This window comes from Terrilactibacillus laevilacticus, from assembly GCF_006517395.1.
Lineage (GTDB): Bacteria > Bacillota > Bacilli > Bacillales > Sporolactobacillaceae > Terrilactibacillus > Terrilactibacillus laevilacticus.
Window position 1 is genome coordinate 57672 of sequence record NZ_VDCY01000008.1, and the last position, 57671, is coordinate 115342.

General features: G+C 35.1%; 58 protein-coding genes, 3 pseudogenes and 1 riboswitch (2 of these 62 cut by a window edge). Of the genes and pseudogenes, 14 read left to right on the forward strand and 47 right to left on the reverse strand.

Annotated elements, in window-relative coordinates:
* A protein-coding gene (locus FG390_RS10375; protein WP_141190968.1) for a LysR family transcriptional regulator crosses the window boundary here: on the reverse strand, positions 1 to 477 show its 5' portion. The gene continues 441 nt to the left of window position 1, outside the view; 477 of the gene's 918 nt are visible here — the first part of the coding sequence; its start codon is at positions 475 to 477; its stop codon lies beyond the left edge, outside the window.
* A gap of 296 nt (positions 478 to 773) precedes the next feature.
* On the opposite strand from FG390_RS10375, the gene FG390_RS10380 reads away from it, so the two are divergent.
* Positions 774 to 1760, forward strand: a complete 987-nt coding sequence (locus FG390_RS10380; RefSeq protein WP_141190969.1) for a DMT family transporter — start codon at positions 774 to 776, stop codon at positions 1758 to 1760.
* Between the two features lie 212 nt (positions 1761 to 1972).
* A complete protein-coding gene (serC, locus tag FG390_RS10385) occupies positions 1973 to 3058 on the forward strand; it encodes a 3-phosphoserine/phosphohydroxythreonine transaminase (RefSeq protein ID WP_141190970.1) in 1086 nt (361 codons plus the stop codon).
* Positions 3059 to 3336: 278 nt separating this feature from the next.
* On the opposite strand, the gene FG390_RS10390 is transcribed toward serC, so the two are convergent.
* The gene (locus FG390_RS10390) at positions 3337 to 4539 is read right to left on the reverse strand and encodes an aminotransferase-like domain-containing protein (protein WP_141190971.1); all 1203 of its coding nucleotides are present in this window, start codon (positions 4537 to 4539) and stop codon (positions 3337 to 3339) included.
* A 589-nt stretch (positions 4540 to 5128) separates the two neighbouring features.
* Entirely contained in the window at positions 5129 to 5326 is a 198-nt protein-coding gene (locus tag FG390_RS10395; protein ID WP_141190972.1) for a CsbD family protein, read from the reverse strand.
* A 302-nt stretch (positions 5327 to 5628) separates the two neighbouring features.
* On the opposite strand from FG390_RS10395, the gene FG390_RS10400 reads away from it, so the two are divergent.
* On the forward strand, positions 5629 to 6165 hold the full coding sequence (locus FG390_RS10400) for a flavodoxin family protein (protein WP_141190973.1): 537 nt from the start codon (positions 5629 to 5631) through the stop codon (positions 6163 to 6165).
* Between the two features lie 32 nt (positions 6166 to 6197).
* Entirely contained in the window at positions 6198 to 7124 is a 927-nt protein-coding gene (gene rarD, locus FG390_RS10405) for an EamA family transporter RarD (protein ID WP_141190974.1), read from the forward strand.
* A gap of 59 nt (positions 7125 to 7183) precedes the next feature.
* Here rarD and ribH read toward each other — a convergent pair whose 3' ends face one another.
* From ribH to ribD, 4 genes are all read right to left on the reverse strand, one after another.
* Positions 7184 to 7654, reverse strand: a complete 471-nt coding sequence (ribH, locus tag FG390_RS10410) for a 6,7-dimethyl-8-ribityllumazine synthase (RefSeq protein ID WP_141190975.1) — start codon at positions 7652 to 7654, stop codon at positions 7184 to 7186.
* A 552-nt stretch (positions 7655 to 8206) separates the two neighbouring features.
* Positions 8207 to 9400 (reverse strand): bifunctional 3,4-dihydroxy-2-butanone-4-phosphate synthase/GTP cyclohydrolase II, encoded by a 1194-nt coding sequence (locus tag FG390_RS10415; protein WP_141190976.1) that lies wholly within the window; start codon positions 9398 to 9400, stop codon positions 8207 to 8209.
* Positions 9401 to 9418: 18 nt separating this feature from the next.
* Positions 9419 to 10060, reverse strand: coding sequence for a riboflavin synthase (gene ribE, locus FG390_RS10420; protein WP_141190977.1), 642 nt, complete (start codon positions 10058 to 10060; stop codon positions 9419 to 9421).
* Positions 10061 to 10064: 4 nt separating this feature from the next.
* Positions 10065 to 11156 (reverse strand): bifunctional diaminohydroxyphosphoribosylaminopyrimidine deaminase/5-amino-6-(5-phosphoribosylamino)uracil reductase RibD, encoded by a 1092-nt coding sequence (gene ribD / locus FG390_RS10425; RefSeq protein WP_141190978.1) that lies wholly within the window; start codon positions 11154 to 11156, stop codon positions 10065 to 10067.
* 219 nt (positions 11157 to 11375) lie between these two features.
* Positions 11376 to 11526, reverse strand: a riboswitch (FMN riboswitch).
* A gap of 266 nt (positions 11527 to 11792) precedes the next feature.
* Here ribD and FG390_RS15785 point away from each other — a divergent pair.
* Positions 11793 to 11948, forward strand: coding sequence for a hypothetical protein (locus FG390_RS15785; protein WP_181406462.1), 156 nt, complete (start codon positions 11793 to 11795; stop codon positions 11946 to 11948).
* Positions 11949 to 12094: 146 nt separating this feature from the next.
* Here FG390_RS15785 and FG390_RS10430 read toward each other — a convergent pair whose 3' ends face one another.
* Positions 12095 to 13450: a PFL family protein gene (locus tag FG390_RS10430; RefSeq protein ID WP_141190979.1), complete on the reverse strand. Its 1356-nt coding sequence runs from the start codon at positions 13448 to 13450 to the stop codon at positions 12095 to 12097.
* Positions 13451 to 13464: 14 nt separating this feature from the next.
* The gene (locus tag FG390_RS10435) at positions 13465 to 13734 is read right to left on the reverse strand and encodes an ACT domain-containing protein (RefSeq protein WP_141190980.1); all 270 of its coding nucleotides are present in this window, start codon (positions 13732 to 13734) and stop codon (positions 13465 to 13467) included.
* 172 nt (positions 13735 to 13906) lie between these two features.
* Between FG390_RS10435 and FG390_RS10440 the strand changes: the two genes are divergently transcribed.
* A complete protein-coding gene (locus FG390_RS10440; protein WP_246092835.1) occupies positions 13907 to 14284 on the forward strand; it encodes a hypothetical protein in 378 nt (125 codons plus the stop codon).
* 104 nt (positions 14285 to 14388) lie between these two features.
* Here FG390_RS10440 and FG390_RS10445 read toward each other — a convergent pair whose 3' ends face one another.
* The 10 genes from FG390_RS10445 to FG390_RS10490 form a co-directional block, all read right to left on the reverse strand.
* Positions 14389 to 15225, reverse strand: coding sequence for a helix-turn-helix transcriptional regulator (locus FG390_RS10445; protein WP_373681550.1), 837 nt, complete (start codon positions 15223 to 15225; stop codon positions 14389 to 14391).
* Between the two features lie 121 nt (positions 15226 to 15346).
* Positions 15347 to 15742 (reverse strand): carboxymuconolactone decarboxylase family protein, encoded by a 396-nt coding sequence (locus FG390_RS10450; RefSeq protein ID WP_141190982.1) that lies wholly within the window; start codon positions 15740 to 15742, stop codon positions 15347 to 15349.
* Positions 15742 to 16947, reverse strand: coding sequence for an MFS transporter (locus tag FG390_RS10455; protein ID WP_141190983.1), 1206 nt, complete (start codon positions 16945 to 16947; stop codon positions 15742 to 15744). The genes FG390_RS10450 and FG390_RS10455 overlap by 1 nt, the downstream gene beginning before the upstream one ends.
* A gap of 558 nt (positions 16948 to 17505) precedes the next feature.
* Positions 17506 to 17757: a hypothetical protein gene (locus tag FG390_RS10460; protein ID WP_141190984.1), complete on the reverse strand. Its 252-nt coding sequence runs from the start codon at positions 17755 to 17757 to the stop codon at positions 17506 to 17508.
* 190 nt (positions 17758 to 17947) lie between these two features.
* The gene (locus tag FG390_RS10465; protein WP_141190985.1) at positions 17948 to 19666 is read right to left on the reverse strand and encodes a sensor domain-containing protein; all 1719 of its coding nucleotides are present in this window, start codon (positions 19664 to 19666) and stop codon (positions 17948 to 17950) included.
* A 172-nt stretch (positions 19667 to 19838) separates the two neighbouring features.
* A complete protein-coding gene (locus FG390_RS10470) occupies positions 19839 to 20807 on the reverse strand; it encodes a C39 family peptidase (protein ID WP_246092836.1) in 969 nt (322 codons plus the stop codon).
* Between the two features lie 75 nt (positions 20808 to 20882).
* Positions 20883 to 21488: a class I SAM-dependent methyltransferase gene (locus FG390_RS10475; RefSeq protein ID WP_141190986.1), complete on the reverse strand. Its 606-nt coding sequence runs from the start codon at positions 21486 to 21488 to the stop codon at positions 20883 to 20885.
* 539 nt (positions 21489 to 22027) lie between these two features.
* Positions 22028 to 22336 (reverse strand): carboxymuconolactone decarboxylase family protein, encoded by a 309-nt coding sequence (locus FG390_RS10480; RefSeq protein WP_141190987.1) that lies wholly within the window; start codon positions 22334 to 22336, stop codon positions 22028 to 22030.
* Positions 22336 to 22749, reverse strand: a complete 414-nt coding sequence (locus FG390_RS10485; RefSeq protein WP_141190988.1) for a tautomerase family protein — start codon at positions 22747 to 22749, stop codon at positions 22336 to 22338. The genes FG390_RS10480 and FG390_RS10485 overlap by 1 nt, the downstream gene beginning before the upstream one ends.
* Positions 22750 to 22793: 44 nt before the next feature.
* Positions 22794 to 23342, reverse strand: a complete 549-nt coding sequence (locus FG390_RS10490) for a DUF4865 family protein (protein WP_141190989.1) — start codon at positions 23340 to 23342, stop codon at positions 22794 to 22796.
* 120 nt (positions 23343 to 23462) lie between these two features.
* Between FG390_RS10490 and FG390_RS10495 the strand changes: the two genes are divergently transcribed.
* Together FG390_RS10495 and FG390_RS10500 are read left to right on the forward strand one after the other, a co-directional pair.
* Positions 23463 to 24251 (forward strand): LysR family transcriptional regulator, encoded by a 789-nt coding sequence (locus FG390_RS10495; RefSeq protein ID WP_141190990.1) that lies wholly within the window; start codon positions 23463 to 23465, stop codon positions 24249 to 24251.
* Between the two features lie 373 nt (positions 24252 to 24624).
* Complete coding sequence (locus FG390_RS10500) at positions 24625 to 26175, forward strand: C39 family peptidase (RefSeq protein ID WP_230459058.1); 1551 nt, start codon at positions 24625 to 24627, stop codon at positions 26173 to 26175.
* A gap of 472 nt (positions 26176 to 26647) precedes the next feature.
* Here FG390_RS10500 and FG390_RS10505 read toward each other — a convergent pair whose 3' ends face one another.
* The 6 genes from FG390_RS10505 to FG390_RS15790 form a co-directional block, all read right to left on the reverse strand.
* On the reverse strand, positions 26648 to 27352 hold the full coding sequence (locus FG390_RS10505; protein ID WP_230459057.1) for a C39 family peptidase: 705 nt from the start codon (positions 27350 to 27352) through the stop codon (positions 26648 to 26650).
* Positions 27353 to 27518: 166 nt separating this feature from the next.
* Complete coding sequence (locus tag FG390_RS10510) at positions 27519 to 27947, reverse strand: VOC family protein (protein WP_141190991.1); 429 nt, start codon at positions 27945 to 27947, stop codon at positions 27519 to 27521.
* A 276-nt stretch (positions 27948 to 28223) separates the two neighbouring features.
* The gene (locus tag FG390_RS10515; RefSeq protein WP_141190992.1) at positions 28224 to 28817 is read right to left on the reverse strand and encodes a YdeI/OmpD-associated family protein; all 594 of its coding nucleotides are present in this window, start codon (positions 28815 to 28817) and stop codon (positions 28224 to 28226) included.
* Between the two features lie 428 nt (positions 28818 to 29245).
* Positions 29246 to 30184: a tetratricopeptide repeat protein gene (locus tag FG390_RS10520; RefSeq protein ID WP_141190993.1), complete on the reverse strand. Its 939-nt coding sequence runs from the start codon at positions 30182 to 30184 to the stop codon at positions 29246 to 29248.
* A 117-nt stretch (positions 30185 to 30301) separates the two neighbouring features.
* On the reverse strand, positions 30302 to 30541 hold the full coding sequence (locus tag FG390_RS10525; protein ID WP_155218728.1) for a DUF6429 family protein: 240 nt from the start codon (positions 30539 to 30541) through the stop codon (positions 30302 to 30304).
* A 591-nt stretch (positions 30542 to 31132) separates the two neighbouring features.
* Complete coding sequence (locus FG390_RS15790; RefSeq protein ID WP_181406463.1) at positions 31133 to 31300, reverse strand: hypothetical protein; 168 nt, start codon at positions 31298 to 31300, stop codon at positions 31133 to 31135.
* Between the two features lie 169 nt (positions 31301 to 31469).
* Between FG390_RS15790 and FG390_RS10530 the strand changes: the two genes are divergently transcribed.
* On the forward strand, positions 31470 to 32414 hold the full coding sequence (locus FG390_RS10530) for an SDR family oxidoreductase (protein ID WP_141190995.1): 945 nt from the start codon (positions 31470 to 31472) through the stop codon (positions 32412 to 32414).
* A 233-nt stretch (positions 32415 to 32647) separates the two neighbouring features.
* Positions 32648 to 34183 (forward strand): multicopper oxidase family protein, encoded by a 1536-nt coding sequence (locus FG390_RS10535; RefSeq protein WP_141191038.1) that lies wholly within the window; start codon positions 32648 to 32650, stop codon positions 34181 to 34183.
* Between the two features lie 305 nt (positions 34184 to 34488).
* On the opposite strand, the gene arr is transcribed toward FG390_RS10535, so the two are convergent.
* The 11 genes and pseudogenes from arr to FG390_RS10585 all read right to left on the reverse strand — a co-directional run bounded on the left by arr (position 34489) and on the right by FG390_RS10585 (position 40021).
* Entirely contained in the window at positions 34489 to 34902 is a 414-nt protein-coding gene (gene arr, locus FG390_RS16295) for an NAD(+)--rifampin ADP-ribosyltransferase (RefSeq protein ID WP_246092839.1), read from the reverse strand.
* Between the two features lie 480 nt (positions 34903 to 35382).
* On the reverse strand, positions 35383 to 35949 hold the full coding sequence (locus FG390_RS10545; protein WP_141190997.1) for a DUF4256 domain-containing protein: 567 nt from the start codon (positions 35947 to 35949) through the stop codon (positions 35383 to 35385).
* A 279-nt stretch (positions 35950 to 36228) separates the two neighbouring features.
* Positions 36229 to 36621 carry a hypothetical protein gene (locus FG390_RS10550; RefSeq protein ID WP_141190998.1) on the reverse strand — a complete coding sequence of 131 codons (393 nt, stop codon included), beginning with the start codon at positions 36619 to 36621 and terminating at the stop codon, positions 36229 to 36231.
* Between the two features lie 184 nt (positions 36622 to 36805).
* Positions 36806 to 37069 (reverse strand): IS1096 element passenger TnpR family protein, encoded by a 264-nt coding sequence (locus FG390_RS10555; protein ID WP_181406464.1) that lies wholly within the window; start codon positions 37067 to 37069, stop codon positions 36806 to 36808.
* Positions 37053 to 37382 (reverse strand): plasmid pRiA4b ORF-3 family protein, encoded by a 330-nt coding sequence (locus FG390_RS10560; protein ID WP_141191000.1) that lies wholly within the window; start codon positions 37380 to 37382, stop codon positions 37053 to 37055. The genes FG390_RS10555 and FG390_RS10560 overlap by 17 nt, the downstream gene beginning before the upstream one ends.
* Positions 37348 to 37506 (reverse strand): calcium-binding protein, encoded by a 159-nt coding sequence (locus tag FG390_RS15795; RefSeq protein ID WP_181406465.1) that lies wholly within the window; start codon positions 37504 to 37506, stop codon positions 37348 to 37350. Before FG390_RS15795 ends, FG390_RS10560 begins: the two co-directional genes overlap by 35 nt.
* 124 nt (positions 37507 to 37630) lie before the next feature.
* The gene (locus tag FG390_RS10565; RefSeq protein WP_141191001.1) at positions 37631 to 37894 is read right to left on the reverse strand and encodes a PBPRA1643 family SWIM/SEC-C metal-binding motif protein; all 264 of its coding nucleotides are present in this window, start codon (positions 37892 to 37894) and stop codon (positions 37631 to 37633) included.
* 26 nt (positions 37895 to 37920) lie between these two features.
* A complete protein-coding gene (locus FG390_RS10570; protein WP_141191002.1) occupies positions 37921 to 38325 on the reverse strand; it encodes a retropepsin-like aspartic protease in 405 nt (134 codons plus the stop codon).
* Positions 38325 to 38570 carry a hypothetical protein gene (locus FG390_RS10575; RefSeq protein WP_010023864.1) on the reverse strand — a complete coding sequence of 82 codons (246 nt, stop codon included), beginning with the start codon at positions 38568 to 38570 and terminating at the stop codon, positions 38325 to 38327. The genes FG390_RS10570 and FG390_RS10575 overlap by 1 nt, the downstream gene beginning before the upstream one ends.
* Before the next feature lie 218 nt (positions 38571 to 38788).
* Positions 38789 to 38962, reverse strand: a pseudogene (locus FG390_RS10580) (hypothetical protein); the annotation flags it as partial.
* A 207-nt stretch (positions 38963 to 39169) separates the two neighbouring features.
* Positions 39170 to 40021, reverse strand: coding sequence for an alpha/beta fold hydrolase (locus FG390_RS10585; protein WP_141191003.1), 852 nt, complete (start codon positions 40019 to 40021; stop codon positions 39170 to 39172).
* A gap of 187 nt (positions 40022 to 40208) precedes the next feature.
* On the opposite strand from FG390_RS10585, the gene FG390_RS10590 reads away from it, so the two are divergent.
* The 4 genes and pseudogenes from FG390_RS10590 to FG390_RS16065 all read left to right on the forward strand — a co-directional run.
* Positions 40209 to 40658: a MarR family winged helix-turn-helix transcriptional regulator gene (locus tag FG390_RS10590; RefSeq protein ID WP_141191004.1), complete on the forward strand. Its 450-nt coding sequence runs from the start codon at positions 40209 to 40211 to the stop codon at positions 40656 to 40658.
* A gap of 560 nt (positions 40659 to 41218) precedes the next feature.
* The gene (locus FG390_RS10595) at positions 41219 to 41764 is read left to right on the forward strand and encodes a glutathione peroxidase (protein ID WP_141191005.1); all 546 of its coding nucleotides are present in this window, start codon (positions 41219 to 41221) and stop codon (positions 41762 to 41764) included.
* Between the two features lie 598 nt (positions 41765 to 42362).
* Positions 42363 to 42722 carry a YjdF family protein gene (locus FG390_RS10600; RefSeq protein WP_258311645.1) on the forward strand — a complete coding sequence of 120 codons (360 nt, stop codon included), beginning with the start codon at positions 42363 to 42365 and terminating at the stop codon, positions 42720 to 42722.
* Between the two features lie 439 nt (positions 42723 to 43161).
* Positions 43162 to 43397, forward strand: a pseudogene (locus tag FG390_RS16065) (SET domain-containing protein-lysine N-methyltransferase); the annotation flags it as partial.
* Positions 43398 to 43664: 267 nt separating this feature from the next.
* On the opposite strand, the gene FG390_RS10615 reads toward FG390_RS16065, so the two are convergent.
* The 11 genes and pseudogenes from FG390_RS10615 to FG390_RS10665 all read right to left on the reverse strand — a co-directional run.
* Positions 43665 to 44012 (reverse strand): DoxX family protein, encoded by a 348-nt coding sequence (locus FG390_RS10615; RefSeq protein WP_309147200.1) that lies wholly within the window; start codon positions 44010 to 44012, stop codon positions 43665 to 43667.
* A 1342-nt stretch (positions 44013 to 45354) separates the two neighbouring features.
* Positions 45355 to 46314: pseudogene (locus tag FG390_RS10620) on the reverse strand (tRNA dihydrouridine synthase).
* Between the two features lie 411 nt (positions 46315 to 46725).
* Positions 46726 to 47568, reverse strand: a complete 843-nt coding sequence (locus FG390_RS10625; protein ID WP_141191007.1) for a DUF2326 domain-containing protein — start codon at positions 47566 to 47568, stop codon at positions 46726 to 46728.
* Positions 47541 to 48344, reverse strand: a complete 804-nt coding sequence (locus FG390_RS10630) for an AAA family ATPase (RefSeq protein ID WP_141191008.1) — start codon at positions 48342 to 48344, stop codon at positions 47541 to 47543. The genes FG390_RS10625 and FG390_RS10630 overlap by 28 nt, the downstream gene beginning before the upstream one ends.
* Positions 48319 to 48546 carry an ABC-three component system middle component 7 gene (locus FG390_RS16255; protein ID WP_141191009.1) on the reverse strand — a complete coding sequence of 76 codons (228 nt, stop codon included), beginning with the start codon at positions 48544 to 48546 and terminating at the stop codon, positions 48319 to 48321. Before FG390_RS16255 ends, FG390_RS10630 begins: the two co-directional genes overlap by 26 nt.
* Positions 48530 to 49018 carry an ABC-three component system protein gene (locus FG390_RS10640; protein ID WP_181406466.1) on the reverse strand — a complete coding sequence of 163 codons (489 nt, stop codon included), beginning with the start codon at positions 49016 to 49018 and terminating at the stop codon, positions 48530 to 48532. Before FG390_RS10640 ends, FG390_RS16255 begins: the two co-directional genes overlap by 17 nt.
* 463 nt (positions 49019 to 49481) lie before the next feature.
* Complete coding sequence (locus FG390_RS10645; protein ID WP_141191011.1) at positions 49482 to 51329, reverse strand: DUF2357 domain-containing protein; 1848 nt, start codon at positions 51327 to 51329, stop codon at positions 49482 to 49484.
* A complete protein-coding gene (locus FG390_RS15920) occupies positions 51313 to 53331 on the reverse strand; it encodes an McrB family protein (protein ID WP_219995058.1) in 2019 nt (672 codons plus the stop codon). Before FG390_RS15920 ends, FG390_RS10645 begins: the two co-directional genes overlap by 17 nt.
* An 18-nt stretch (positions 53332 to 53349) precedes the next feature.
* Positions 53350 to 54372, reverse strand: coding sequence for a coiled-coil domain-containing protein (locus tag FG390_RS10655; protein WP_141191012.1), 1023 nt, complete (start codon positions 54370 to 54372; stop codon positions 53350 to 53352).
* A 349-nt stretch (positions 54373 to 54721) separates the two neighbouring features.
* Positions 54722 to 56107: a DUF8370 family protein gene (locus FG390_RS10660; protein WP_219995059.1), complete on the reverse strand. Its 1386-nt coding sequence runs from the start codon at positions 56105 to 56107 to the stop codon at positions 54722 to 54724.
* A gap of 98 nt (positions 56108 to 56205) precedes the next feature.
* Positions 56206 to 57671, reverse strand: the end of a protein-coding gene (locus FG390_RS10665; RefSeq protein ID WP_141191014.1) for a DEAD/DEAH box helicase. 3256 nt of this gene lie beyond the right edge of the window; 1466 of the gene's 4722 nt are visible here — the last part of the coding sequence; the start codon falls outside the window, past its right edge — the gene reads right to left on this strand; the stop codon is at positions 56206 to 56208.

Below are 57671 nucleotides of genomic sequence, written 5' to 3' on the forward strand. Positions count from 1 at the left end.
AACGAGTGAATCGTAGTGTTCCGTATTATAAGGTGTCCGAACAAATCCAAATTCAATGACACCATTATCCAATAATTCGGTTATCCGATAAGTATCCCCTTCCCAAATTTGAAAATTAACATTGGGGTACTTGTCATGAAAGGAACTTAAACGTTCGGGGATGACGGTAGAATAAGAAGAGGCGACGGTACCGATACTTAATGTGCCATGTATTCCTTCATTAACATCGTGTAATTCCTTGATGGTTAATTTAATGAGTTCAAGTATTTCCTCAGCACGGTGTCTTAAAATAGTTCCCGCTTCAGTCAGCTGCACATTTCGACTCCCTCTCTCAAATAATTGAACGTTTAACTCCTCTTCTAATAGCTTAATTTGATGACTTAATGGTGGTTGTGAAATGTGTAACTTTTTTGCTGCTGCTGTAATTTGTTGTTCTTCAGACACCGCTAAAAAATACTTTAATTGCCGAATATCCACACCTGACATCTCCTAGATCTTATTAAAGAGGTTGTTTAAATACAGATCGACTCTTTTAGTTAATCAATAACTCGGCTTTTATGTTTAATCATACTCACATATTCTTTTCGTATACGTCGATACTTTATAGATATTTTAAATATACTTCGTGAATCATTATACTAATACTATAAGAATGAATGCAACTAGTGTGAGGAAAAATTCTGATCATATCGAGGCAATTCATCATCATGGTACTTTGCTTTATGCATTTACATTCACAACTTTGGCGAAACATTTGGAGATGAATGAGGAAAATGAAAAAAGGTTTTATTTATATTTTTCTATCTGCGATTTTATTTAGCACGATGGAAATAGCTTTAAAACAAGCAGCACATGATTTTAACTCTATTCAGATTACATTTATGCGTTTTCTTATCGGATCTTTAATCTTAATGCCCCTTGCGATTAAACATTTACGCGTGAAAAACGTGTCCCTTGAAAGACGGCATTTTACTTTTTTTGCCTTAACCGGATTAATAATGGTTGTTGTCAGTATGAGTTTATTTCAGATTTCGATAATTTACGGAAAAGCGTCGATTGTCGCCATCCTGTTTAGTTGTAACCCTATCTTTGTTATTCCTTTGGCCCATTTTTTGTTAAACGAAAAAATAACCAAACAAGTCTTTTTATCACTAGTGATTAGTCTAGTAGGTATTATCTGTATCATTAATCCTTATCAGTTAAGTCATGCTTTAAGTATATTACTTGCTTTACTCTCTGCTTTTGCTTTTGCTATTTATGGTGTTATTGGTAGTAAAGGAAGTAAGAAAAATGGATTTGATGGTGTTGTCCTTAGCAGTTTCAGTTTTTTAATGGGTAGTCTCGAAATGTTCGTGCTCATGCTGATCTCAAGGGTGCCTTTGGTATCAGCATGGCTCACGAACCATGGGATGGAAACGTTTAGTAACATCCCTATTGTCCAAGGTATTAGTTGGCATAGTTTACTTAGCTTAATTTACGTGGGCGTCTTTGTCACCGGATTTGGATTCGCTTTTTATTTCTTAGCTATGGAAGCAACCAATGTGACAACAGCTTCAATGGTCTTCTTTATTAAACCTGCTTTGTCACCCATCTTTGCTTTAATCCTTATACATGAAGCTATAACTATTAATACTATTATCGGAATCATATTTATATTAGCAGGTTCAACCATAACCCTATTAACCAATAAAACTCCAAAACTTACAAAAAGGAAAACTCAACCAAGAAGACAACACCGTCCTATTCGACATGCGCATTAAATATAAGTTATAAAAGACATGTAGATTTGTTTTCTACATGTCTTTTTTGGATAAAGTTATCTATTTTGTGAAGATTGATTCATTTAAATAAAAAATTAATTTATAAATTTCGATATTTTTCGCTTCATTTGGTTTAACTTTTGGTACAATAGGGTTACACAATTTTCACTTTCGCAGAATAGCGAAATAAAGCTACTTTGGGAGGCCATACAATGAAACGCGCATTGAATTTTAACGCTGGACCCGCTGCACTACCTGAGTGGGTGCTAGAAGAAGCTAAGAAAACATGGATGGACTTTAACCATACAGGCATGTCCGTCATGGAATTAAGCCATCGCAGTAAAACGTATGATGATGTTCATAATGAAGCTATTATGCGTTTACGCAACTTATTATCGATCCCCGACAACTATGAAGTTCTTTTACTCCAAGGCGGAGCAAGTCTTCAATTTACAATGATTCCAATGAATATCCTGACAAAGGGAAAAGTTGGCGCTTATGTCTTGAGCGGATCGTGGTCCCAAAAGGCATTAAAAGAAGCTGAAAAAATCGGTGAAACGACCGTCCTTGCATCAAGTAAGGATTCTAACTATACATTCATTCCTGAATTAGATAAAAATACAATTCCTGAAAATGCAGCTTATGTTCACATCACAAGTAACAACACAATCTACGGTACGGAGTGGCAAGATTTTCCTGAAGGGCTTTCCGTTCCACTCGTAGCGGATATGTCAAGTGACATTCTTAGTCGCCCGATTAATATCGAACAATTTGATCTCATTTATGCTGGTGCACAAAAGAATTTAGGCCCATCTGGTGTAACAGTCGTTATTATTAAAAAAGATCTATTAGAACGTTCAAGCGACAGCCTACCAACGATGTTAAATTACAACACACACGCAAAGAGTAATTCTTTGTTTAATACACCGCCTACTCTAGGAATCTATCTATTATCACTCGTTCTTAAATGGGCAGAGAATATTGGCGGAGTTGAGTCCCTAGCTAAAGTAAATAGCGAAAAAGCAAAACTTTTGTATGACGTTATCGATGAAAGTGATGGTTTCTATAAAGGACATGCGGAAAAAGATAGCCGTTCGAAAATGAATGTGACTTTTACTCTTCCTACAGATGAACTATCCAAAGACTTCCTTAATCAAGCTAAAGAAGCCGGTTTTGTTGGATTAAATGGGCACCGTTCGGTTGGTGGCTGCCGTGCTTCTATTTACAATGCTGTTCCTGTTGAAAATGTCCGTCAACTTGCTGATTTCATGAAAAAATTCCAAGAACAAGTTAAATAAGTCATGAAGAGCCCGCCATTTGCGGGCCCTTTTTTTCTCAAATTATAATTTATTATATTATATTTTTCCCACTGGTATTTGTTGTTTTTATCTGGCCGTGGTAATAGCTCATTCCCATTCAAATATTTCTGCTATATTTCTTCAAACAACCCGTTCATCCCTAATATATGAATTTTCAGAGTTATTAACATAGAAATAGACAGTGAAAAGTTGTTTTTTCACTGTCTATTATCCCGCCTTAACGGCTAATAAAGACCCCCACTGATGGAAGTTTCACTTTATTTAATTACCGTTTGTTCGTTAACACTACGAGTGAGAACTTCGCCTAAACGCTTCATGCCTTCTTCGATACGATCTTCTGGCATGTTGGAATAATTTAAACGGAATGTATTTCTTTGAGCACTATTTGGGAAGAAAGGTTTTCCTGGTACAAAGGCAACGTTATTCTTAATACATTCATTAAAGATATCCTGTGTATCAATATCTCCAGGCAATTCAACCCAGATAAACAAACCACCTTCAGGAGCACTATGTTTGGCTTGTTTAGGAAAGTATTTGTCGATACATTGCATCATTTTTTCTCGTCTTGACAGGTAGACCTCTTTAATTTTAAGAATATGAGCCTCAATATCAAATAGCTCCATATATTTAGCTGTAATCATTTGAGCAAAACTATCTGTATGTAAATCAGCTGATTGCTTAAATGCCACATATTTTTCAATAAACTCTGCATCTGCACAAATCCAACCTAAACGTAATCCAGGAGTGAAGATTTTTGAAAAAGTACTTAAGTAAATGACCCGGCCCTCTGTATCAAAGTGTTTGACAGGTGGAAGGGATTCTCCAGCAAAACGAACCGCTCCATAAGGATTATCTTCAACAATGACGATATCATATTTATTGGCAAGTTCGACCATTTTCTTTCTTCTGTCTAACTTCATTGTTCGACCAGTCGGGTTTTGGAAATCTGGAATCGTGTAAATAAATTTAGCCTTTGGATTGGCTTTTAAGGCTTTTTCTAGTTCATCCATTTTCATTCCATCGTCATCCATAGCCACTTCAACAAAATGGGCATTATATACTTTAAAAGCATTGATGGCAGCTAAATAGGTAGGACTTTCACAGATGACGGTATCACCCTCATCAATAAAAAGCTTTCCCGTTAAATCTAACCCTTGTTGAGAACCACCTGTGATGATCACATTGTCAACAGAAGTTTCAATTTCAATATCTTTCATTCGTTTAACAATTTCTTGTCTTAAAGGAACATAGCCTTCTGTCGTGCTATACTGCAATGCAGATTCTCCAGATTCTGTAAGCACAGCCTCACATGCTACTTTAATATCTTCAATGGGAAAAAGTTCAGGAGCTGGAAGCCCACCCGCAAATGAAATAACTTCAGGTTTTGCGGTAACCTTTAATATTTCTCTTGTTTCTGAAGCCTGTACATGATTACATCGTTCTGAAAATTTACTACCCATTTTAATGCCTCCAATTTTGTATAGATCATGAGATAACTCATACTTTTCTAAATATGCCTATCGTTATGAGTTATAACACAAACACCTACTTTATTTCCTACATCTTATCACAATTTGGAACAATTTATTTTACTGATTATGAAATTTGTCGATTCTTTTAAGAAAAAATTTTCAGCATCCATTAGTGGAAATTTTTATATTTTTCACAAAGTTGGACTTAATGTGCGTGTTCAAAAAGGTGACAAATATAAAGGGTTACTGGCTAAGTACGCTGGATCCTGCCACAACGCCAGCACTAGACCGTCCTGGGCATCGGCGGCTAAGAGCTGGCCAGTGTTCCTTAGGACCGGCATTCCTCTCGTTGTAGTAGCTTCAGGCGCCAGCCACAGGAAGTGAGCGATTTTAGCTAGAGATCCACTTTTATACCCGCTACATGAGGACCGGAAAAAACAAGAGGGCGCAGAGATTCGTAGCTTATCATTTGGTGACTTTTTCAAGCAACCTTTTAAAGTATAAAAAGACAGCATGACAATAAGTATGTCACACCGCCTTATTATGATCCAATTTCAAGACTTAAATTTTATTACCTTTAATGTTTATTGAATTTTTTCTCAAAATCATCTCGTAAATCTTTCGCTTCGTTCACATTCTCTTGAACTTTGGCTTTTATCTTGTCTTTTTTTCCTTCCGCTTCAGTTTCAGCATTGTCTGTATAATATCCCGCTTTTTCTTTCACTTCACCTTTGACTTTCGTATAAGCAGCTTTGACTTTGTCTTTTGTTGACATATATTATACCTCCTGTCTTAGGTTAGTTTTTATATTCCCAACCGAGATATATCTAAACATAGCCTAGTGGAGAGTTAAAAAATGTCATCCAAATTATAGCGTGATTAATTTTTCTTCTTTTTTAAAGTAGTTTTAAAGGTTTGCAAATGTCTAAACTTCACTGTATCCCCCTTTATCAGATAAATCGATAGAACGTATCTTATCTATCTATTTTACTGAACCATAATTAAGATATACAATATAGCTAGTGATTTATCAACTGACATTTTTAAAACTTTTATGGCTAACAAGGTGGTGATAAAATGCTCATTATAGACGGAAATAGCCGGGATAATGGGAATACACAGACACTTCTACATCTCCTCTTAGATAATATTCCACATGAATATATCGCACTTAGAGATAAGGAAATCCATCCTATCATTGATGCAAGGCATACTGCTGAGGGCTTTCAGCCAGTAAAGGATGATTATCAACCCATTATTAAACAAGTATTGGAAAACGACATTATTATCCTATCGACTCCGATATATTGGTATGGGATGAGTGGCCTTATGAAAAATTTCATTGATCGTTGGTCACAAAGTATGCGAGATCCATCACTTAATTTTAAACAAGGCATGTATAAGAAAAAGATGTATGTGGTTACCGTTGGAGGAGATGAACCAAAGACAAAGGGACTACCCCTGATTATGCAATTTCAGTATATCTTTGATTTTGTAGGTGCTTCTTTTGAAGGGTATATTCTTGGTAAAGGGAATAAACCGGGTGATGTTTTAGAAGATCAAGAAACGATGAATCAAGTGAAGTTTTATCGTCAAGTATTTAATAGGTTATAAGAATGAAATATTATAGAAAAAGAGGCAAAGGAATGAATTCAGAAAACAGAAATCAAATCGGTATTTTTTGTGCTATCGGCGCTTATTTTATGTGGGGGATTTTCCCGCTTTATTGGAAACCATTAAATGAAGTCCCTGCTTTTGAAATATTGGCTCATCGAATCTTTTGGGCTTTCATCTTCATGATGGTTCTTTTAATTTGGAACAAGAGATTTCATGACTTTATGGTTAATTTTAAGGTACTATTCAAACCAATGAATTTTATACTCGTTTTTTTAGCGGCCATTCTTATCAGCATTAATTGGTGTGTGTACATATGGGCTGTTAATAATGGGCATGTCATTGAGACGAGTTTAGGTTATTATATTAACCCGCTCATTAGTATTTTACTGGCCATTATCTTTTTAAAAGAAAAACTTAATTTATGGCAAATTGTAGCGATTGGATTTGCGACAGTTGGTGTTTTAATTCTTACGATCGAATATGGTCAAATTCCATATGTGGCATTAACCTTAGCCTTATCTTTTGGGTTTTACGGTCTTGTTAAGAAATTTATTCATTTCGATTCCACCATTGGCTTAACCTATGAAACCCTTTTTGTCACACCAATTGCTGCTGGGTTTCTCATCTTTATTCAAGCAAAAGGCACGGCTGCTTTTGGGAATATTTCGGTCTTGACGACCATTTTATTAATTGGAACAGGGGTTGCAACCGCCTTGCCATTGCTTTGTTTTGCGGAAGCAGCGAAGAGGATACCTCTTTCAATGCTCGGGTTTTTTCAATATATCGCACCAACGATGACACTCATACTTGGTCTTACCGTTTTTAAAGAATCTTTCTCTCATGTTCAATTAATCTCCTTTATGTTCATTTGGGTCGCTCTCATTGTCTTCTCACTGTCAGGAACCAAATTTATGACAAGACTGCTTCCAAAAGGGCATTCTATTCGAGTTAAGTAACTTTATATAAAAAGAAAGGCCTGCTTCAAAAATAGAAGCAAGCCTTTCTTTCTGTCAATTTACTTTTCAATACTTGCCGTTAAATTCGCCATTTCAATGGCACTAACAGCAGCTTCCCAGCCTTTGTTTCCTGCTTTTGTTCCAGCACGTTCGATTGACTGTTCGATATTTTCGGTTGTCAATACACCAAAGACAATCGGAATTCCCGTTTGGAGATTGAGTGATGCAACCCCTTTTGACACTTCACTGCATACATAATCAAAATGAGGTGTTGCCCCGCGAATAACCGTTCCTAATGTGATAATGGCATCATATTTTTTAGTTTCTGCTAATTTTTTTGCAATCAATGGGATTTCAAAAGCCCCTGGCACCCATGCCACATCCACATTATCTTCTGCAACACCATGGCGCTTTAACGCATCAAGAGCACCAGATAGTAATTTATTTGTAATAAATTCGTTGAAACGGCCAACCACGATACCAACTTTTAAATCTGTACCAATTAAATGTCCTTCAAATACTGTATTCATCTTTTATTCTCTCCTTATGCTGTATTAAAGTGATTTGTTAATTCTCAATTTTTTAGCTTTTTTCTAGACTTTTTGAACTTCCTCTTAAAAATGTTCAAAAAGGAGGACAAAAAGAACCGAGAAGTTCAAGGAAGCGACGCTTTGAGTACCGGAACGTATGGTTTTAATACGTGAGGAACGGATAAGCAAGCTGACGCAGAAATTCGACAGTTATTTTTCCCGGACTTTTTGAACTTCCTCTTAAAAATGTTCAAAAAGGGGGACAAAAAGAACCCAGAAGTTCAAGGAAGCGACGCTTTGAGTACCGGAACGTATGGTTTTAATACGTGAGGAACGGATAAGCGAGCTGACGCAGAAATTCGACAGTTATTTTTCCCGGACTTTTTGAACTTCCTCTTATAAATGTTCAAAAAGGAGGACAAAAAGAACCCAGAAGTTCAAGGAAGCGACGCTTTGAGTACCGGAACGTATAGTTTTAATACGTGAGGAACGGATAAGCAAGCTGACGCAGAAATTCGACAGTTATTTTTCCCGGACTTTTTGAACTTCCTCTTATAAATGTAACAAATGCCCCATCTTCTCAACTTTAGTATGCATATAACGCTCATTCTCCTTTAAAACAGGCATTTCTAATGGAACCCGTTCAATGTCTTCGAAATCAAAAGCCTCAAGATCAGCTATTTTCATTGGATTGTTTGTTAGTAGTCTAATTTTCTTAACACCTAGGTCTTGAAGCATTTGGGCCGCAATATCAAAGGTTCTCATATCAGCTGGAAAACCTAATTGTTCATTGGCTTCAACTGTATCATAGCCTTGTTCTTGAAGGGCGTAGGCCCTTAATTTATTCATTAGCCCAATTCCTCTTCCTTCTTGGCGAAGATAGAGAAGGACGCCTTTACCTTCTTTTTCAATCGTCTGCAAAGCTGCATGCAATTGAGGGCCACAGTCACACCGGTGTGATCCAAAGACATCCCCTGTTAGACACTCTGAATGTATTCTGACGAGGGTCGGTTCACCGTCTGATACCTCCCCTTTTATTAAGGCAACATGCTCTTTATCATCAATCAGACTTGTATAACCAACGGCTTTAAAGTCGCCAAATGACGTCGGAAGATGAATCTCAACTTCTCGATTAATGATAGCCTCGTGACTTTTCCGATAGGCGATTAAATCTTTGACTGTTATGATGGAAAGTTTAAATTTCTGTGCCATTTGAACAAGCTCTGGATAACGCGCCATCGTACCATTGTCGTTCATGATTTCACAGATAACGGCTGCTGGTTTGGCACCGCACAATTTAGCTAGATCCACCGCTGCTTCCGTGTGACCTTGACGCCTCAAAACGCCCCCAGATTTTGCGATAAGCGGAAAGACATGCCCTGGACGGTTGAAATCACTGGCTGTTGCATGGTCATCGACTAAGGCTTGAATCGTTTTTGAACGTTCGAAGGCGCTAATCCCTGTTTTCGTCGTCTTATGGTCTATGCTAACGGTAAATGCCGTTCGATGGGCATCGGTATTATGGCTGACCATCGGAGCTAAACCAAGAGATTGCGCAAGTTCCTCTGATATAGGGGTACAAATGAGTCCTCTACCATGTGTCGCCATAAAGTTAATAACTTCAGGTGTTACCGTTTCAGCTAACGAAACTAAATCACCTTCATTTTCACGATTCTCATCATCGCAGACAATAATCGGTTTACCTTCTTTTAAATCACGAAGGGCTTCATCTATTGAATTTTTCATACGTATCATCCCTAACAACTAATTTGTAAAACCATGTTTTGCGAGAAAATCCATTGTAATTGAACTGGATGGTGTCGTCGTTGGTTCTTGATTAATATACTTTTGTAAGACATCACACTCGATATTGACATGATCTCCCACTCTTTTTTTGCCTAAAATGGTGAATTCGGCCGAATGTGGAATTAGTGAGATGGTAAACGACGTCGTAGTCACATCAAATAGTGTCAAACTTGTCCCATCCACAGCTACCGAACCCTTAAGAGCCAATCTATTTGTAATCTGCGCGCCCGCTTGTATCGTCATATAAATGGCGTTACCCTTTGTTAAAATATGTTTAATTTGTCCAACGCCATCAATATGACCTGTCATGAAATGACCACCAAATCTTCCATTAGCCGACATTGCCCTCTCTAGGTTTACTTCATGATGGGGTTTTAGCCATTTTAAAGTTGTCCCCTTAATGGTTTCCGGCATAACATCCGCATCAAATCCATTTTTTGAAAAAGAAGTAACGGTTAAACAGACGCCATTGATCGCAATGCTTTCTCCTAACTTCGTATCATTTAATATTTCAGATGCCTGTATTGACAACTGAATCGCATCAGTTTTTTTAGTTATACTTTGAACTTCTCCCACTTCTTCTACAATCCCAGTAAACAAGACATCACCTTCTTTCAGGCCTAGCTGTGACTTTAAAGTCTTGACCCATTCTTTCGATAGATTCAATATTCATATGAATAGCTTGCGATAGTTTTGAAATGCCTATTCCACCAAAAATGGAAGGTGCCTTTTCGCCACCAATAATCTTAGGGGCAAAATACATGATGAGTTCATCAAAGCAAGCTTCTTTTATAAAACTTTCATGAATGGTTGCTCCGCCTTCAACTAAAAGAGATGTGACCAGTTTCTCCCCAAGAAGATGGAGAACATCTTTTATCTTAATCTTATCGACTGGTAGCTCATAAATAGTGACTTGATCCTGTTTTATCAAACGACGTTTCTTTTCTTGATCAATTTGAGACCCTGTCATAATCCATGTTGGCGCCGCTTGATCTTTGATCACTTGACTCTCTTCTGGTGTTCTTAAATGCGTATCTAAAATAATACGAATCGGGTTTTTCCCACCATGAGGTAATCGAGTCGTTAAGCTCGGATTATCTGTTATGACCGTATTGACGCCAACAAGAATACTATCATGTTGATGACGAAGTTGATGAACATCCTGGCGAGACTCTTCCCCAGTTATCCACTGACTCTCACCCGTTACTGTGGCCGTTTTTCCATCTATACTGCTAGCAGTCTTCAATGTCACAAACGGAAGCTTCTTCTTCATATAATGATAGAAAAATTTATTGAGTTGATCAGCCTGTTCTTTCAAAACGCCTGTCTCTACCTGAATTCCTGCTTGTCTTATTCTTTCTAAACCTTGACCTGAAACAAGAGGATTCGGATCATTGGAAGCTACAACCACTCTTTTTAATTCCTTTTCAATAATTAAATCAGCACAAGGCGGTGTTTTACCAAAATGAGAACAAGGTTCTAATGTGACATAAATCGTAGCACCTATTGCTCGCTCGCCTGCCATTCGAAGAGCTTGGACTTCCGCATGTGCTTCTCCCGCTTTTAAATGAGCTCCCATGCCGACGATCTCACCATGATTCACAACTACTGCACCTACTGCAGGATTTGGACTTGTCTGACCTATCGTTGCTTTTGCTAAATCTATAGCGAGTTTCATATAATCTTGATCATTCAATGTAAACACCTACTCATTTTTATCCAAAGTTAAAAACCCTGAAGAAAACATCTTCAGGGTTGATGAGTCTATAATCATAGAATTCGTGTCAAATCAAGGGTGTGTTTTTTAAGTTTTACAAATTTGCTTATAATGGCAGAATAAATAAGCTGATTTGCTGCATCTCTATATTGAACAGAAATGAACACAAAAAATCACACGTTTATTTTACACTCATTTACGATCCTTCTCCCATCCAGACTGTACTGTCGGCTTCAGTTTCTCACTGAATCCACCGCTTATCTTAAAGAGATAACCGGGTCACGGGCTTAGATACACTAAAAATATCATCACCGCCGGTTGGGAATTTCACCCTACCCCGAAGGACTAAATTCGTTGATATGTTATTGTGGTCCTATTTTAACAGAAGTAAAAAAGAAATGCATCTTTTTTGTTTTAAACTTGACTTCGATCATCTTTGTAAAGTTTACTCAAACATATTGTAAATACACGTTTTCAAGTCATTTTTTATGATACTCTTATATTGCAAGTCAGCCGATGTTGGACAATTTTTCCCCTATATTGTGCAAATCGATTTGAGGTTATTTAACAGGGAACTTCTGACAGCTTATAAATATCAAATAAGGAGGTGATTACTTGGTAAGAATCCTTGATTCAGAAAATAATGAATCTATTCATCATGATGAGATTCTGATTACTAATGACAAAGTCATCCTCGTGATAAAAAAAGAATCAGCCGCTCAATTCCTCGCGTTTGGCTATAGAGTTCTTAATAACAAAAAGCTTAGCTAACGACTCTTCATCAAACCTTTTTAAAACACTCTCTTACTAACACCCCGTAATTCCTCTTACATACCATCATCTATCTAAACCAGCTACCTTGTATTTCATAAAAAAAAGGACAAATCCTCTAACAGGATTCATCCTCATATAAATTATTAGTTTTTAAATGAATGAATTGGGGCTGGAATGCGTCCACCTCGAGCAATAAAGTCATCAGCGGAAAATGGATTCACTTTCATAACGGGGGCATGTCCAAGTAATCCACCAAACTCAACTGTATCACCAATTTTTGTATTTGGAGCTGGAATGATTCGAACCGCTGTCGTTTTATTGTTGATTACACCGATGGCTGCTTCGTCGGCAATCATCGCTGATATTGTAGCTGCTGGTGTATCCCCAGGTATTGCGATCATATCAAGACCAACTGAACAAATGGCTGTCATTGCCTCAAGTTTTTCTAAATTGAGTGAGCCTTTATTTACGGCATCGATCATTCCTGCATCTTCTGAAACTGGAATGAACGCTCCACTTAATCCACCTACATGTCCACATGCCATAACGCCGCCTTTTTTAACAGCATCGTTCAATAAAGCAAGAGCTGCTGTTGTGCCATGTGTACCGACGACTTCAAGTCCCATTTCTTCTAAAATATGGGCTACAGAATCTCCAACAGCAGGTGTAGGAGCAAGCGACAAATCAACGATACCAAAAGGAACACCAAGTCGTTTAGAAGCTTCTTGACCTACCAGTTGGCCCATCCTTGTTATTTTGAAAGCAATTTTTTTTACTGTCTCTGCCACAACATCAAAAGGTTCACCTTTAACTTTTTCAAGCGCTCGTTTAACGACTCCTGGCCCGCTAACACCGACATTTATGACACAATCGGCTTCACCAACACCATGAAAAGCACCTGCCATGAACGGGTTATCTTCGACTGCATTCGCAAAAATAACTAGCTTCGCACAGCCTAATCCTTGAGTATCAGCCGTCAACTCAGCTGTTTTCTTCACAACCGTCCCAAGTTCTTTTACTGCATCCATATTAATCCCAGAGCGAGTGGAGCCAACATTGACAGATGAACAAACACGTTCAGTTACGCTAAGCGCCTCAGGAATGGATTGAATTAAGATCCGATCACCTTTACTGTATCCTTTTTGAACTAAAGCCGAAAAACCGCCAATAAAATTGACTCCAACTTCTTTTGCTGCTTTATCTAGGGTTTTGGCAAAAGCGACATAATCTTGATCATCTGTAGCTCCTGCAATGAGTGCAATTGGTGTTACAGAAATACGTTTATTAATGATCGGTATACCGAATTCAGATTCGATGTGTTCCCCAACTTCAACTAAATGTTTGGCTTTACTTGTTATTTTTTCATAAATACGTTGTCGCGCTTTTTCTCCATTGGAGTCTATGCAATCCAGTAATGAAATGCCCATGGTAATGGTACGAATATCTAACTTTTCCTCTTCGATCATACGTATGGTTTCGAGTATTTGTGTTGTTTCCATTATTTTATACCACCTCACAAACTGTGCATTGATTTGAATATTTCTTCGCGTTGAATTTTAATTTGCACGTGTAATTCTTCGCCTTTCGCGGCAAGCGACGATTTTATATCATCAAAGCTTTCTGTCACTTTTTCAAGGTCAAGGATCATCATCATCGTAAAATAACCATTCATAATCGTTTGACTGACATCTAATATATTAACATTGAGATCCGCTAATTTTTGGCTTACACCAGCAATGATCCCGACATTATCTTTTCCTATAACCGTCAATATGGCCCTCATTTAAAACAACAACTCCTTATATATACTAACTCTATTATACGTGAAAAAGAGGGCCGTACACGATTAGATTTCGACATAATTGAAAACTAAAGATCTTAGGAATTTAAAATATCCCGTAACCTAAACAGACATAGGTGCATATCTTGGTATGGCAAAGGAGGAGGTATGACGTATGTATCCAGAAAATGAACAAATTGGTCAGCAAGGTTTTGATATGAACTCTGATTTTCTTAGAGATCAGGAACAAAGTAATATTAAACAAATTTGCCAAAAGTATATGAATTATCATGTTGTTGGTCAAATGAAAGATGGTAAAAAAATAGAAGGTATTCTAACAGGTATGGACGATCAACATGTTATGTTATTGGTTCCTGAAGACGTAAGTGAAAGTGAAAGAGAATCATCCGATGAAAGATATTATGGCGGTGGTTATGGTGGTTATCCAAGATACCGTCGATTTAGACCTTATCGCTTTCCATATTTCCAATTCGTCTTTCCATTCTTCTATCCTTATCCTTATTACTATCCTTACTATCCATATCCTTACTAATGATAAAAAGATGGCCCTTGACCAAGAAAAAGACCAAGGGCTTTTCCATCGGCTTTAAAAAATAGTCGTTATTTTCTTTTTATTCTAGGAAAATGCGACTAATGTTAACCATTTAATAATCTTTCCATTTTCTCTGCCGTATGACCTTTCTCCAAAGGCCGATAAATCGTTAACTTAAGATCTGGAGAATCATAAACTTGTAATGTCATATGTTCCATAAATAATGTTCCTATGTAAGGATGTCTAATTTCTTTTTCCCCAATGGGTGTACCTAAAATTTCTTGATCCCCCCACCAATTGTTGAATTTTTCACTAGTGGTTCTTAATTCATCGATTAAATCTTTATACCATCTTTCACCAATAAATCGGTTGGTTGTTGCTCTAAATTGTGCAAGTAAGCGTTTCGCATGATCTTCCCAATTTACAAGGAGTTCTTTATAGTCTTTAGAGCAAAAACATCTCCAAAGAGCATTTTTCTCTTTTGAACTCATTTTAGTAAAATCCCCAAAAACTTTACAAGCCGCTTTATTCCAAGATATTACATCCCATTTTTCATTAGTCACATATATCGGACAATCTTTTTGATGGTTAATGAAATTTTGTACAACTGGATGTAAGGTATCGACTATATCAGAATTGTTGTCCAAAGGGATTTGATGGTTTGCTAACAGGTAAATATGTTTCCGTTCTTCATGATTTAATTTTAAAATTCTTGAGATACTATCTAACACTTGTGTTGAAACTTGAATATCACGTCCTTGTTCCAACCACGTGTACCAAGTTAAACCAATTCCTGCTAACTGAGATAGTTCTTCTCTTCTTAATCCTATTGCTTTTCTTCTTTTACCAATAGGTAAACCAAACTCTGTAGGTGATATTTTTCCTCTCTTTGATTTAAGAAATTTTCCTAGTTCTTTTTTTCTTTCTTTATCCATACTCACAGTTCATTCCTCCCGACTATTCTTTTTAGGAGTCTTTAACTTAGAATATCAAAAAATAAAGAGAGCGGGAATTTTCCCACTCTGAAAAGAAACTTTGTTTTAAATTCGACCATACGTTAATTTATATATTCTTTGCTTTTCTATCTTCAAAAACTTCTGTAGCTACTGTTAAAATTGTATTCAATCCACTCGGAAACCCTGAATAAATAATCATTTGCATCATAGCTTCAACAATCTCTTCTTCAGTCCATCCAACGTTTAGTGCTCCATTTATATAAAATTTCAGTTGCTCAATATTACCCATAGCTGTTAAGCCAGCAACAGTGGCCAGAAGGCGTGACTTCAAATCTAAGCCTGGCCTAGAAAAAATTTGTCCATAATTAAATGAAACAGCCAATGTCCCCAAATCCGGAGCAATTGAATCTTTAAAGCTATCTACAATACTTTCATAATTCTCACTGTCTATTTGTTTTAAAATATTTAAACCTTTTTCGAAGTTTTCATCTTTTTTTATCATTATTGTCCTCTCCTTTGTGACACTTTTGCTTCTGTATTTATTTTTTTCTTCAAACCAAAAGCTGAAGTAAATGCAACAATGATCATAATTAAACCAACAAAACATACTCCGCCCCATTTATAGTGACTCCAAGCGAGAGTACCTAAATAAGAGCCCAGTGCTCCTCCTAAAAAAGTAGATACCATATAAATGCCATTTAATCGACTTCGTATTTCCTCAGGAAGTAGGAAAATTTGGGCTTGACAAGCAACCTGGTTGGCTTGTGTTCCCATGGTAATAAAGAGGCTACCGATAACAATAGCTATTAAAGAGGTATTCCCTATAGTAAAGAGCATAAAAGAAATGAAACCAAGCAACATACATAAAATGTTTGCAAATGTTGCTCCTTTGTGGTCAATGATTCGTCCAATGATAGGGGTAGCAAAAGCTCCTCCTATCCCCACTAAACCAATTGTTCCTGCTACACTGCTTGAATAATGAAATGGGGAATGACTTAAACGGAAAACTAACGTTGTCCAAAACAAACTAAATGCCCCGAACATCATAGCTTGACTTACGCAGGCTCTCCTTAATATTTTTTCTCTAAGAAAAAGTGGCCAAAGTGATTGAAGTAACTCACCATATTTCATAGATTGAATCCCTTTACTTTTAGGTAAGTGCATTTTTATCAGTAAAATGATCACAAGTGTACATCCAAATGAGATCCAATACATCGATCGCCAACCCAAATAATTATTCACCACACCACTAATAAAACGGGCACCTAATATTCCACAAACTAATCCTATGGCGACATTACCTAATACCTTTCCACGCTCCTTATCGATAGAGAAACTAGCAGCTAATGGCACGATAATTTGCGGCACAATAGTAAAGAAACCTAAAAATAAGTTAGCCATGATCAACCAAATAAAATTTGGTGACAGCGCAGAAGCAACAAGACTTAGACAGACAAACATTAATAACGATAAAATCATTTTTCGTCTTTCAAATAGATCCCCTAACGGCACAAGAGTTAAATTACCTATCGCATAACCAACTTGTGATAGAGTCGCTACTATACCTATTTCTGTTGATGAAATACGAAAAGTTTCTGCCATGCTTAATAATAAATTTTGATTAAGATATACATTGGAAACAGTGAAGCCGCACGTGATGGCCATTAACAGCACGGTACGTCTTGATATTGATCTTTTTTGTTCCATTCCCTCACCTCACTTTCTGAATTAAGATTATAAAAAAAACGCCCCTATTCATAGGAGCGTAGTTATACTGGTACAAAAAGTACCCCTGTAATATTTAAATTAAACTAACTTACTTAATAGCTAGTACCGGAACTTAAATGACTGGAGAAAAAAATATACATTTTATATTTCATCATAACAAGATAAATAGGAAGTGTTTATAAAGATTGATTAATAGGTTGATATAACCTTTCAGTTCCCTTTTCATTAATTGGGAGCAACCTTCAAAATAGCGATAGGTTATGTAAGGGCTTGCCACGACTGTTTGAATCCAAAGTTTGTGGCGTGATATCAAACTTGAAATATTTTAGGCATCTAGTTGACTAACCGAAAACCTTATATTTTATAGTCAATCTGTAGTAAAGATAAAGCACCACATAGGCAAGTGAGTAGCTAACTAACGTCCAGCCGATGTTCCAATCATTTCGATAAATGACTTTTCCAAACAAAACACCGATTAATTCCATAATTGTGGTAATAACAATAAATAAAAAGAACATGACGGTTTTGTTGTATTTTCTATAATGTACAAAGAAAATAAAAAGACAGCCTAGAATAGGATATACCGACCACATAAGGGATAGCTGCTAATGAAATTTCTGTGAATCTCACATCCAGTCTCCAAAAGAAGTTAAAACCAAACTGGTTGATAAGTAAACTAATAGCCATTACAGCGGGAACAAAAGTCAATAGTAACTTTATTTTATTTCTGAAAATAAAGCCTGCAATAATCCATGGAATGACAAATCCAGCTAATATATGAAATAACAAGAGAATGTCCCTCATTTTTTCCTATTTCATTAATTAGTCATTTTTATCCATAACGAGGAAGTTTTATACAAGGTAAGTGAATAAGACTAAGTCATATGGCGTAATAAAAAAATTAGATAAGTAGGTTATCAAGGTACCAACCTATTGAATCAACAACCTACACTTCAAATCGAGAACTATGAATAAAGTTTCATATTTTTAATTTCATCGTCTTGAAATCTTCAATATATTTCTGAAATCTATCAGCATTGATAGGCTTACTCCAATAGAAACCTTGACCCTCATGACAATTCTGTTGCTTTAAATAGTCCAGTTGTTCCTTTGTTTCGATTCCTTCAGCAATAACCCTATGATTTAGATGTTCTCCCATGCTTATGATTGTATTTACGATCACTTTTCCATCTAAATCCAACTCTTTGATAAAAGATTTATCAATCTTTAGAGTATCTATTGGAAGTTGTTTTAAATAACTCAAAGATGAATATCCTGTTCCAAAATCATCAATGGAGATGCCTATTTTATGCGATTTTAAATCTCTTAGAATTTTTTCAGATTCCTTCATATCCAATATCGTTCCCTCAGTTATTTCAATTTCTAAATAAGCTGGATCAAGCCTGGCCTCATCAAGAATTTTTTCTAAATTTTTCACAAATGATGTGTCCTTAAACTGAATTGGAGAGACATTGACGCATATTCTCTTTAATTTAATTCCTTGAATGAGCCATGATTTCATTTGACAACACACTTTTTGTAATACCCAGTTGCCTATTTCCGTGATTAGATCAAATTCTTCTAACAAAGGAATAAACTCTGATGGCGGTACATGTCCCAAAATAGGACTTTCCCAACGTAGCAAGGCCTCAGCTGCACTAATTGTATTATGAGTTAAATTAATAATTGGTTGATAGACAATATGAAACTGATTATTCCTCAAAGCATTTCTAAGCTCATTTTCTATTTTGTAATAACGTTCTAATTCATTGTTTTGATTAGGAGTATTGAAACAATAAGAATTACCTATTTGTTTTTTTGCATGATACATAGCGATATCAGCTTGTTTTATTAAAGTGTCTACCAATCCATCGATATTTGTTTGTTCAGAGTCAATACGCCCCAAGCTTATGCCAATACTGACCGATACTCCAATTTGTTTTTTCTCAAAAACCAGAAAGGGAGCTGAAATATTGTCTATTAGTTTTTCAATGACTACGATGACATTTTCTTTGACCATCACGTTATCAAGAATGATGATAAACTCGTCACCACCTTGCCGTACAATGAGATCGTCTTCTCGAAGACACTTCTTAATACGATTCGCAAATTTCTCTAATAAGGAATCTCCAATGTTATGACCATATTTATCGTTAATTGATTTGAATCTATCAATATCTAGAAATAAAACAGCCATGTTTTTGGTTTTAACATTTTTAAGATTGCCAACCCACTTTTTTAGCATGTTTCGATTAGGTAAAGTGGTAAGCGGATCATAAAAAGCCATGACTTCAATGTTTTTCTCATAAACTTTAAGTGATGTTATATCGTGTCTTATTGCTATATATTGATACGGTTTGCCGTTATCTTTTAAAAATGGAACAATGGTTGTATCGACCCAATAGTAACTCCCATCTTTGGCCTTATTCTTAATCTCACCTTTCCAAACATGGCCAGTTCCAATGGTACGCCACATGTCTTTAAAAAAGGATTTATCATGGTAACCTGAATTTATAATACTATGTTTACTGCCTTCTAATTCTTCTTTACTGTACTTAGATATTTCACAAAACTTCTTGTTAGCAAATCGTATAACCCCTTTGTTATCTGTTATGGCAACAATGGACGATTCATTTAAGGCTATCTCAAGATCTCTCAACTTTTTTTGAGCTTCACCTAGTTGTTTTATATAATTCACTCATATCACCCTTGACATCCTGTTTTATATAATGAATACTGCATCCTATTATTGTGACTATAATCACACCTTGTTTTTAAAAACTAACATATTTTATATTTCAAGGATGTGATAGATGTCACCCATAATATATCTTATAAAATATTGTTCAAAAGATGATACAGCGAAGAAATTAATTCACAACTAATGCCCGTTTTCCCATGCCGTTGTATATTTGGATAAACTTACTTTTTGATACTTTTACATTCTTTCCACTTACTTTCGTTGATTCACTATCATTAAAATAAACATATTTACTATCTACACCAGTCACAACAACGCAATGTAATGGACGTGGAGCTAGGATTGTTTTTCCTTTAGGTGTTTTCCAAGTACGTTTTGTAGGTAATTCATGCGTAATGGTAAACCAAACAAGGGTTGGTTTTCGTTTTTTTACATAACCTTCGATCACACTGAAGTCTTTACCATATAAAGCCATTCCGCCTTTGCGATATTTATCAAGAACTTTTTTAAGGGGATTTGGATTAATTGTAAATCCAGTCCCGTATGGGTCTCCAACAAATCCAATTTCAGGATCTCCCCATATTTTAATTGAACCATCACGGTTCCTTTTCAGAGGAGTTCTATCTCGCGGCATTTGATTTGCCAATGTTGTTTTGCTCACATTTCTTCCATAATAACTTAATGCCATAGCCAGTGCAGTTACTTCACAACCAGAAGGTAATTGAGGTCGCTGTCTTATTAATGGTACATTTAATGGTTTGGTGGTTGATGTAGATGGAGAACTTTTTACCGTCGATACTTTGACATAACTTCCACTTACATAGCCTGTTTTTCCACTAAAATTTATTTTGTACCAACCATTGGACAATTTTTGCTTCACTGATAATGACTGTCCTTTTTTAATTCTTCCAATGACCGGGTATTTTGTACCTGCTCCTTTTCGTACGTTTAAGGATGTGGCAGAGACGGTATATTTTGTTATACTCGTTGTCGTAGCAATGGCCGAATTAACTCCTGTAAACCCAGTTATACTAACAGAAACAAGTACCATAGTAATAGCCCATTTTGCAAAAAACGATTTCGCGTGAAATAGCTTTTTCTCATTAATAGATATTATATTTTTTTCTTTTTTGTCCACTTTTTTGCTCCTTAAATGAGATAGATTGAACTATTTTATAATTTTAATAGTTTGACAATATATGTAAGCTCGTCATCATAGTTTATTAGATTTGTTGTTAAATGATTTAACAACTACAAATATTTGATTATAGTAATACTTAACTTCTGTGACTTCTAAATTAGACTGTTTCAATAACGCTAGAGTATCCCGATTCAAATGGCAACCATCACATAGTTTTTTCCATAGCGGTGTTAGTAAATCCTGCGTTTTTCTTAGAAAAGGTTGTTCGACTCTAACATGTTCGAAAAACAGCACTTTCGCTCCTGGTTTACTGACCCGTTCTATTTCCTGTATAGCCTTGACTGGATTTGGAATCGTACAAAATACCAACGTTGCTAATACCGTATCAAACGTATCATCAGCAAAGGGGAGAGATTCCGCACGGGCATTGGATAGCTGTATTGGAACCCTGGCTCTTTCTAGACGACGGAGGGACTTCTCTCTCATGATTGAATTTGGCTCGATTGCATCTACACGTATCGCATTTCTGTAGTAAGGAAAATTAATTCCTGTGCCTGAACCCACCTCTAGTACCCTACCATTCGCTTCTTTCCCCAGCTTCGTTCGAATTTTTTTAAACCCTGATCGTTCAATTGGCCTCATGGCTATATCATAGATTCTTGGGAACCACTTTCCCATGGACTTCACCTCTATTTAAAATCAAAACGATTAAGACTATAAGTTGAATTTTCTCAGCTTCTTCCATTTGATATAACTGGTTTAATTTTATTACAAACAGCCAGTTTATTAAAGTGCGTGTTCAAAGAGGTGGGAAATTAGAAGCAAGAAGGAGAAGAGCTGGCAGTTTTCTTTGGACCAGCATTCCATATGATGTGGTAGATTCAGGCGCCAACGTGAGAGATTTTAGCTAGAGATCTTTTTGTATCCATTCCATGAGGACCGAAAAAACAAGCGGGAGCCGAGGGTTCATTTGGCGACTTTTTGAACACGCACTTAAAATAATTTTTTCTTTTTTCTATACAAACAAAAACAGCTCTGTGCAATAGAAAAGTAAACAGAGCTGTTTTAGATAAAATATTAAGTAGATTCTGGTTAAGCATTTAGTGCCTTTTTGTAAAAGTCAATCGCTTCACTTGCAAAAACCCGTTTTATGTTGTTAGACACTTGCTTCATTCGATAAATTTCGCGTGGTGACAGTAGACTGCGCCAAACAAAATTCAGGCCAATACTATATTTAACGCAGAGGCTGCTTTAGGCCAGCCAACATAAAAGGCCATATGTGTTATCAAAGCGATAATTTCCTTTTCATTAATTCCATTCTTTTCAGCTAATCGTATATGGAATGATAGTTGTTCAGTATTGCCAATACTAATTAGAGCAGATAGTGTACTTAAACTCCTTTCTCTGGATGTTAAAGTAGGATCTCTCCATACTTTTTCGAACAATATGTTTTCACTGTAATCAACAAAATCGGGAGCCATTTCTCTCATTTTTTTTGGTATATTGGATTCGATACGATCATTCACTATTCTTTTCCCTCCATCATATTAACCATTTGTGCTACTCCTTGACCAAATGACCAGTTTTCAGCAGATGTCTCGTTTAGTGTAATAAAAATATCAGTTGTAGAGATGTTTAAATGGTTAGAAATAGCTTTTGATATGGATTGATACAAGTTCTTTTTCTGATTTACTGTCCTTCCTGGCCCACAAGTAATAGAAACATGCATCATGTTTTCTGTTCTCTTTTTATCTCTTTCTATTAGGTAATACGGATCATAAAAAAATTGATTAGATAGGTAGGGAAAAAACATTTGAAAGTAATCATTTTCAGGAACTTCAAAATGTTCAATCAACGAATGATGAATACTTTTGCTCACCTTCTCTAATTCTTCTTTATTCGATAGACCTTCAGGATAATAAACGTTAACAAACGGCATATACTCTCATTCCCTTTCTTGTTGTTCGTTTTTATGATTAATGGCTATTGTGAAACATGTAAAACCTCATATACTGTAAGGTGATCTACTGAGTCAATTTTTGGCTTTTCTTGATAAAAACTAAATTGGCTATAACCCCATTTATCTGGGTTATAAATTAATAAATTCCCCAAACATTTTTCTGTATTTTTTACATATTGATTAATGGAATTAAACGGCGTTTTAATTAATGATTTACTCTCAGGAATATTTCCTGCATATTCAACAACATATCTACTTTTGTTAAAATCTTTTTCTAAGTTAATAGATAAAGGAACACCGATATTAATTTGTTGCCATCCAAAGGATTCTAAAATATTGTCATAAAAACCATCAAAGATAAATTTGTTCATTCCTTGATAGTTATTCCAAAGATATAACGGTGCATAGGAATTATATAAATTTTCATATTTCTCTGCCTCAGTGATTAAATACGCTTTAAAATTAAGACCTGGAAAACCATCCGTTTTATGACCATTATCTTGCACCCTTTTTCTAATAATCCCCATATCATAATTTTTTGGCAAAATAACTTTATATTGCATTCCAACCATATTTATCACTCACTTTCAATATTATATAAATGATCATAATGCGGGATTTAAACAATGTAAAATAGGTATAAGTTATGAATGATATCATTTATAATGATATTCAATAAGGGGTTGAAATGAATGGAAATGAATGATCTTATCATATTTAAAACTGTAGTGAATGAAGGTTCAATCAGTAAAGCCGCAAAAGAACTAGGTTATGTGCAACCAAATATAACTGAAAGAATTAAAAAACTAGAACAAGAGTTAGAAACACCGCTATTGCATAGATATAACAAAGGTATTTCACTATTACCATCGGGTGATATTTTGTTAGATTATACTAATAAAATACTAAATCTAGTAGAAGAAGCAAAAAATGAAATTAAAATGAGTGGCAATACTTATCGAATAGGGACGTCACAATCTATTTTGTCAAATTATTTAAGTAACCGTATCAATGAAAATTTCAGGAATTACCAAATATATATGGAAAGTAGTAATCATCTGCAACAACTATTAAAGAAACAAAGAGTTGACATGGTCTTAACTTATAGTCATTATTCCGATCCAGCGTTTCAAAAAGTCTTTAGTACTACAATTTCTATGGGTTTACTAAAAGCAAAAGGAAAATCTAATATTGACTATTCAAAGGAGTTCTTTTTTGTTAGCCATGATAAACAATGTCCCTTTAGAAATTATACAATTGAATTCATGAAGGAAAATTCTCTCTCTAAAAAACAACTTCAGCAGCTAGATTCTTATTCACTTATTGAGGAATTCATTGCTCAGGGAAAGGGTTTAGCTTTTTTACCTATAAACAATGATAAATTAGAAAATATTGAGGAAGTACAAAAAGAAAAAATAACGATTAATTTTTTTACAATTCGTGAATCAGAAAAAAAGATTCCAAGCGAATTATTTGATTGATAATGTAATTTTTAAATTAAGTTGATTAAAATCTCATAAATCCTTATTCTACTGCTCATAAAACGAATCCATTTTGAAAAAAGATTGATCAAAATCGATTCATTTCTTTTTAAATTAAACCTATATGCATAGTTCTTTTTGGTTGGTGAATATGGAGTGATTTTTAAGGAAAAAGAACTTGTGAATTAAAGGATAAAATCAGAAAATCACTGACTAAGTGAACCATTCTTTAGCTAACGATCATTATTCTATTAATCTACTAAAAATAGGGAACGAGACTCTAGTCTCGTCCCTTTTTTAGGTTTATGGTAGAAAAGAGTTAGATTATTTGTTTTTTTCTGAATCAAGCTAATAATAATGGGGAGGGTACAACTTGAATAGACTGTTACAAAATATTATAGCCATTTCACTTTCAGCATTTTTGATTTTAACGCCAGTTCTATCTATTGCAGCCCATGCTAATGGACCAGGTTTTATGATTGAAGGTGATCATACGTATATTATTAGTACAGCGAATGATTTTTCTAAAGGAACCGGTCAGAATATTTCCATACATCAGAGACCGAGCGACGGAGCAATAACCTTGGAAAAGTTACGAGGTAAATATGCTACTGACGGCGTGTATGTATCTCCTGAAATTTCAACTAATAAATTTGATTATATGATTGCATCTTGGAACAGTGACACGCCAACGGGAACATATGTCGAGATTCAGGCACGTGCCTTAATCAGTCATTATAACGCTGATAACCAATGGGTACAGGATTGGTCAACTTGGCGATCGTGGGGAAAATGGGGCACCAATATAGCCCGCGCCAGCGTATCTGATATGTCTGATCCATTAGCCTATGTAGATGTCGACACGTTCACCGTTCGGGGTAGCCAGGGAGAAAATGCAAACAAATTCCAAATAAAAGCGATTTTGCACAGCGATAATCCGCGTGTTTCACCTAGTATACGTCTTCTTTCTGCATCCACTGAACTTGGTTGGAACACGACTAGTAAGCATCCGAGTAAAATCTTGTTAAATAAGGATATTGATACACCAGCCTATTCGCAAATGATTCGCGATCCAAAGATTGCTGATTCCATTTGCAGTCCGACAACAATAACCATGGCGATGAATCGTATGGGTGAAAACTTGTTATTGGAAGAAACAGCCTATCGAGATTATGACTACGAGTATGATGGATTTGGTAACTGGGCATTTAGTTCGGCACTCGCCGGCAGTTACGGATACAGATCATATTCCGTATTTACCGATATTGATGGATTGAAAAAAGAAATTGAGAAAGGATATCCTGTCGCAGTCAGCGTTAAGTACACAAATAATCCGTTGAACACAAAGCTACCTTATGTGGAGGGGGCTCCTGGCACAACAGGTGGTCATTTAATCTTAGTGAGAGGGTTTAAAACGATTGGTACCCAAGATTATGTGATCGTCAACGATTCATTTGCCCCATCGGATGATACTGCAGTTCGGCAGTATAAGATTGATCAATTCCAGAAAGCATGGGCGAACGGTGTTGCTTACATCGTGCATAGTAAAGAAAAAGGTGCTGGTTACGCCGCTGCAAAACGAGTTCAGGCTGCTTTGCTACCGACAGATCATGATAATGTATATGCGCTATACGTTGGCAATAAGAAAATCACCATTCCGACTCACTTTACTGCAAATATCAGTCCACTGACTGAACAATCTGGAACTTTAGCTTATACTATTTCGGATGGGGAGAAATATGATACAGATGCTCATAGGAAATTCTTTTATACTCATGAAACAGCGGATGGCAATATCGAGTTAAATGTGAGACAGTTGGAAAATGGCTTAAATGGAAAGCATGCGAAACTGACTCTTTATGTTCTTGGGACAGAAGGTCATAATTATGTTGCTACATTAGAATTGAATAAGAAAAACGATTGAATCATGGTCAATAATAACTTGACCTGCAGAGCTTCTCTCAACTATTAAGTTGGGAGAAGTTATTTTTTGGTACATTTTATTTAAAAACCTTTTTTACTTTATTCGATAAATTTCGAGTGGTTCGGGTGGTGACAGGCATTATATTGTGCCCATCGACTTCCATCATACACTCCTTTTCCCTCATATTTCTCATCTTCGTTTGTCACCTTTTTGAACACGCACTATAAGGGACTCAGTTCCCTTTTTATTTATCCTTGTTTCTTCTAATTTTATTGAATACGAACACTAAACAGATAAAAAGAAAAATAAAAATAATGAATTTCATTTTTCATTCACCTCTAAATTTAAATTATAGTGCGTGTTTAATTTGAATTGGTATCAAGACTCCAAAGAAAATGGAAATCATGGCCATAATGAATCATATAAAGGAGTGATTTCCATGTCTAAACAAAAACGAATACAACCAAAGAAATCAATTTACCACTAATGCTCTTTTTCCCATCGCATTATATATTTGAATAAATTCATTTTTAGGCACTCTTACGTTCTGTCCACTTACTTTCGTCGATTCACAATCATTAAAGTAAACATATTTGCGATCAACACCTGTTACAACAATGCAATGTAGCGGGCGTGGAGCGAAAATGATCTTTCCGTTAGGTGTTTCCCATGTCCGTTTTATAGGCATTTCATGCGTAATCGTAAACCAAATAAGTGTAGGTTTTTTGTTTTTTACATAACCTTCAATCACATTAAAGTCTTTGCCATACAAAGCTAGACCGCCTTGACGGTAATTATCCAGTACTTTTTTTAACGGATTGGGATTAATGGTGATGCCATTATCATATGGATCTCCAACAAATCCAACTTCTGGATCTCCCCATATTTTAATGGTTCCATCTTGGTTTCTCTTTACAGGTGTATTGTCTCGAGGCATTTGATTGGCTAATGTCGTTTTGTTTACATCTATACCATAATATCTTAATGCCATGGCTAACGCTGTGACTTCACAACCTGATGGTAATTCAGGTCTCTGCTTGATTAATGGAACATTTAGTAGTTTAGTAGATGACAAACTTTTAACTCGACTTTTAACTGCTAAACAAATGAAAATTAAGGTCATTGCACTAGCAAATTTTGCAAAAATCGATTTCGTTTGGAATGGCTGTTTGATCATTCTTCGTTTAACTCCCATCTATAAGAAATTAACAAACTCTAGATATATTTATATAACAAAAATGACTCTGTATTGTAAAAGTACGACAACAAAGTCATTTTTGTAAAAATACTTATGTAAATCTAGTTGAAAAAGGGGTTATATAACACTTGAAATATAGAATAAATTATCCTTCTTGACCGTTTGTAAAAATCTGAAAGCTAACACCAAACTTATCTATTACACCACCATAAGCCGGGCTGAAAAACGTTTCTTGTAGCTCCATTGTTACTTCACCATCTTGCTTTAGTGTCTCAAAGATCTGTCTAGACTTTTCAGCGTCATCAGTGGATATACAAATCGTCACTTGGTTTCCGCTTGTAATAGGCTGACCAGGAAATGTATCAGAAAACATCAGTTCTGTTTCGCCGACTTTTATTGAAGCGTGAGAGATCCGGTTCTTCGCATCCTCAGGTATTGGATACTCTGGAATTTCAGGCATTTCTCCAAATGACTGGGTAAAAAGCACTTCGGCATTTAATGCTTTTTTGTAAAAGTCAATGGCTTCACTTGCATTTCCATTCATAACTAAATACGGAATCAATTTCAATGTCATACATCTCATCTCCTATTTATTAATTTGTTTAAGACTAAAAGTGTTACTACCAATTAATGTTTGTCTTATGATGTATAACTGTATTATTACCATAATTGAATAAAACCACAAGAAATATCGATCGTATTCATCAGTACATGATTAACCATCAAAATTCTACAGTAAGAAATAGTGGTCAACTTTATCAATAATATAAAAGATGGTTTCAAAGGAAATCCATTCCATAATTCTAGAGACCAATCTTAGTTTGACTAATTTATTTTCTCATCGAATATATTAATCATGTAATCCTTTCCCATCAAGAATTTGTTTCGTATATTTTTCAACCCTTGACTCTCGAGTTTTGGCTTGTTTAGCTTGAGAAAAATACAAAATGTATGCTCTTTGCCGTCCCGGTGTCAATGCTTCAAAAGCCGTTTTCAAGGCAGGGATTTCATCGAATTTATTTTGCAATTCTTCAGGAATGATGAATTCAGTGTGCTTTTTGAAATTCACTTCCAAACCGGCTTTTTCAACGCCAATCGCTTCATAAATATAGTCTTTTATGATCGTTTCCATCTCTACTATTTCTTGAACATGGGTGAACCGAATCTGACGCGCCGCCTGCACATTCTCCGTCTGTTGGATAAGAATCCTTTGGGTATCCTTTAACAAGGCACCTTTGTGAAACAGAAGCGCACAGTATTCTTTAAATCCATGTATTAATACGATATTTTTATTCTCATATGTATAACAAGGGTGCATCCACTTAAATTCTTCAGTCAGTTCGCAGTCAAGAATAATATGTCTTAACTTCTCGTATTCTTCCTTCCACTTGTTAGCTTTACTTAGAAATTCATCTACCTTAGGATTCAATTGACTCTTTGTCATCTAGGAGCACCCCTCTTTCAATTCGATCAGCTGAGAGTCAAGAATGAGCTAACTAATGTTTCATTTTAGCTTTATTATATCTGAGACTTACTTTACTCTTTGTCTTAATGACATTTTAACGGAATACACTAGTCCTGTAAAACGCTCATTTTTTTACTGAATTTGATAAAGATCACCTGAATAGATGAAAACATCTTGATCATTGGTTTTATTTTCATGTGTAGAGTTATACCAATTTTACAAAATTAACGTGCCACGCTATGAAACTATTGGGAAATTGCTCATAGCCTTCAAATGAAACTAGTTCATTGCCCTTTATTCCTATCTTATCAAGTAAGGGCTTCGTACATTGGATTAACATTCATTTCACCTTAGCATTCGCCATTTATTAATTACAATAAGCTACGTCCAAGTAAAAAACATTATATTTATAATCCTTCCTTTAAATCTTCAAGCCTCTCTTTTATGGCTTCAATATCCATTTGATCCTTGGCGATTGCTAAACCTTTTTCGTATAGTTCTTGCGCTTTATGATAATCCTTCTTATGTTCAAAAAAGAACAGATCTCCCCACCCGATATAGCCCCAAGGATTGTCCGGAAAATCTTGCACTAACTTCTCAAACCCAGACTCAGCTTTCCCATATTGATCTAACTTAGCGTAAGAATCCGCAATGGCACGCCGCATATTATGAATAATTAGCTCACTTTCTTTAGGAAAATAGTTACAAAACTCGCGACAATAATTTATTCTTTTTTCAAAATAAACAGGATCATTCAAACCCGCATTATGAAGTTCAGCTTCTAGGTCCTGGCAAAAATCCCGAATAAAAAAACTGCCCTTATAGTGCTTGTCAAGATAATCCAAGTTTTGGAATTTAGGTTCAATCCTATCCTTTATTGCCTTCCATACTTTCAACCATGTATCACATGCAGATATAGAATCATTTTGATCTGCATACTCAATACCACTATCAATCAAGTCATTCATTTGTTCCATAGATAGTTTTTTTGATGGAGCCAATCTCTCCCATAAAATCCAGGCCGCCAGCCAAGGGAAATCTTCATCTCTTCCCTTTGCAGTAACAGAATATTGATGGAACCAGTTTTCCGAAAGATCTTCAGCAGAGTAGAACTTTTCGACATCTTTTAAAAATGTTTCCTGTTTAAATGGAATACCAAATCTCCATAACTGGTGAATGATTTCGGCGGTACTCAGTTCGTTTACCCCTTCATATGTAAGCAAGTGATTAAAGGGATTTCTTAAAGTTTCTTTCACATTCAATTGTTTATCTTTGTCCATACAGCATTTTTTATATTTTTTACCACTTCCGCACGGGCACAAATCATTTCTTCCAATTTTAAGCATATTTTTTCTCCCCTTAATCTGTCACTAATTTAACTTTCATTTCATCAATCACAATCAGAATCACAAGAAGAGACTGCCATTTTACTTTGTAAATAATTATTTCCTTGCTTTTATCCTTTAGACATCATTAACTTGGTATTTCTTCATTAAAACCTTAGCTTCTATGATACCCGCTTCAGTTAAATAGACAGATTTAGATCTAATACTTCCACGAATAAAATCCTCGTCAGTAAGTTCATTTAAGACATCAAACGGATAGCCCTTCCAGCTTCTTCTCATTTCTTCATACAGTTCATCCTCTTTCCATGATGTTAAATATACCAATAACAAAGTATGTTCCTTAATCTTTTCCTCCATTTCCATCCACACCTTTTCTCCATAAGTGTTCCCTTAGCTTATTTGGATATGAGTAATTTACAATGTGTTAGGAAAAATCCCCTGAATATTTTCAAAAACATCGGTATTGATAGACACTAGTACGGTTTACTAGTTACTTACAAAAGTCCTGTTTTGCCGCTGGGCCAATTGCCTTTTAATTATTACTCTTGTTAAGTAAAAATAAAGTCCTGCTACGCCTCTTTTCTCAAAATTTTTCTGTATGAGGTTGTTCAAAAAGTCAACAAATGATAAGCTACGAATCTCGGCGCCCGCTCGTTTTTCCGGTCCTCATGTAGTAAAAACCTACATTCCGGTCCTCAAAACAGCGCCGCCTTGATCTTCTTGCTACTAATTTGTCACCTTTTTGAACATACACTGTATGAATTACTCATATTCACAAATTTTGACGCGTTTCTTCTGCCACAAATTTATTTATTATGATAATAAAGTCATGGCACAGGGAACAGGAATTAAGGTCAAGGGAACCCACTTTTTCCCTTCATTTTTCACACTTTCAACCTCCAACCTGTCCCCTTTTTATATTTCGGGTGGTGATTGGCACCACCCTCATTAGATTATGGGATAGGTTTGTACGTAACGAGGATTAGTATAATAGGGCGGTCTAGGTCCTATTAACGGCATTGACCAAGTGTAAGGGTTGTTATTATAGAGCATCTCTACTTTTTCATCAGAAAAATTCACTAGTAATAATTTGACTTCAGGACTATATTGAAACAAGCGAATAACCTCCTCTTAAATTTACCTAATACACCTTATTCAGCTACTTCTAATAAAGAGCAAGTACTTCTTTCATCCGCTTTAAACAATTTGGATTGGAACATGCACTAGGTGCGCCCATGTAACATAATCTAAAACGGTATTTTCTATTACTGCAAGGAGGTCTCCAATGCAACAGAATGAGCAAAAAAATCAGAAGAAAATCACCGATGGAAATTATCCATTATATCCAAATTACGGGGTAATAACTCGCTATGAGGAAATTCCGATAAATGTCCCTGAACAACGTCAACTTCGACAACCGGGCGTGGAAAAACAGATGGTTCCCCGGCCTATTATTGAAAATCCAGAGTACAGGGGAAGCGGCAAATTAACAGGGAAAGTCGCCCTCGTCACAGGTGGGGACAGCGGTATCGGAGCAGCTGTAGCGATTGCGTTTGCTAAAGAAGGCGCTAGTGTTGCTATCTCCTACTTGGATGAACATGAAGATGCAAACAGAACAAAAGCACGGATCGAACAACTCGGCCAGCGTTGCATTTTATTGCCAGGTGATGTCCGAGACAAAACTCAATGTATCTCCATTGTGGAACAAACGATCCAATCATTCGGACGATTGGATATCCTTGTTAACCATGTGGGTATCCAGTTCCAGCAACCAAGTTTACTCGATATCACTGACGAACAATTCGAAGACACCTTTAAAGTTAATATCTATTCTCATTTTTACACAACTAGAGCGGCGCTTCCCTATTTGAAACCAGGTAGCTCAATTATTAATACATCTTCGGTTGTGGCTTTTAAAGGTCCTGCACAATTGATTGATTATACATCAACGAAGGCAGCGATTATTGGCTTTACTCGTGCTTTAAGCAATAATCTTATAGATAAGGGAATTCGGGTCAATGCTGTAGCACCAGGATCAACCTGGACTCCGCTTCAGCCGTCAACATATTCTGCAGATCAGGTCGCTATATTAGGTTCCGGTAATCCGATGCAGAGAATGGCCCAACCATTTGAGCTTGCGCCAGCGTATGTCTATCTTGCCTCTGATGATTCCAGATTTGTTACTGGCCAAACCATTCATGTTAATGGTGGAGAGCTGACATCATCATAAGAAACTAGTCAAATCAGTAAGATTAGTTAATCTTGATGCTTGATTCCATTAAATAAGTTAATAATTGAGGGTACGACTTGTCAGTTCCTCGGTGTTAGGGATTAGGTGTTGCCTGTGGTAACCTCACTTTTAATCTAAAACTATGGGATTGGCAAGTTTTTAACATTTATAGCCCATTAAATCAAGGATTATTAACTTTTTGACATTACGGTATGTTATAAAGGAGGCGAATGATGATTCTCTCTAAATTTATAGACGAATTACCCATCCCACCTATTTTAAAACCTCGATGGAAAAATCAGTTTTATACTTATTACGAAGTAAATATGACTGAATTACGTCAATCACTTCATAGTCAGTTAAATGACACAACTGTTTGGGGGTACGAAGATGGATATCCAGGACCTACAATTGAAGTCGAAAGTGGAGAAAAAGTGTTTATTAAATGGATTAACAACCTTCCTGATAAGCATCTTTTTCCAATCGATTATACGGTTCATGGTGCCCATCGGGACGTGCCTGATGTAAGAACAGTCGTGCACGTACACGGAGCTTGTGTTGAATGGGAAAGCGATGGCTACCCAGAGGCTTGGTTTACAAAGGGATTCAAACAAGTGGGGCCATATTTTAGAAAGCAAATCTATCGATATGATAATTGTAATCATGCCTGCACTTTATGGTATCATGACCACACGATTGGTATTACGAGGCTAAATATTTATGCAGGTTTGGCGGGATTTTATCTTATCAGAGAAAATCGAGAACGTTCATTGAATTTACCGAGTGGGAAATATGAGATTCCTCTTATGATACAAGACAAGACATTTAATAAGGATGGTTCTCTTTACTACCCGAAGCAACCAGAAAAACCGATTCCTGAATTAGAAATGTCGATTACTCCTAAATTTATTGGGGATACGATTCTAGTAAATGGTAAAGTATGGCCTTATTTAAAAGTGGAACCACGTAAATACCGCTTTAGGCTTTTAAACGCATCTAACACTCGTTTCTATAGGATTAAGCTTGATTCTGGACAACTTATGTATCAAATTGCGACTGATGGAGGGTTGCTGGAATATCCAGTTGGTCTCAAGGAAATCATGTTAGCCCCTGCAGAAAGAGCAGATGTGATCATTGATTTTACCAATTTAGAAGGGAAGAATATTATCATGACAAATGATGCCCCCGCTCCTTTTCCAGGGGGTGACAAACCGGATCCAAATACGGTTGGTCAAGTGATGCAATTTAGAGTAACTCTTCCTTTATCAAGTGTTGACACTAGTACAATTCCGGCTCATATGATACCTGTTCCAAAAACAAAAGAACAGTCAGTTACGAGAGTAAGATGCCTAACATTAAATGATAATATGGATCAGTACGGTCGTGAATGGATGCTATTGGATAATAAACCATGGGATGCACCTATATCAGAAAATCCAAAATTAGGGGCAACCGAAATATGGTACCTCATCAACGTAACTGATGATTCACACCCAATTCATCTTCACTTAATTGATTTTCAAATACTTGACCGAAGGAATTTCGATGTTGAAAAATTTAACAAGGAGAAGGTTATCGAATATACAGGTCCGGCAATGCCACCGGAACCACAAGAACGAGGATGGAAAGATACCGTTCGAGCTAATCCGAAGCAAGTTACTCGAATAATCATGCAGTTCGGACCATTTACCGGGTTATATGTATGGCACTGTCATATCTTGGAGCACGAGGATTATGAGATGATGAGACCGTATATTGTTATCCGATAATAATCGGCGCCTGTCAAAATTAACTTGAAACACCGGGGCGGTTCTTAATGTTATCTTAATTATTTACAATTTAATTTACCGAGTTTACTTTCCAACTAGAACCTAAGAAGTTCAGACTATTATGATTCGACAAGTGACAGGCACCAAACTTTCCCGATGAAGTTGCACCACACACTCGAAATGGATTGAGAGGACAGAAAGAATGTCATTTGAGTTTTCTGTAGGTGGAAACATATCCATGACACATTTTGCACTATCAGTAGACGGGAACATATCGACCTTCGACTATCACACCATTAAATATTTTAGTTAATAATTTCACCCTTGTTTTTAGCTAAATTTTCGCGCCATTTATGTCGTTCCGTAGTTGTCAGTTTCACCCACTCTGTTTCTTCACCAATAATTCTTAAAGGCTCTTTTGAGCGATAAGAACGTGTTAAGTTACCAGGAAATTTTTTGTCAGTAACATTTGGGTCGTTTTCAAATTCACCTGTTGGTTCTATTATATAAACGCGTTCTCTTCCTTCTCCTTTTGCTAATGCTGCTGCAAGTCCTGCACCATTGGCATTAGCAGTGAAATAAATATGGTTCATTTTAAGATCAGGTTTGTAATTTGAATTTCCACCCGCTATTAATAAATCGCCAACCTGCAAATCTGCCTTTGTCCCATGATAAAATGGTCCTTCATCAGAAGGCGCACCCTTATATGAATTTGACAATTCATAATTTCTTCTTGCATTAGTAGAATCACACAACTCCTCATAACATTTGGCAATGTTTAAATATAACGTTGAGTATGCACTCTTAACATTATCATCATTTATATTTAGTGCACACTGTAAAGATGTTTCCATCCATTTTAATTTGTCTGTAATACTCTTTTGTTGACGAGCTAAATGGTAAGCTGCAATAAATCTTTCATAGTCGTCTGTTGCTTCGTGCCATGCTTTAAGAAACATCGTTATTGATCCCTCAGTGTTTCCGTTTTCTTCCATTCCCATCCCACTCATACATAGTTTAATAACGACATTATTGGGATCAAATTTTATATTCATCTAATCTTACCTCCAATATAGGTGCCTAGTGTGGTAAATAGATCAAAATTAAAAGAAAGACCACCGTTTTCATAGTAAAATGATTCGACAAGTGACACGCACCAAACTTAGCGTCCTTTCACCTGGCTGCGTTTCAACCGAAATTCAGACCCTTAACGAGCCCCTGAAACCCCTGGCAGCATAGTAGCTCTCTGCTCCATTGTGGTACACAAAGACAGTGTCGTAGCGACGATCACAAAAGATGGCCCCACCGAGTTTTCTAATATTAGAAGGTGTTTTCACCCAGCTCGATGTTTTAGTATCGAAATTTCCAAGTTTCTGCATCTCCCGGTATTGTTCTTCCGTTAATATCTCAATACCCATGTCAGCAGCCATATCCAAAGCGTTGTTTTCTGGTTTGTGTGCTTTCCTTGATTCCAGTGCCTCACGGTCGTAACAAAAACTTCTGCGACCTTTAGGGCTTTCCGCTGAACAATCATAAAAAATGTATTCGTCCGTCTGTATATCGTGACCAACAACATCCGGTTCACCGCCAGTTATTTCCATTTTATTCAGGGACCATAGTTTTTCAGTATTAGTTTCTAGCTTTGCTTGTACATTAATCCATTCAAGTCCTTTATGACGATTCATGTTTTTCTCAAAACGGGCTTTCAATACACCGAGTATTTCTTCACGTTGTTCTGATGACAACTTCCTTTTTTCATTATTCATTCCAGAACTCCTCGTTTCCTATTGTTTAGTTACAAATTCCTTTGTAGCAGTGCTACCGTCTCCACGTGACTCGAGAGGACAGAATGAATGTCATTTGAGTATGTCCGTTCTTGGAAACATATCCACTGCGTTTTTGGGACTATCGGTAGACGGGAACATATCAACTGCATTCATATAAAAGAAAGATGCGTCTTAACTTCAAATACAGATTGTGCTCATTATCTCATCGACAAATTGCAATTTGACTGCTCCATAATATGCTTATACTGCTACTATTCGTCAATGACTCGCTAAACGTTTTTCAAAATCTTCCTTAAACAATAGAATGGCATCAATATTTAAAGCAAAATCGTGGTCACTGATATTAAAATTGGATATAAACTCGCCAGATCTCTCACGAACCATAATTGTCGAACGGCTATTGTCGCCAATATCATCCTGAGTTACAGCACTTCCGTAGAAATACCAGTTAGTTTCGGTAGGGGCATGAGCAGCGTACTTGGATAAGTCGTTTTTTATTATTTTGCATAGATTATTCATTAAACTTTCATTAAGCCCAATGACTTTTCCGTACTCACCGTCAACATAGATATCAGCATCTCCATACCAAATATTCCTGCTCGCTTGCTTTCCGTCATTTGAAGCGTATGTTTCATCAAAAAGAATCTTCATTTTCCTTATCCTCCTTATAATATGAATAATTTGCAGTTCAAAATTGGCGTTCAAATTCTAATTTATTTTATCTGAATTATATAAAATCTCTTTACTGAACATAATTCTATACCTATGCATATGGATCTGAAAGAAGTTTCTTTGTTCCTTTTTTATTTTCCTCATCAATTATTAAATCACAAGTTTATTTGTCTATGTCACAAAAATCCATATCTGGTTTAAATCCTTTATCTGGTTTCAACCAATGATTCGACAAGTGACATGCACCAAATTTTCCCGGAGTCTTTTTCCGCCCATGAAGCATTTCATCATATTCTTCATGGTTTGGATCATTAATAATATTTAAAAACTCTTCATAACCGCCTACACCGCCAACATCTTTGGGCGGTCTCTGGCGTTCACCGTCAATACATTTTGGATGTTTCAGGTCTTCATCCGGAAATCCCAACTTCCTCAACAACAATTTCATGCATCCAAGAATCCCCAAAATCATACTCATATAAAAACTGCTTGTACTCTTTAAAGACAGGATCAATCTTTACCTTCTTAGGATTCTTTTCAATATTATGAAACGGTGTATCTGGATCGGAATTGACAACAAAGAAATCATTAAAATCAAACAAATATAGATGGTAATCTTGCCAATCAAAAGCAGCTTGAATAAGTTTATGAAATTTATGAAAGGTTATACCACTTGGAATAAGCAATCTTCTCCAAATGGGTGGTTCAATATTTAGGTGCAATAATTCCATACTTGTCATCGATGTCTTCTATCGAATGAACCTTTAATCGATCTCCTTGTTTAACGATTAAATTTGAATCCTGCACTTCAACTATTTCATCTTTAAAAGGAAATTTAACCACTTGTTTAATATGGTTCTTCATGCCTCTAATATTTCATATTCACCTTTTAAATCTTGAATTACCTGTAATATTCTTCTGTCTTGATCCCTATCGATCATTTAGCATTCCTCCAATATTCTTTACGCCCAATCTTGAAGGCTGCTTGTCACTTACCACAGCATTTTTTATACTTCTTACCACTTCCACAAATGCATGGGTCATTTCTGCCGATTTGTTCTTCATTTACTATCGTTTTTGTATTTTCAACTTTTAAACCTAGCAATCTTTGAATATCCGAAATATCTTCTGGTTTGTCAGGTTCAATACCAATAATGACCTTCCACCCCCTACTTTCACAAACATTATATAATTCATTAGCTTTTTCTTCATTTGCAACACGCACGATTGCTGGTCTATCATTTGTCCCCAATTTTAGCCATAGTTATCCCTGCCATTTTATTTTTTTATTCTTTTTTGTATATTATTATTCGAAGGATTTAACTCCAAGTTTTCTAGGTCAATTGTAAAGTTATATGATTTTAAAATATCTAACCCTAGTAATCCATTGTGATTATTAGGCAACATTCCTATATCTATTTCAAAATTCTTAATAGAAAATGTATCAATTTTAACATTGTCCATAACTTTTGTATAAAACGGAACAGTTCCACCTATCCCATAAGCTTCATAAATCACGTCCCCATTTTCATATCTAACTCCAATTTTCTCCAAAATATCCGGGTTAATTACTGTATGAGAAGATCCTGTATCGACGATTACATCATTAATTTCTAATGCCATTCCACGAAATTCCACATAAAGAGTTGTTGTAATAAGTTGCCCATCATATGAAAGCTTCATTAGATTCTTCTCACTTTCATTAAAGGATCTCTGCGAATGTAAATTACAAATTCTTCATTAGATGTGTGATAAACAATAGTTCCTTCTTTAGCACGGAAGAATTCTTTGTTTGCATCTTTTTCGGAAATGGTTCTTATTGGGGCTACTTCATCAACAATTTTCTTGTCACCTTCTTCATGATAATCAAGAATTGAAACCAAAAGAAACTGATTTGGGAATAGCTCCCTCGCTTCTTGCCATTTCATTTTATCCTGCCCTCCTCTTACCAATACCTTTACTTTTATTATAATTCATTCAAAAAGAAATATCATACAATAGAGTAGATGTTCAGGTGCTTATCACACTTAAGAACAAAACAGGCTCCGAAATAATTGTGCCGTTACAATAACAAATTTCCAATCCCTATTAAATTAAGTGCTTCTTAAAGACTTTAACCCAGTCTTAAGACTGGGCAAGTTTTCTACTATTTTAAATTGAGTTGCACAGCCAACTCCACGTGCATCGTCTGCGGAAACATGTCCACTGGCTGTACCTCAACCGTCTTAAACCCACCCGCTTCTAATACTCTCAAATCTCTTGCCAATGTGGCTGGGTTACAAGATACATACACGATTCGTTTTGGTTTCATGTCGATCATAATTCCGGGTGGTGACAGGCACCACCCTCCGCATTGAAGCACGGGATTGTTATTTTCAATCAGTTTGATGAAATGTCCTAATTTTTCTTGGACAATTTACTTAATTGTTCTGATACATCAGTTTCGGAAAAAACGGTACGTAAATACCAATTTTGATATAAATGAAGGCACCCAATTTGGTGCCTTCATTATTTATATTAAAATTTATTATATATCTGATTCAGTAGTATTCAAAAATTGAATCAGTTCCGCATTGAACTCCTCGGCGTGTGTCACATTAAACCCATGAGGACCACCTTTAATTACTACAAGCTGACTGTTCGGAATGCGTTCATGCGCTTTTTGCCCGCTGACTTCCAATGGAACGATAGCATCTGAATCACCGTGAATAACTAGTGTTGGTACGTTGAACTTATCTAAATCACCACGGAAGTCTGTTTTACTAAACGCTGCGATACAGTCAAGTGTGCCCTTTGGTGAAGCAAATGCTGCAATGTCACGATTGTATAATCGGAATTCTTCGCTCACTAAATCTGTTCTGTCCCCAGATGCAAAGAAGTTCGTCGTAAAGTTATCGAGGAATGCAATTCGATCTGCCTTTACTCCATCTTGTAAGCCGTTGATTATTGAATCGTCAAATCCGCCGTCCGGATTATCCTCAGTTTTGTAAAGGTACGGAGGTACTGCCCCTGCTAGTACAGCTCTTGATACACGCTCTGTTCCGTATGTACCGATGTAACGAGCAACCTCGCCTCCACCCATCGAGAAGCCAACCAATGTTACGTCACGAAGATCAAGATGCTCCAGTATTTTGTGTAGGTCTGCCGCTAACGTATCATATTCATACCCATTCCATGGCTGTGAAGATTGACCGAATCCACGACGATCATACGTAATTACTCTGTAACCAGCCTCCACTAATGTTGGTACTTGTTTTTCCCAAGATCTCCCACTAAGTGGCCAACCATGGATTAATACTACTGGTTTTCCAGATCCTACATCCTCAATGTGAAGCTCAATCGGTGCACCATTTTCTAATCCTACTGTAAGTTTACTCATTATAAATTCCTCCATTATTTTTATTTTAAATTTTGCAAAATTGTATTGTGCAAAACTTAATTTGTAAGTACATCTTACCTTCATTTCAAAATGTTGTCAACAATTAAGTTTCGCAAAATACTTTTTATCGTATAGAAGGTATGTTAAATTATTAATGAGAGAAATATTAATTATTAGAGGTGTAACCATGGAAACTAACCCAAATAATCTTAAATTAAAGGACCACTTATGTTTCTCATTGTATGCCTGTTCACGGGCCATCTTACGACTTTATCGCCCTTACCTAGACGAACTTCAGCTCACTTATCCTCAGTATCTAGTCTTAGTTACCTTGTGGGAGAAGCCACAAAGAACCATTAAAGAGCTGGGTGAAGTGCTTGATCTTGATACAGGTACACTGACTCCCCTACTCAAACGTATGGAAGCTGCCGGACTCATCGAGCGTCGCCGTGACACAGTGGACGAACGCGTCATGAACATTTTTATAACGCAAGCTGGCAAAGCACTACAGGAGAAGGCATCGTGTGTTCCGCAATCCTTATTCGATGCAACTGGCATGAATAAAAAGGAATTGGATGAAATAAACGAAACAACCAAGCGCCTGTTACATCAGCTGAATGGAATAGCTGAGAAATAGATGCAATAGAAAAAAACGACTCTAATACCTAAGAGTGGATTTTTTCTATGTACGATGTAATAACTATTCTGATATGATTATTATCTTAAGCCTTGTTTATTAAAACACTCATTAGTTAAGAAGAAAAGAGACACTTATTCTAGAATTGCGCCCCGATTGTGGAGTATGTTATTCAACTAAAGCATAGTAATTGTTCTATGACGCCATAGGAAGAGTCGCTATGTTCATTACCAATGGACATTTGAATCCTTGAAAATGGCAATGTTTTATAATCTTGTTACAGTTTCTCATCAACATTTTTTGTGTATGGTCCGACTTGTAAAACACTTGCAATTGGATAAAGAACAGCAGATTCATCTCCACCATTCGTGCTAACAAATCTAGATGTTCAAGTAATGACATCGCTGTCGAAATTAACTCGATATCACTCACAAATACAATAGTTTCTCCTTCAAACAGTTCCTACTAATTTATTTGAGATAATTTACTTGTAAAATAAACTTTTGGACTATCTTCTATAATTCGTATATACTAATATTTCTATAAATGGAGGTTATTTAATGGGTATTTATAATTATTTAGTGCAGAAGCCTAACGGAGATATTCTCTCTATGCAAACTTATAAAGATAAAGTAATGCTAATTTGCAACACCGCAAGTCAATGTCAGTTTACATATCAGTACGAAGATTTACAGAAGTTATATGAAAGGTACCTACAAGATGGATTTACAGTTCTTTCTTTTCCGTGTGATCAATTTGGCAATCAGAATCCGGAAAACGGTTTAGAGACAGCTGCCCAATGTAAGGGGCAATTTGGTGTTAGGTATCCGGTTTTTGATAAAATCTATGTGAATGGCGATAAAACTCATCCTTTATTTAATTATTTAAAACATGAAGTTGATGCATCGGAATTTGAAAAAAATACGATACAACAAAAAATGTTATTCGATGCAATTCGTGAACATTATCCAAATTATTTAATTGGTAATAATATTCGTTGGAACTTTACAAAGTTTTTAGTGGATCGTAAAGGGAATGTTGTTGCTCGTTTTGAGCCATATGATTCTATAATGGATATCGAGCAAGCTATTCGGTCTTTACTATAAGTAGTATATAAATAAAGTCCAACATGTCGGAGCTCAAAATGAACTTCATGCAAGTGTTGGGCTTATTTTTATAAAACAAATATCTAATACTGTAAATATATATCCGCACTACTTGTGATACGGTTTACCGCGTTATTTAAGAGGTAAAAAACAGACCCGCTATATGTTACGACCTAAGCTCGGTCGCTCTGCCTGTCACTTCGACATAAACTTTTCGTATCGACTTCGTCAAAGTATGGAACATCAGAAAAACCCCGAAGAGCAGCCGTTGGAGTGCGAAGTGATTTCTCCACTCAAGCCAAATGTAGTAACTTAAATTTTTAAAATTATCTTAGAAAAATAAGCTGATATTTTATTTAAATCCTTTAATAAATAGAAAACTAGTTAATTAAAATAATAATAAGTTTCATTTATAATAGAGTAAGAATGAAAAAACACAATTCGGTTGGTAGTCCGGATACATCCTGATTGGATGTCAGTAACCTTCCCCTCCTCGGGATGTCCATCATTCTAATCAATTACTAGAGGAGGGACCTATAATGAAGTTAACTATTTATTACAATGGTCAATTTTATGTTATGTAGGGCTTATCGAAGTTGTGTCTGGCAACAGAATCAAAGCCTATCGCTATATTTTTGGGAAAGAACCAAAGGATCAAGATGTACTTGATTTTGTAAACAAGAGGCTTCTCAAATTGATTGACACCCATAAACAATGTGGTATCCCCATTGAAAAACGTCACAAAAAAAAAATCAATTCAAAAAAGCTTCAAAGAAAAGTTGCTAAAGAATTAAAAAAGCGTTCAATCTCTACAAAAGCTCAGGAAGCTTTAAAAGATGAATTTGAAACAAGCAAAAAAGAAAAAGCTGAAAATGATAAGCAGCTGAAAGAAGATAAGAAAGCCTATATACGAAAGATCAAGGTTCAAAAAGCCGAAAACAAACATAGAGGCAGATAGCACAACTTCTAAACACTGACAACATTTGTTGTCAGTGTAACATTTTTAGGTACGAAATGACATCCATCTTAATATAATAACTAGTCATCCTATAGTCAGAACAAAATATATTATCTACCCATTTTTTGAAAATTACTGCTCAATATAAAGACAAGGCTAACAACAGTTTAGGAACTCAGATTAACGGATGAAAATTTTCTTTGCATGACATTTTTAATTTTAAGGTAGCTGAATGAAATACTTTTGCTAATCCTAAATAAGTTATCTTCATGTTTTTCGTTTTTTATTACTATAAAATTTGTATTACGCTCATTTAGCCTCAATCAACAATGTTTTGCGACTTTAATGTCGAAGCGTCTTACAGACTATTAACACAAATTGCGCCTTTCTTTCCTATATCATACATCTTACAGTTAATTTGAATCAATGAAGAAAGAAAATTGAGAAAACATTAATTGGTGATTATGCTTTTGAATATGGGATAAATCATAGTGCGAACCTTCTTGGATATGGCATGCTATTTAAGCATTCCTATGAACTTAATACAAATTATAAGATCAATACTAATAACTATACATTTAATTTCTACGCTTACAGAGATACTAAAGCTGGAAAAGAAATTTTCATAAACTATAATGGTGATAATAATGATCCTTATGGTTTAATGAGGAATAAGGTGAACAAACAGACGCTTTCCTTTTTAAAGGATAGGGTCTGTTTGTTCATTTTCATCGATTTAAAGGGCTTGAAATATCAACATTGGTTAATGAAAATTAAGCGCATGCTTTCATAGTTATTTCAGGATCTGGATCTTCACCTTTTTTCCTAGGAATGTCAAAATCGGATAGTAAAAAATGATGTTTAGGTTCAACGTCATGCCTAGCTAATGCATGCTTACAACAGACTAGAATGATTATCTACTTCTTAGTACTAGTGTAATAACTAAATTCTTAATAAAAATACCAAAAATGAAATAATTCCAATAACAATGGCAGGAACGGCAGTAGAAATAGGGGCTTTAATCCTAAGATGCAAGAAAGCTCCGAAGATCATTGTCACAGTTAACCAAAGACCACCAAATGCGGCAAGCCTAGGCACCAAAATACCAACTATCATACAAATAGCTCCGATAAGTTGAACGAAACCCGTTAAAATTCGAAACCAATTTGATAATTTAAGATGTTCAAAGTTTTCTAATGCCTTTTTCGCCCCTGCTAGTGCCGTCATACCTAGAAAAGTAAACATAATACCTAAAATAATTTGTAGAATAATAGATACAATACTCCTAATTACTCACTCCAATATTTTCATATTCGGGTAATTGTCTCTTTAGTATATCGCATTATCTCAATCTACTACACTCAGGGTATATAAGTATTTCTGAATCAATATTAGTTCCAGATCAAATATAATCATATAAAACAAAAATATCGAAGTGCCAGGTACTTCGATATTTGTATTACATTAAGCCGCCTTATAACTTATTCAAATAAGGTTATCTGTTCTGTCTCACCAAGTCGTACAATTGATTTTGGCTCATGATCTTGGAAGTAGGCGTGGTGGAGCCATTTTTCTTTAGCCATAACTTTTTTACTTGAATCTGTTGAAGCTCTTAGTCAGCAACTATAAATGATTGGGAAATAGTCTTGGAGAAATTTCCCTTCTGTGTGGGCTGTAAGAGCCGTCCACTTGTGGTCTACATTATCAAAGAAACCTTTTTAACGAAATCAGGTTCCGAATCGGAAATGTTTAATATGGTTCGGAAGTGTTTATTATTGTTTTACAATTTCTGTTCAGCGAAAAAATAGTCCTGCCATTCCATCCCCCTCAAACCCGCATTCCTACGCTCGCATTTTTTCCCATTTAAAATAAAGTTTTTCAACCATCCCCCATTTTCTCACTTTTTTCTTCAACTTTTTTTCACACAACATTATTTTCAATGATAATAAAGTGGTGGTACAGGGATAAGGATTTAGGGGTCAGGGATTTGGCTTTTCTCCTGCTTTTTCACACGCTTTTGGGGTTTGGAGAACCCCTCTCACATTCATTCATGCCTTGCTACATCAATCCTTTCCAGGCTTTTTCCTCACCCTTATTCGGACATAAAAAAGGATGGGAATGTTGTTCCCACCCTTCTTTCGCTTTCATTTTATTCACACTTTTCCCACACATTATCCACAGGCGTACCAATACATTATTTTCATTTTGCTATGAGTTTTTTATGTGGCACAGGGGTTTATTTTTCGGCTACAATTTCAACTCCAGCAATGCGACCGTCTCCACGTGCGTAGAATGCAGTGTGTAGTAAGTTTTTGAATACTTGAGTTAGTGGAATTCACCTCAATTTTCCTTACAAAAGTGAGACACTCATCAAACAGGAGAGTGTCTTTTTTTGCTCCAATTAAGACCTAGTTCACACCTTTTCATTCTTTCCTTTTGGAATATACCTTAGAACCTCTTTAGAAACCATTGTGCCCCTCTTTCATTAATAATTTAGTATTCTCACAATGATAAATCCTAAGAAACACTATTTTATCGGGTTGACCTGGAAAAAAGAACGTGCAGAGATTACGAAGGTATCCCGCCAATTTGATCATAGATCACATAGCGGCCCCAGATCGTCTTTGTCTTGTCAACTAACAAAGCGATCAAGCAATGCACGCACTTCATTTGTTGACTTTGTGCTCATCAATTGATTTCTTAATTCACTTGCCCCTCGAAAACCACGGACATAGATCTTAAAAAAGCGATGAAGAGCTGTAAACGGACGTAGCTCTAATTCTTCCGAATATTGATCACGGAGATCCAGATGCAACCTTAAGAGATCAAGCAGTTCCTTACTACTATGATCTTTCGGTTCCTTTTCAAAGGCAAATAGATTTGTAAAAATTCCACGCCCAATCATGATCCCATCCACACCATATTGATTAGCGAGTTTCAAGCCGGTTTGACGGTCAGGGACATCGCCATTGATCGTCAAAAGTGTGTCTGGTGCCAACTGGTCACGAAGTTTCTTAATCTCCGGGATCAGTTCCCAATGGGCATCTACTTTGCTCATTTCCTTTCTTGTACGCAGATGAATGGTAAGATTAGCGATATCTTGTTTCAATAGGTGTGTTAGCCAGTCGTGCCATTCGTCTATATCCGTGTAACCAAGCCTTGTCTTCACACTTACGGGCAATCCCCCTGCTTTTGTTGCTTGTATTAAATCAGCTGCGACTTCGGGACGCAGGATAAGGCCGCTTCCCTTCCCATTCGCCGTCACATTAGGCACCGGGCAGCCCATATTGATATCCACACCGCTGAACCCTTGCTTCGCCAGAACCAATACTCATCTGTCGAAAGCATTCAGGCTTATCCCCCATATTTGGGCGACAATAGGCTGTTCATCCTCTGTAAAAGTCAAATGCCCACGCACACTATTGATTCCCTCTGGATGACAATAACTCTCCGTGTTTGTAAACTCTGTAAAAAACACATCAGGTCTGGCTGCTGCACTCACTACATGGCGAAAAACAACATCCGTCACCTCTTCCATTGGTGCCAGTGTAAAAAAAGGGCGTGGCAAATCACGCCAAAAATTATCACTCATAGTTAAATTCAAATCCTCACATTATGGGATGCCTGACCAAAATCTTTATCCCCAATATTGGTTTCTTAACACTTATAGCATGCTTAAGCACTTTAAAGCAAACGACATACATTTTGACTACTATAATTTTACACGTAACAAAATTCATTAGAAAAGGCGTTTTGGACCCAGCAATCGTAAATGTTTCTTTTGGTTCAATTAGACAATTCTCTCTCCAGTAAAGCAACTAATTCAACATGCATTGCATGTTCATCTAGGGAAAACCAAGTCAGGGAACCTCTAGGATTTTTTGATTGTATAGGCTGGAAAGCATTTAATGGAAATATATATAGGTTTAGATTTGAGGCAAAAGGAAAAACAAACCAACTTTAGGAACTGAATTAAGAGACAAAAGTATTCTTGACATATTAATTACCCCCAAGAACGTCCAAACAGTTCATCTCCATTGGGAGCTAAACGCAAAACCGATTTTGTATTTAGTATTTTATTAGCTTTTTCCGTATAAGAATTCTGCTTGTCTAATGCAATAATTACTTGTTTTTCACTATTGTCATCTAGTTCCAATATCTTTTCTAACGCCGTATCAGATATTTGTTTGAGAACAATAGAGTCATGAACAACTATAGGTAGCTTTGTTAACTTTAATACTGTTAAATCAAAAACAACTAGTCCTTTATACGCGATACCTGTTCCTGTATCGTCGGGAGTAAAGAAACTGTAACTGTTTTCTGAGAAATCTATAACAGGTGCATTATAATTTTCTCCATATATAAATTGATTAATGTTTTTCATTTCAGTATTCAGCTCACTGGAAAGAATTGCAAATTGTTTTTGTCTTATTAAAGCCAATCGCTCATTATCATCTTTTTTATTTGCCTTAAGCCTGGTCAAATGTACGTATGCGTCGTTTTCTTTCTGCAAAAGGTTTATTTGACGTAATAGCTCAGAATGACGTGACAACACCGTTTTAGATAGTTTTGGGTTTTTAATTAGCTCCTCTAATTGTTTTTCATATGTATTAACCAGATCGTTGTAATCTTTCAGTTCTTTTTCTATTCCTCTTTTTTCCGAACCTATTTCTCCCTTAAAGATAGAAGAAATCTTATGGTGGAATTTTTCAATATCCTCAAGTCTTTGTACATTTGCATCTGGAAAATACACTAATAATTTTTCGAAATTACTGGTTGTTACGGAAAACTTGTATTCTGCATTCTCCTTAATTGTTTCTAAACGAGATTTAACCCCACTTCGCAATCTACGGATTCTTGAAAGTATTTTTTTATTCTAATAGCTTCTTCAGATATTTCAGCATCTAAATCAGCAAAGCCTTTTTCTACATCTTTGGCTAATTCTTCTAGTTCAACATTAAGTCTTTCTAGTTCCTTTTCATTTCTAGAAAAATCTCGTTTTCCGATATTTGATATGAAATTATATTTCTGGGCTTTTTGATAAGTTTTTAATTCTTCGTTGGATTTATTCGCTTGCTGAGATAAATTATGAATCGGCATATAATAATCAAATAATTTCAGTAAAGCAGAGCGAGCATCTTTCGCTTTTTCATTTGAAACACTATGTAGCGGCAATTTTTCATTTGCATTATCTTTCCCATATACCCGAATGTATCTACTTACTATATTGCGAAAAGTTAAATAGGGCAGTTGTATTTTATATTTTTTATCTAACCAATTACAAAATTCGTCAGTATCCATAGAGTGTTGTTTTTCATATTTCTCGTTACACTGCCAAATGTCATGATAGTTAACTACTTCCCTTGAGAAAAAGAAGAATTCGTTTTCAAATTTAAAAGAAAAACAAATGTTATGCTCACCAACATTTTTAATTATATCATCTGCTTGAGCATAAGTACTTCCACCAAAAACAAAGTCTATAATTAACAGGAATGATGATTTTCCTATTGAATTATCCCCAGCATTTGTTCCTAGAATTGTATTTAATCCATCGTGGAACTCTATCCGTTTTTTCTTGAATTTTTCACACATTATTTCATATAACATTTGTAATTCTCCCATTTTCCGTCTCAAAGGATATTTTATTCAAAGCATATAGATAATCCAGTGTTTCAATGAAATCCTCGATATTATAAAAATGCTTTTTTGTATCTTCATATAGTTCATATGGAGACATAGAATTTTTATTAATAGTTTCAAGTATTACCGGAAACCTACTCAATGAACTTTCTTTAAACGATGTGACTTTACTTGGTAATCTCATAAAACACCTCACAATGTTGTACAAAAAAGGCTATGATTGCTTCACATGCAAGCCTAGAAACATTTTGTGTTTTAATATTTATCCAATCTACCATGCTTTCAAATATTTCAGTTTTATCTGCTCCTGATGAATCCATTTTAATAAAGCAAGCCCGAATTTGACCACTAAAAATATCAAAATTAAATGTCGTGGTTGTTTCCATATTCTTAAAAAGGTCACGTATGTATGTAAAATAAGTCATAACATAGCCTGTAATTTTCGATTTCAATAAAAATTCATCTGATACAAATTTTTCAGCTATGGCTACCGCATTATAATTAATACCTAATATATCAGATTCCTTCAATCCATAAATTTTTTCAACAACATTTTCAATTTCATATTCTAATCCTAGAGTAAATGTTGCATCATGTAACGCCGTTTGTCTTAAGCAAGTTTTCTTTATCTCCAATAATTTTAGGTATTCTTCCACTGTTGTGTGGAAATCTTGTGTACCATGGCACTCCCTGCAAAGAGCGATTTTGTTTTCGAACGATTCTGAATCTTTACCTAGACGCTCCGATGCTTTAAGAGTATCGTATTGCTCAACTGTAGGACTCTTAGGATATATGTGTGCAATTTGAAACCTTTTCTCTGATAATTTTTTTGTTTGCGTGATTGTAATTCTTTACCACAAAGTGGACAATGATAATTTACTTCTCTCAAAAAAAGCCTTAGTTCAGCTTCTGTTGAATTTCTACGTGGTTGCAAATACGTATCTGCTTCTAAAATACTTTTAAAGTTTTTCATCTACAATCACCCTCTCCATCATTTATTTCTACTAATAGTTAAACCATACAAAAGAAGTCTCTCTATCTTCAACTTAGCTATTTTTCATTTTACTAATTAACTCAATTTCTTTTCCATTTTAAGAGCGAATGTGTAGTATTGATTATTTATTCGTCACATAAAGTGTCTATTCCGTTAATTATCAGGTTTTCTAGCTTTTCTAACCCTTCCTTTGGTCCATATGGAACTGTTGTTAACCAATTATTTTTTGGAGTAATCTCATTTTTATTAGAGGATGCAGGAGGATAAAATACCCATACCTCGGTAACTGGTTTCTTGAGTCTTTTCTCACTTTTTTTGGGTTTGTACTCTTTTGCTCTGCCTACATATGAACTAGCAAAATGATCATATTGTAAAAGCTGTTTAAAGGCATAATAATCATTATTATAATTGTTGACTGAACCAATAGAATTAGCTGGTCTGTATTTAAAATCCATTACTATGCTACCGAAATAAATATCGTTTTGATAGTAATCCAATCTGCAATCAGGTCTGTTATGTGGAAATTCCGTATAAACAGGATTATCGAAATCTGTTCCTGAATAGCTTTTGGGGATTGCCTCGTCATATACCAATTGAATTTTAGAATTATTTTTACCCAAAAATAAAATCTTTGTTTTGCTCTCCAGAAAGGGAACGTGCCATTGTCTTAATAAAGGATTAGATTCATTATCACCAAAAATCCAACCGGATTGGGGAATAAAACCCAACTTATCTGTCTTTAAAGCTTCAATAACCCTTACAAAACACCACATCTCATAAAGCTTATCAGTTCTTTTCCATGTGTAAGCGTACTCTGCATCTAATTGGATTTTCTTTTTTATACTTTTTAAATTTCTATACAATGAATATAGCATACGATAACGTGAATCCAAGTATAGACTAATTGCGTGATGGTGATGGTTATTAACATTAACTTCTTTTACCCAGTCTTCTAACAAAAAATTATTTAGAGCAGCGTTTAACTTTCGCATGATTTCTTCTTGGTCGTCTACCCAATCTATTTGATGCTTTGATCTTAGATATGTACTATCAAAAATATTAATTCTTCTCTGGTATTTTTGTTGATCCCTAAAGTTGATCTCTTTTTCTCTAAAAACAAACGGTTTTAAATCATTAAGATAAATCAATATTTGTTTTGTGATTTTAAAAAAAAATTTTATACAAGTAATCATCATTGCATTTTCAGGTAAATTTTTAGTTATTTCATTTTTTGGCAATAATATTCTTTTTTTTGTATCTGACGAATGCTTTAATAAATATTTTAGTGATACCTGATCAACATTATGGGCTCTCGAATAATCCATCAAATTATATTTTTTTATTAATTTACTGCGAGGATTTTTTTTTATGTCGCCAAGAACATTCATTAACTTATTATAATTTTGAGAAAGTAAAAGCATTTGATTAGCTAATGACGCATTATTATCCTCATTATTTGTATGAGTGGATGATTCGTTATTAATTAAATCATGAGCAAGATTTTCAATGAAGCTTTCTAACTCATCTCTAAGTAAACTCAATTCATCACTGTCTAATTGTTTTGGATTTACTTTAATAAATGCATAATATTTTTTTTCGTTAATGGTTACATAGATCCTATACAGACCCGGTATAAATGGATAATAATTGTCCTTACTTTCAGTATTAAATTTATTACTAAATAGGACAATTTCTTCTTCTGATTCTTCAATATATATATTTTCATCTTCGTCCTCTTTACAAATGGAACTATGGAAATAGTCAAGAGTGTCAATATAAAGACGTGCACTCTTATTGCAAGATGAAAAATGCATTAATATATCTCGATTTTCAGTGATAATTATTACGTTTTCTTCGTTATAAAGTTTAGGTGACTGTTGAAAATAATGATCACATTCTGTTTCTAAATATTGATCTTGACCATTTTTTTCCCCAATCCACTCTCTAATAATTAGTTTAAAGGGTATGTCCATACATTAATAACTCCTTTGCTAAAGAAGTTATCTTCTTTCGAGATTCAATCAATTCTGAAACTGATTTTTTATATCTCTCAAAAAGATCTAAAAGTTCACTATTAGATACCGTATCTGTTGTCTTATCGTAAGTACCAATTAGACTATTTAATTGATCCTCCCCACCGCTAATTTTTGTCAAAATTCGTTGCGTAACTTGCAAATCAAAGGCCTCAGTTCGACTCAAATATTCTGTAGAAGGTAGGCATTGTAAATAGCAATCAATTTGACGCACAATACGTAACCCGACACCGATCTTATCATTACTCTTGTGGAGTCGCTCATGCAATTCCCATAAGAAATCTAATTCATTATCCAATAATTGAAACGATTGATTCTCCATTGATAAGGGACGTGTTCCAAAATACTGCTCTTTTGTAAAAGTAGCTGTACCAATACTATCAGTAACATTTGCTTTTTTAGCAGCCTCTGCGACTTCTTTAAAATTACGCAGTTTTAAATGTATAACATTTGCTCTATCAAGAACCTTATCAGAAAACTGGAACGTTGACTCATCCAAGTTGACAGTACCTACAAATAATACATTATCGCCAATATTCAGCGTATCATTATACTTTTGACTGTTATACAGTCGATTTTGAAAATCTCTATTATATAATCTTATTTTTCTTTGTCCATTTGGATCTTCTTCTAAAACAGACAGAAACTGTGAAAAATAATGTTCTACTCTAGCAAGATTCATCTCATCAAAGCACACAATATATAATTTATCTTTGTTCTCCTCTTTGTCAGCTTCAAATAAAAAATCAATTAACCCTGAATCTCCAGGCCTGTAAATATTGTTAATCACATCAAGATAACCTATCAAATCGCTATCATCTTGCCAAAATGGTCGAACGGGGATTTTTTTAAAGTTGCCACGATCTTCTAACCCTAGTGCTTGAGCATAACAATTCACAATCTTAGATTTTCCAGTTCCACTCATTCCTGCTAAGATAACTAAATTACCTGTTTTCATTGCAGTATGGAAATTTACCAGATCAGCGTCATCATAGTAAAGCCCATTATTCTCAGCACTTTTTTTAAATCTTTTGAGGATCTTCTGTTCAATGCTGACCCCACTAGGGCTAGTATCTGTGATCTCTTCGCCATTTAAATCGTTTCTCTGCAAATCGGAAGCATCATTTTTTTTATCATCAGCAATTTTCTTTTCTTTTATTTTAAGCGTTTCGTTTTTTTTAAGGGCTTCAAGGAAGGAATACGACCAATGCTTTTGAATAAAATAACAGGTTACATTTTTTCCATCATTTCCATCTGCATTACTATAATTATCTAGTAAAAAATCTTCATCATTTGTACTAATTTTAGATGCCTCATTAGAGAATATTAAACTTACACCATCAGTTGATAAGTTAACATCGTTAAGGGGGCCGTATGCGTACACATCATCATTTCCTTCTTGAATTAATATATAAGGAGGAATAAAGTGATTGTCAAAAATTTTGTCCTCAAATAAACTGTTTTGCATGAGTCGTTTTAGTTCAGATATAGGATTTCCGGTATGAAGTTGATTAATAAAATAATCAACATTATTAACCCTAAAATAAGGAATAGCTTCATATTCATCATCCGAGTTATAATCTGAATTTTTTGTCTTTAAAACAGGGTTATATACATTATAATACCCTTCTCTTCTTTCCAACTGAAAAACAATTAATGATGTATTTAAGTCTCTTTGCAACTCCTTTCTTTTTTCAATTTTTGACCTATTATCATATCCATATTCAGGTCTAATTCTATTATCAAGTGCCTTTACAATATTGTTTAGAGGCAATAATTCTTTTTCTAAGTCTCCTTTAATTTCAGAAACTATTTTAATATTAATTCTATATCGACCATTTGTTTCAAATATAGACTCTAGGTGATTAGGAACCTCATCTGGTTTGGCCAGTCTTCCCAAGTAATAGTTTCCCAAAATAGTAGATTCCGGACTGTTTAACATAAATTTTCTCCTCCCAAATTAAATGATCAACAATTCTCTATATTTGATATATTTCCATTTTATTGTTTTAAATGTTCTATTACGATATAGATAGGCTTTTTCTTTTTCAGATAATTTGTCTTCGACTAACCAGTATTCATCAAAATCATCAATAAAACTATAATTGAAATAGTCTCCATTAAAAATGGTGAATTCGCATTCTAATTTATTAATAAGGCTGTTAGGGATGTCGCCAAAAACAAGAATCTTATTCTGCTTTTTACTTATATCAATGTTTTTTGATTGTGTTAAATTCAAATGGACTTTCTCATCTTTGCTGTTGATCCTTTCTTCCAATTTACCAATAACTTCATCTTTTTGATTAATTTTTTCATTTAATTTATCGAAATCTTCTTTTAGCCTTTCAAGTGATTTAATTAATTTATCATTTTCAGAAAGGGATTTTTTATAAAGAGTGTTGATTTCTTTAATTTTTTCATCTTTTTTCCGGATTGTTTCATTATGATTTTTAATACTTAATTGAGCTTTTTTCTTTAAATTTAGAATGGTTGAAGATAAATCGTGGTTTCTTTTTGTCAAAGATTTTAATGTATTCCTAAGGATATTTTCTTGCTGATCTTCTTGCTTGGCTTGTTTTTCAGGCATATTAAAAGCTTCATTAGTTAGAATACTATTAAGTTTCTCAATACAGTTAGCAGAATATAGAGGTATTAAAACGTGTATTAACCCTTTTTTAGCTATTAGCTCAGAAAGCTGGTCAATATTTAACTCTCTAACTTTATTTATTAAAACTTCTTCCTCATTTTTTTGGAAAATATTTTTTTTGTGAATATCAAGTAGAATCTTGTGATATTTCGGTTTGGATAATATGATATCTAATTGTTTCTCTGCAATCTTCCATTGCAAATCATTTTTTATATACTGAACATTAATTGTCCCTATCCTTTTTCTATGTTCCTTGATATACTCTTTTTTCTGTACTTCTGTTAAACTATCCCTAAGTATCTTCCAAAATTTATCACTAGGTATTTCGTTTTCCAAAGATCTCTCCTCTTTCATTTTTTCATTATGGCACCACTAAAGAACTATGTATTTAGATTTATTATACTAGATTGTTAACTGGATTAAACGACTAATAAAAAATAGAATCTAAGCAAAATTTCAATGTATAAAAATGAACTTTCATTAGCAAGAATGGTCTTTTATGACAATACGTGAATTTATTTTTCAAATCATGTTTTATACAGATAAAGCCTAGCACAACCTAACACGTCGAATGTAGCTGTTTCCTTCATTTTTAGTTCAATCCTTCCTATCTCATCCAATCATCAATATTAATGACTTTATTCATAAATAGAGTATGTTCTCTATATCAATTAAATTTTGAAAATCAAAAGTTGCTGGCTGACGCCTTCGGCTTTGCATCTATAATAATGATTTGTGCCGGGTTCTCATTAAGCGATTCTCTTCTTTGGTAGCTAGCTTCTACTTGTTGAATTCTCTCTGAGTGCACCCCATTGTCTACAATTAGAAAGATTTTGTTCTCTGCTCCTTCCGACACTGCATATTCTTCTATTTGCACCTCAAAACCATGCAATATCTGGCCATTGGATGTCAGTTTAATCTCTATAACAGTTTTATCTGTTCCTCGACTTATCTTAAAGTCAACTGGACCTCTACCAGTATTAGACTCGGGGCTTATATCCAAGCCATTAGAGTCACAATAGTAATTTGCAAGTCCATGTAATGTTCTCTGCACTATTTTCTCTGCATTCTTGCTACTTACTCCCTCGAGAACAGAATAGCCTTTTTGGTTTTCGACCCAGTGTTTATATCCATCTAGTATTTCTAGCGTTGAATCATAGGAATCTTTATGTGACTCTGGAACAACATTAGACTCTTTTAAAATTATATGAATTATTTTTTCAATTAGGTAGTCCACATTTTTGTTAATGTCATATTGATTAACAGCTGTAGCTTTATAGTTAGATATAACTTTTTGTAATATCGTTGGATTTTTAAAGATGAATTCTTTCATATAGTATTTCTTTTGACTAACAGTTATTTTTTTCCATTTTTCTCCTACCAATTCATTTATTTCTGATTTTATCGCCTCGTTTTCTGAACAAACTCTATCGATATCGTCCCAATCTTTTGCTATTGGAAGCTCATGTAATAGGTCTACTGGCAGAAACAAAAGTTCACATTTCTTGTATGGATTAATCATTAATCCATTTTCAAACTCAATATGAGGATATTTTTCCTTATTTATATCCAAAGTCACACAAATTTTTTTAGTATAAACAACAATGTCATCATATATTAGACTGGCTATCATATCACTAAGCCTATCTGGTCCAACGTTTTCTTCAAAAAGGCTTGTCAGATGAAAAATCTCTGGTTGTTCAGAGCCACTATTAATTATGTCATACGCGTCTTTCATAATCTGTTCTTTTAACGTCTTTCCGAACCCTGCTCCATATTTTCCCTTAGAAAATCCAAGATTAATTCCACGTACTTCTGGAAAATTGAATTTCTTAATTGCTGTTCTGAAAAGCTTATCTTCTTTATTATTGGAAGACTTGAGTAAAGTTCCAATATCACCAAAATACTTGTTGATTTTATCATATGATCTAGAAAATTCAGGTACCTCTGTGACCTTTAAACGTTTGATATTAATGAAATAATTACTATCCATATCTAATAGTGTATCAAATACACCTAGGTTTTCTAACTTACTACCTAATCTCAATTCTTCTGAAACGAATACCGACATTACCTCACCTACTCTCCCCATAGAAATACCGAGTCATTTGGTAGCTTGATTTATGAATAACAACAAAAACTGTTCGTTTAGAAAAATTAATATCATGATTACTTAACAATTTCCAATGGTGGCAAGCTGTTTACCAAATCTACCGTTTGCACAGAAACATTTATTACGCGTAGTAACAAGTCAAAAATATAGCGTTCATCATTGGAATATAAGTTAGGATCATCTACGATACCTGAATTCTTATCCACCTTTACTTGATACTGGTCAATAATCCATTCGATTGCTGGACGGCCATTTACCACGTACTCATATGCTTTCTCAGGAATGTTTGAAATGGAAATATCAGTATTGAACAAAATAGTGTCTAATTGACCACGCTTAGGATGTTTCATTTTTTTTACACGAAACGTCGGTCTATGAGAATTGTATTCGACTTCAACATGTTTGTACGGTGCACATTCTTCGTAGCATAAATGAAGTTGTATAAGTTGTTCACCAGCACGAACAAATTCTTTCATATTTTTCAATTTTGGAATTCGAGGAAATCCCTTAGTAAGGTCATTTGCATATTTATTTCGGTATTCATTGCTATGAAGAACTGCATAGATATAATATATGAATTCTTTTTCATTCAACCCGAACTCGTTGCATCGTATCTCTGAAATTAAGCTCTGCTTATCATTCTTGAATAGTTTTCCTTCATCAATACCATTTAATAAGAATACTTGTCCTTTTTCCATAATATCCATACTAGGAATAGAATCTAAAGCTAATACAGAAAAACCTTTTCTTGAACCGATACCTGAAACCATTAGTCCAAGATTAGGTTTATCAAAGTAACCCTTCCAATATCCGCGAGCACTTTCGATAATATTCTTATCATAGTTTAAATATTTTTTTGTAAATGGACGATATATACTTTTTACAATTGTTTTATCACAAAATTCAATTTCTATATTGTTTTCCAACTTTTGACGAAGTGATCTAGACCACTTGATTATCTTTCCATTTTTTTCTGCTAGTTCAAATTTATTTTTTTCCTTCATGAGTCTCAGTCGTTCCGAATTATAGTTAGAAATTAACTTTTTAGTGTTCTCGTACACTATTTGCTTGGAAAAGTTATATACCCACGCATCACGATTAGTTACTATCCCCGAAGTTTTATCAGTAAATATTGACTTATAAACATCTTCTTCGTACATTGGAATAAAATTATTGTAGTTTTCATCACGTTGATTTATCCAGTCTCCATTCTTATCAGGTGTTACTTCTGACCAATCAGTGTTTCTTATTGACTGCCATTGATTAAGTAAATTAACTTTTTCATTTCGTGATAGATAATCTCCAATGTCTTTGTAAAATATTTTGTGATTTTCTGATCCATCTCTTACAAGAATGGAAATACTTACACCTGTCATTATGTCAAATACATTTTGCCCTTCACGTTTAGCTAAATCCCCCGAACGCCCCCGAATCGCCCCTCTTAAATTCAATATAAATAAATAGTTATATTCTTGAGCAAAACTTCTTCTAATTCCATTCATAACAGGCTTATCAATAAATG

Bases quoted from the DNA above. Each gene is read 5' to 3' on its own strand.
- FG390_RS10595 (WP_141191005.1), top strand. From the start codon at position 41,219: ATGGGTATTTATAATTATTTAGTGCAGAAGCCTAACGGAGATATTCTC.
- FG390_RS10505 (WP_230459057.1), bottom strand. From the start codon at position 27,352: ATGATCAAACAGCCATTCCAAACGAAATCGATTTTTGCAAAATTTGCT.
- FG390_RS10415 (WP_141190976.1), bottom strand. From the start codon at position 9,400: ATGAAAAATTCAATAGATGAAGCCCTTCGTGATTTAAAAGAAGGTAAA.
- FG390_RS10630 (WP_141191008.1), bottom strand. From the start codon at position 48,344: ATGGGAGAATTACAAATGTTATATGAAATAATGTGTGAAAAATTCAAG.
- FG390_RS10475 (WP_141190986.1), bottom strand. From the start codon at position 21,488: ATGGGAAAGTGGTTCCCAAGAATCTATGATATAGCCATGAGGCCAATT.
- FG390_RS10515 (WP_141190992.1), bottom strand. From the start codon at position 28,817: ATGACAAAGAGTCAATTGAATCCTAAGGTAGATGAATTTCTAAGTAAA.
- FG390_RS10520 (WP_141190993.1), bottom strand. From the start codon at position 30,184: ATGCTTAAAATTGGAAGAAATGATTTGTGCCCGTGCGGAAGTGGTAAA.
- FG390_RS10570 (WP_141191002.1), bottom strand. From the start codon at position 38,325: ATGAAGCTTTCATATGATGGGCAACTTATTACAACAACTCTTTATGTG.
- FG390_RS10590 (WP_141191004.1), top strand. From the start codon at position 40,209: ATGGAAACTAACCCAAATAATCTTAAATTAAAGGACCACTTATGTTTC.
- FG390_RS10660 (WP_219995059.1), bottom strand. From the start codon at position 56,107: ATGTCGGTATTCGTTTCAGAAGAATTGAGATTAGGTAGTAAGTTAGAA.
- rarD (WP_141190974.1), top strand. From the start codon at position 6,198: ATGAATTCAGAAAACAGAAATCAAATCGGTATTTTTTGTGCTATCGGC.
- FG390_RS10575 (WP_010023864.1), bottom strand. From the start codon at position 38,570: ATGAAATGGCAAGAAGCGAGGGAGCTATTCCCAAATCAGTTTCTTTTG.
- FG390_RS10550 (WP_141190998.1), bottom strand. From the start codon at position 36,621: ATGAAGATTCTTTTTGATGAAACATACGCTTCAAATGACGGAAAGCAA.
- FG390_RS10400 (WP_141190973.1), top strand. From the start codon at position 5,629: ATGCTCATTATAGACGGAAATAGCCGGGATAATGGGAATACACAGACA.
- FG390_RS10430 (WP_141190979.1), bottom strand. From the start codon at position 13,450: ATGGAAACAACACAAATACTCGAAACCATACGTATGATCGAAGAGGAA.
- FG390_RS10535 (WP_141191038.1), top strand. From the start codon at position 32,648: ATGATTCTCTCTAAATTTATAGACGAATTACCCATCCCACCTATTTTA.
- FG390_RS10525 (WP_155218728.1), bottom strand. From the start codon at position 30,541: ATGGAGGAAAAGATTAAGGAACATACTTTGTTATTGGTATATTTAACA.
- FG390_RS10455 (WP_141190983.1), bottom strand. From the start codon at position 16,947: ATGGAACAAAAAAGATCAATATCAAGACGTACCGTGCTGTTAATGGCC.
- FG390_RS10380 (WP_141190969.1), top strand. From the start codon at position 774: ATGAAAAAAGGTTTTATTTATATTTTTCTATCTGCGATTTTATTTAGC.
- FG390_RS10560 (WP_141191000.1), bottom strand. From the start codon at position 37,382: ATGACAAGTATGGAATTATTGCACCTAAATATTGAACCACCCATTTGG.
- ribH (WP_141190975.1), bottom strand. From the start codon at position 7,654: ATGAATACAGTATTTGAAGGACATTTAATTGGTACAGATTTAAAAGTT.
- FG390_RS10490 (WP_141190989.1), bottom strand. From the start codon at position 23,342: ATGGTTGGAATGCAATATAAAGTTATTTTGCCAAAAAATTATGATATG.
- FG390_RS10510 (WP_141190991.1), bottom strand. From the start codon at position 27,947: ATGACATTGAAATTGATTCCGTATTTAGTTATGAATGGAAATGCAAGT.
- FG390_RS10545 (WP_141190997.1), bottom strand. From the start codon at position 35,949: ATGAATAATGAAAAAAGGAAGTTGTCATCAGAACAACGTGAAGAAATA.
- FG390_RS10645 (WP_141191011.1), bottom strand. From the start codon at position 51,329: ATGGACATACCCTTTAAACTAATTATTAGAGAGTGGATTGGGGAAAAA.
- FG390_RS10435 (WP_141190980.1), bottom strand. From the start codon at position 13,734: ATGAGGGCCATATTGACGGTTATAGGAAAAGATAATGTCGGGATCATT.
- FG390_RS16255 (WP_141191009.1), bottom strand. From the start codon at position 48,546: ATGAGATTACCAAGTAAAGTCACATCGTTTAAAGAAAGTTCATTGAGT.
- FG390_RS15920 (WP_219995058.1), bottom strand. From the start codon at position 53,331: ATGTTAAACAGTCCGGAATCTACTATTTTGGGAAACTATTACTTGGGA.
- FG390_RS10395 (WP_141190972.1), bottom strand. From the start codon at position 5,326: ATGTCAACAAAAGACAAAGTCAAAGCTGCTTATACGAAAGTCAAAGGT.
- FG390_RS10485 (WP_141190988.1), bottom strand. From the start codon at position 22,749: ATGCCGTTTGTTAACGTTTATTATCCTGAAGGTCTATCGAATAAAGAA.
- FG390_RS10585 (WP_141191003.1), bottom strand. From the start codon at position 40,021: ATGAGTAAACTTACAGTAGGATTAGAAAATGGTGCACCGATTGAGCTT.
- FG390_RS10390 (WP_141190971.1), bottom strand. From the start codon at position 4,539: ATGGGTAGTAAATTTTCAGAACGATGTAATCATGTACAGGCTTCAGAA.
- FG390_RS15795 (WP_181406465.1), bottom strand. From the start codon at position 37,506: ATGAAGAACCATATTAAACAAGTGGTTAAATTTCCTTTTAAAGATGAA.
- FG390_RS10530 (WP_141190995.1), top strand. From the start codon at position 31,470: ATGCAACAGAATGAGCAAAAAAATCAGAAGAAAATCACCGATGGAAAT.
- FG390_RS10495 (WP_141190990.1), top strand. From the start codon at position 23,463: ATGGAAATGAATGATCTTATCATATTTAAAACTGTAGTGAATGAAGGT.
- serC (WP_141190970.1), top strand. From the start codon at position 1,973: ATGAAACGCGCATTGAATTTTAACGCTGGACCCGCTGCACTACCTGAG.
- FG390_RS10450 (WP_141190982.1), bottom strand. From the start codon at position 15,742: ATGATAAAAAAAGATGAAAACTTCGAAAAAGGTTTAAATATTTTAAAA.
- FG390_RS10440 (WP_246092835.1), top strand. From the start codon at position 13,907: ATGTATCCAGAAAATGAACAAATTGGTCAGCAAGGTTTTGATATGAAC.